Origin of the sequence: Sediminibacterium salmoneum NBRC 103935, assembly GCF_000511175.1 — a bacterium.
Taxonomy (GTDB): Bacteria; Bacteroidota; Bacteroidia; order Chitinophagales; family Chitinophagaceae; genus Sediminibacterium; species Sediminibacterium salmoneum.
The window spans coordinates 1,250,465-1,300,423 of record NZ_KI866530.1 but is presented as its reverse complement, the minus strand read 5'-3'; the positions used below and the strand labels follow the sequence as shown (position 1 = coordinate 1,300,423).

Sequence of the window (49,959 nt, the reverse complement as noted above, 5' to 3'; positions counted from 1 at the left end):
CCTCCCACGACTCGATAACTTCGTATAATGTATGCTATACGTAATGTTATTAATTATCAGTTTACTGGTGGCAACCGGATTTTTGGTTGCTTTTATCTGGGGTTCAAAAACAGGACAATTCGACGATTCATTTACACCCGCTAATAAAATATTTTTTGATCAAACCCATCAACCAACAGAGAATAAATAAACAACCATGCAGTTAGAAAAATTCACTTACGACAATTCCATCGTCCGGAAATTTGCTTTTGCCACTGTACTGTGGGCATTAGTAGGGATGCTGGTAGGGGTAATCATTGCGTTTCAGCTTGCTTACCCGGCACTTAATTTTGGTATTTCATTAACCAGTTTTGGTAGATTAAGACCGCTTCACACGAATGCAGTGATTTTTGCGTTCGTAGGTAATGGTATTTACACAGGGGTATATTATATGATGCCTCGTTTGTTAAAAACCAGTATGTGGAGCAAAGCACTTGGCAATCTGCATTTCTGGAGCTGGCAGTTAATCATTGTTGCCGCTGCTGTTACTTTGCCATTGGGTTTAACCCAGGGTAAGGAATATGCAGAATTAATCTGGCCCATTGATATTGCCATTACCCTGGTATGGGTAATTTTTGGTATTAACATGTTTGCTACCATCCTAACCAGAAGAGAGCGTCATTTATATGTAGCCATCTGGTTCATTATTGGTACCTGGGTTACAGTAGCACTGTTGCATATTGTTAACTCATTCGCATTGCCAACATCATTAACACATAGTTATAGCTGGTATGCAGGTGTTCAGGATGCACTGGTTCAGTGGTGGTATGGACACAATGCCGTGGCATTTTTCCTTACAACCCCAATGTTGGGTATCATGTATTATTTTATTCCTAAAGCAGCCGGAAGACCAGTTTATTCCTACAAATGGAGTATCATTCACTTCTGGGCTTTGATTTTCATTTATATCTGGGCTGGTCCTCACCACTTGTTATATACCGCTTTACCTGATTGGGCGCAGTCCTTGGGAGTTGTATTTAGTGTGATGCTGATTCTACCCAGCTGGGGAGGTATGTTGAATGGTATTTTCACCTTAAGAGGTGCCTGGGATAAAGTAAAAGAAGATCCCATTTTAAAAATGTTTGTGGTGGCACTTACCTGTTATGGTATGAGCACTTTTGAAGGCCCGATGTTGTCTTTGAAAAATGTAAATGGATTTGCACACTATACCGACTGGATTGTTGCTCACGTTCACGTAGGAGCTTTGGGCTGGAACGGATTCCTGATTTTTGGTATGTTGTATTGGTTAGTTCCGCGTTTATACAATACCAAATTGTATTCCGTTAAAATGGCCAATACCCATTTCTTAATTGGTACCGTAGGTATATTATTATACGCCATTCCTATGTACTGGGCTGCCGTTTCTCAGGCCTTGATGTGGAAACAGTTTACTCCGGAAGGTCAGTTGAAATTCCAGTTCCTTGAAACCGTTACCCGTATTATTCCTATGTATATTGTTAGAGGTATTGGTGGAACCATTTATTTAACCGGAGCTGTATTGCTTGTGATTAATTTAATTAAAACAGCTAAAGCCGGATCATTCATTGCTGAAGAAACCAGTGAAGCACCTGCTTTGTCTTCACAACCATTACCTGCAGGAAAAGCATACTGGCATTCTATCATTGAAAGAAGACCTGTACAAATGCTTGTAATGAGCTTAATTGTGGTATCTGTAGGGGGTGCTATTGAAATTATCCCAACCTTTATTGTGAAGGAGAATGTGCCTACTATCAGTACGGTTAAGCCTTATACTCCACTTGAATTACAGGGTAGGGATATCTATATCAGAGAAGGATGTTATACCTGTCACTCACAAATGGTTCGTCCTTTCAGAGATGAAGTAGCCCGTTATGGTGATTATTCCAAAGCCGGTGAATCTGTATACGACCATCCATTCCAGTGGGGTAGTAAGCGTACCGGTCCGGATTTGGCCCGCCTGGCAAATAAATATCCTAATAGCTGGCATTATCGTCATATGAATGATCCTGAAGAAATTTCTCAGGGATCTATCATGCCTCCTTATCCATGGTTACTGGATAACGATTTAGATATCAGCACTACTCCAGGAAAAATAAGAGCGATGCAAACACTTGGCGTTCCTTATCCTGAAGGCTACGATCAGAAAGCGAACAACGATTTAAAAATGCAGGCTGATGAAATTGCTGCAGATTTAAAGGCAAATAATATCAAGGCTCAGAGTGGAAAAGAAATCATAGCATTGATTGCTTATTTACAAAGACTGGGTGCCGATCTGAAAAAAGCGCCTGAAGCAGAAATTAAAAGCTTACACTAAAATTCATTTGTATGAAATTTAAAAATTATGTAACAACCATCGATAACGTGAATATTTATCCAATGATATCATTGGTCATATTTACTCTATTCTTTGCTGTTGTTACCTGGTATGTTTTTTCTGCTAATAAAGAAAAAATGGAAAAGAATAGTCAAATACCCATCAATGACTAATAAAAATAATTTTATGTTTACCACTATCACATATAATAAAAATTACAAAGCCGCCTTTCAGAGAATGTTGCTGCTTTTGCTGGCCAGTCTGGCTGCGAATATCATTTGGGCACAGGATGCTGCAGAAGCTGCGGCGCCTGCTGCACCCAAAGAAGTTTTTTATGATTCAACCGTTGCTTATGTTTTATTAACCGTTATTGGTTTACTGGCCATCGTGATTTATATGTTGGGCAATGTATTTGTACTTGCCATTAAAAATAAGATGGATCAGCAGAAGCAATCAGGGGCAGGAAAAGCTGCGGCATTAACTGCAGTAATGTTATTGGTGTCTGCCGGTTCATTGTTTGCACAAGCTAAAAATGTACCTGCCGGAACACCTACTGTAGTTTCTGAAACCATTGTTCAGCTACTGGCATTTATTGTTGCCATTGAAATGATCATCATTATTTATTTTGCCAATGGTATTCGTACCTTTTTGAAAAAAGATGCATTGAAAATGGCCGCTGCTGCCGGAGAGCCTGTAGTAGAGAAAGAGAAAGTTTCCTGGTTCGATCGTTTGTACAATCGCAATACAGAAGAAGATGTGGCCCGTTTGGATTTGGGTCATGATTACGATGGAATTAAAGAACTGGACAATGAAGTGCCGGTTTGGTGGAAGTGGGGATTTGCTATCAGCATTATATTCGGTGCGGTGTATTTATACAACTATCATATCGCTGGAACCAAACCATTGCAACAACAGGAACTGGCCTTGGATTTGGAAAAAGCGGCCACAGAACAGGCTGCTTATCTGGAGAAGTCTGCGAACAATGTGGATGAAAATACCGTGAAAATGTTGGGTGCTGATGATATAGCAAAAGGTAAGGAATTGTATATTAAACCAGGCGCTTGTGCAACCTGTCATGCAGAAAACGGAAGTGGTATCGTGAATGGCGCACCTGGTATTGGTCCTAATTTAACAGATGATTACTGGTTGCATAAAGGAGACATTAAAGGGATTTTCTATAGCATTAAATATGGCTGGCCTGAGAAAGGTATGAAGAGCTGGAAGGATGACTATTCTCCTGTTCAGATTGCTCAAATTGCGAGTTATGTAAAATCTTTACAGGGAACCAATCCTCAGCCAGCCAAGGAGAAGCAGGGAGAATTGTTTGTAGAACAAGGCGCTGCGGCTCCTGCTGATTCTACATCTGCCCCTGCAATGAAGTAAAATAAAGATAGATTATGAGTGAGCCGAACCAACCAGATTTTCGAAGTTTACACTCAACGGTAAACAGTAAAGGAAAAAGAAACTGGATTTATGCCTTGCAACCCAAGGGGAAATTTTACCGCTATAGAACTTATTTGAGTTATGTATATGTGATTTTATTTTTCACCATGCCTTTTATGCGCATTGATGGAAACCCCTTATTTCAGTTTAATATTCCTCAGGGAGAATTTACTTTTTTCGGCTCACTCTTTACACCACAGGATTTTATCATGTTTGGTCTGGGCATGATTATTTTCATTTTATTTGTAGTCATTTTCACCTTGATTTACGGCCGATTCTTCTGTGGATGGGTTTGTCCACAAACCATATTCATGGAAATGATTTTCCGCAAAATTGAATACCTGATTGAAGGTGACGGGAATAAGCAGAAAATAAATAATGGCAAGAAATGGACTACTGAATTGTACATCAGAAAGACCATTAAGCATATTGTATTTTTATTACTGAGTTTCACCATTTCCAATACCTTTCTGGCTTATATAGTTGGAACTGAACAGCTATTTAAAATTATTTCTGACCCCGTATCTGAACATATTGGCGGCTTTATTGCCATTGTGTTTTTCACGCTGGTTTTTTATTCTGTGTATGCATTTGTGCGTGAAATTGTTTGTACGGTCATTTGCCCTTACGGCAGACTGCAAGGCGTTTTACTCGACAAGAATTCGATTGTTGTTGCCTATGACTATTTAAGAGGGGAGCCAAGGAATAAAAAGAAAGCTACTGAAGGAGCAGGGGACTGTATTGATTGCGGCATGTGTGTGAATGTTTGTCCTACCAATATTGATATTCGAAATGGTACTCAGCTGGAGTGTATCAATTGCACGGCCTGTATAGATGCCTGCAATATGATGATGAAGAAAGTAAACAGGCCTGAAAATCTGATAACTTATGCTTCTGAAAACCAGATTGCATCCGGCAAGAAATTTGAATTCACCTATCGTATCAAAGCTTATTCAGGTGTATTGGCAGTATTGATGGTTTTACTTGGGGTATTAATTGTAACCCGAACCACTTTTGATGCAACAATTTTACGTGTACCGGGGCAGGGGATGCAGGAAAACCATTTGGTGCCGGAGTGGCATTTATACTATTTCTTGTATGGAAAACCATGCAGGTAGATATTGAAATGGTGGAGTCTAATTATTATGAAAAGGAAATGGCATTCAACGGAAAGTTACAAGCTACCGCCAATGCCAATGCATTAAAGCAAAAAATCTCCATTAATAAAAAGGAAGGTCAGGTTTTTCTGACCATCGATTCAACGTTAACAACCGCCATCACCAATGCGGAAATCCATTTTTACAATCCGGCTTCCGAGAAGTCAGATAAAAAATGGCCTTTAGCTGCATCCGGCAACGGAGTTTATATTTTTCCGGTTTCTTCATTTAACAAAGGAAAATATATTGCTAAGATCAGTTTTACCAGTGCGGGTATTAATTACTACGCTGAAGAAGTGATCTTTATTCCTTAATTATGGAAGTCCTTTTATTTTCAGGATTTATTTTAGGTTTCGCAGGAAGTGTGCATTGTGTTGGTATGTGCGGACCTTTAGCCCTATCCTTGCCCTTTCAGCAATTTACTGGTTGGCAAAAAGCACTTGCAATAGGAGGGTATCATTTCGGAAGAATTAGCAGTTATATGCTCATTGGGATTATAGCTGGTGTTTTCGGGAGAGGCCTGAATTGGTTCGGACTTACCCAGATTCTTTCTATTGTATTGGGTTCTTTTATTGTGTTGTCTGTATTGTTGCCCCGGCTGTTTACTAAACTTGATTTACCCTTTCTGAATGGTTTCAAGCAGTGGCAAATCACCACTATGCAATCCATCTTGCAAAAAAGGTCAGCACCTACCATGTATATCTTTGGTGTACTCAATGGATTCTTACCCTGTGGCCTTGTTTACACCGCAATGGCTGCTTCTCTGGTAGCTCATACCATTACAGAGTCAGTATTGTTCATGGGTAGTTTTGGATTAGGTACTGTTCCCGCTATGCTATTACTGGTGCTTGCCGCACAATCTTTATCTGGTGAATTCCGTCAGCAAATGCGAAAACTCATTCCGGTGCTATCCTTAATCATTGGAATACTATTAATTCTTCGCGGTTTGAACCTGGATATCCCATTTGTGAGTCCTTATTTACATAAAGCTATACATGGTGCGGATGCCATTGAATGTGGACACTAATTTACAATTGGGCAACCCACATTTTTCTGGCTCCTTCCTTTCCCCAGTCTTTTAATGCTTTAGATAGTTCTGTGGTTAGTTGTGTTCTACCTATTTGTTTTCCCTTTTGTTTTACATTGAGTTCATTTGCTGTTGGTGTTACCAATTCCAGTTTGGTTGCAAACCAGGTGGTATTCAATCTGGGTACAGCTAATCCCAGTATCATTCCCGGGAGGCCACCAAAGCTTTCCGGACCTGCACTTACCGGAATTTGATCGGTGTAAAACGCAACTACATAAACCGAATCACAAATTTTGGTAACGGCTTTTCTACATTCAAAGCCTGCAATTTCTCTGGTTTCTTCCGCTATTTTCCATTCCCAGGTACGGCTGCTGTCTTTGATTAAATAAGTATTTTCAAATACTTCTTTTTGACTAATGGAAATACCTTTTTTTAAATCCTGAACACTCACATCGGTGTCAACAGGTTTAGTACCCCACATATACTTGTTATTGGGATTTTCCTTTGCTAATTTATAAACTGATTTGTCTGTAGTAAACTTGAGTTCGTAAACATCAGATACAAATTTGGGTATCTGTTTGAGCATTTCAGCAGTCCACATATTTTCTCCTTCATCTAAAATGGGCGCATGCTGGTTGACTCTTTTTTCAAATTCAATTCTTCCTGACTGAATAAATTGAACCTGAGCACATAAATACGTGCTAAAAAATAAAAATATACAAATGATGTTGATCTTTTTCATATTAAAATCCTTCATTAGGTTTACCATTTTTACTGAAATTCCAGATTAAAGAAAATAAGAAATAGCGTTGAATGGTTTGATTGGTTGTTTCTGTAATAAAATTGCTGGATGCATTTCGATTGATGCCTAAGTTTTGATTTAGAAGATCGTTTACAGAGGCTTTAATTTCCCATTGATCATTTTTGGAAATTACCTTTCTAACAGAAGCATTCAAAATATACACATCTCTCTGATCAGCAAATACAGCAGTCTTCTGGTAAATATTGGCATTTAAATCGAAGTCGATATAAGTCTTTATTTTTTTTAACTTAAACTGCATATTGGCGTATGCATTATAAGACCAGAATTTAGTGCTAACATCCGGACGAATGGAAGTAGTGGAATTATTGTGTATTGCACTTCCGTATGCATAAAAATTAATCCATTTATCTCCCCAGTACCCAATATTTAAACTGAAATCAGTGGCTCTGTTTTTAGTTATATTATCAATTCCATTAACCCTATTGGCAAATTGGTTGATTCTGGGACTAATATCTACCCCGATATTCAGAGAAGGAATTATCTCGAATCCATATCCAACCCTTCCACTCAAACTGTAATTTCCGGCTACGTTTATTGCCTGGTTAATTCTTCTACCCTGGTTATCTACAAAACTTGAATTGGAAATGGCATTTTCAGTTTTAGAGAAGTTGATGTTAAAGCTGATTCTTCTGCTTTTTAATACTTTATAGTCAGAACCTCCCAGGTTAAATTGGTGCACAAAGGATTGCTTTAAGTTCGGGTTACCAATAGTTAAGTTTAGCGGGTCTATATTATCAATAATCGGTTGTATTTGTGCAAGAGAAGGATTTCTTGTTGTACCGTTATAAGAAAAATTAAATCTTCTTTGTTGTTTCGGAGTAAAATTAAATGTTACTGCAGGAATAAAATTGTTGAAAATTACATTGCGGTCCGTTTTTTTAACAATGTCATTCAGTCGGTAATTAACTGTTCCTAAACCAGTACCGATAGAAAAATTAAATTTCTTTACATTGTAACGAAGGTTTACACTTCCACTATGACCGGTTGTGTTGAAGATGAAATGATTACTTAAAGTATCTACCAAATTCTCATACTTATTGTTTGCTGCGTTTTTTGCAAAGGTATTCCGCTCTGCATCGTTTCTACTTACACTCAGTTTGTAATTCAATACCAGAAAAGTATTTTTCCAAAGTGGTTCTGTATAGTTGATGGTAGAATTAATAGTAGTAGCAATTTGTTTATTGGTCTTTTGTTGGTCAACATTATCTCTTCTTACCATATTACCCAAAGCATCATAAAAGATATTGTCTGCTGTTAAAAATCCATCATCTGCTCTGTCATTGTAGTTTATTTCATTGTTCCAAGAAATAGTACGGCCCATTTTTTTGAATCTTTTGCGATAAAAAATGGTTGAGTTCATGGTTTTGTTTTCATCTACCGTAGATGTAGCCCGATTACTCTGGTTTAATAAAATACTATCGCTATTGATGGTACGACCAAAATAGGTTGAACTGGTGTTGCTATTAACAATGGATCCTCTCGCAGTAATTTTTAAGGAACTGGTAGAATCTATCTGCCACTCATAAGTGCTGGTTAGTTTATTTCTTTTTCTGCTGCTGGCTTGATTTTGAACACTGGTACTTATTAAGTCGGCTCCTGGTAGGATGTTCTGAGTTTTATTGGTATTCACGCCTCTCACATCCAATTGATTGTATTGGTAAGTATTATTAGAATTGTGTTTGTCTTTATTCCATTTATTACTAAAATGCAACCCACCCGTTACCGAATTTGGGAAACCTGTTCCCCAGCTAAATTCATCACCAGAGCTCCACATCATAATGCCGCCATCGTCAGTCATTTCAGTGGTCATATTTGAATTCCCTCCGTAGTTCTGGTTTTCATTCCAATTGAGGGATTCAAATTTGGTATTGTCGGTAGTTAAGTATCCTGAAATTTTTCTTTTACCCTTGAATGAATTGGCTAATAATTTTCCATATCCATATTTATCAAAATCACCACCAGCTTCGGCTTTGCCAAAATACCCTTTCTTCTTGTCTTCTTTCAAAGTAAGGTTCAGGGTTTTAATTTTCTGTCCGTCATCAATACCTGTAAACACTGCCTGATCACTTTTTTTATCGAAGGACTGCACTTTGTCAACTGCATCGGCTCTAAGATTTTTGGTAACAACGGCAGGGTCATCGCTGAAGAACTCTTCACCATCCACCAGCACTTTTTGCACTCTTTCTCCCTGAGCGGTAATTTCCCCTTTGCTGTTTACCTGAATGCCAGGCATTTTGCGTAAAAGCTCCTGTACATCGGCATTGGCGCTTACTTTGAAACTGTCTGCTTTGTATTCTGTTGTGTCTCCTTTAACTCGAATGGAACCGATGGTTTGCCGAACAATTACTTCCTGCAACAGTGTGGCTTTGGTGATAACGGGTACTTTGCCTAAGTCGGTTGTGGATCCCCCCGTAACAGAAATTACATCCACGTAATCGGCATAAGCAGGGTAAGAGACCATTACAATGTATTTGCCGGCTGAGAGGTCAGGCAAATTAAATTGTCCCTCTTTGGTTGTGCGTGTATACTTTACCAATACAGAATCTTTGGCCCTTAATACGGCAACCACAGCATTGGTTAAGTTTTGTTTGTTCAGGGTATCAGTTACCGTTCCTTTGACTGATCCGGTTTCCTGAGAAAACCCGTTGGAGATGGCAGCAAATAAAAAGATTGCTACCAATGTTAGTTTGGTCATAAATGCAGTTAATTCGTCTTTAGATGAATTTTGTTGTAAATTCCATAAAACTTATGACAGAAATTTTCCATTCATCATATATTTCTGTTAAATAATTTTATCATATGTCTGATTCAACAAAATCGAATAAAAGAGCAGCCCCTAATACAAAAGTTGCAAAGGAAGCCCAGAAGAAATTTGAAGAGACGCATTTTGTTGATACGCAACAAGCAGTATGGAACTATTCTTTGTTTTCAGAAGCAGATGTCCGGAATTTTCAGAACGGGACGCATTACCAGCTCTATAAGTTCTTTGGTAACAAACAGTTAGAAGTGCTGGGTGTGCTGGGAACTTATTTTGCCGTGTGGGCGCCGAATGCCACTTTTATTTCTGTGACCGGCTATTTTAATAACTGGGATAAAACCAGTCATCCGTTAAAAGTAAGACTGGATAATTCGGGTATCTGGGAAGGATTTATTCCAGGCATTCAGGCAGGGGAAGCTTACAAGTATCATATACATGGTTTCAATGGAATCAAATTAGACAAAGGAGACCCTTTTGCGCATTTCTGGGAGAAAAGACCTTTTACTGCTTCTATTACCTGGCAAACGGATTATGAATGGAAGGACCAGGAATGGATGAAGCATCGCAAAAAACACAATTCACTCAAGAGTCCTTACAGTGTTTATGAAGTGCACCTGGCCAGCTGGATGCGGCCGGATAAACACGACGAGGAATCTTACAATACCTACCAACAGATTGCAGAAAGACTGGTGCCTTATGTAAAAGATATGGGTTTTACGCATGTTGAGTTTATGCCTGTAATGGAACACCCCTTTGATGGAAGCTGGGGCTACCAGGGAACAGGCTATTTTGCGCCCACTTCACGATTTGGATCCCCGCAGGGATATGCGTATTTAGTAGATGCTTTTCATCAGGCAGGTATTGGGGTAATTTTAGATTGGGTGCCTTCGCACTTTCCCTATGATGCGCATGGTTTATTTATGTTCGATGGAACGCATACTTATGAGTATGCAGATATGCGAAAAGGCTATCATCCGGATTGGAACTCTTATATATTTAATTACAAGCGCGGAGAAGTAAAATCATTTTTAATTAGTAGTGCCCGATTCTGGTGCGATTGTTTTCATACAGATGGATTAAGAGTAGACGCAGTGAGTTCCATGCTGCGACTGGATTATAGCCGCAGTGAAGGTCAGTGGGAGCCGAATGAATACGGTGGTAACGGCAACCTTGAAGCGATTGCTTTTATTAAAGATCTGAATGAAACCCTTTACAGGGACTTTCCGGATATTCAGACAATTGCAGAAGAAGCAACCGACTGGCCCAAAATCAGTAAGCCAACTTTTGAAGGTGGGCTTGGCTTTGGTATGAAGTGGATGATGGGATGGATGCACGATACCCTGGACTATTTTAAAATGGATCCTATTTTCCGCCAGTTTCATCAGGATAAATTTTCGTTCAGCATGATGTATTTCTATGATGAGAATTTCATGCTACCGCTGAGTCATGATGAAGTAGTACATGGCAAGAGTCCGATGATTTATAAAATGCCTGGCGACGAGTGGCAGAAGTTTGCCAATCTCCGCATCCTCTATACGTATATGTTTACGCATCCGGGAGCCAAATTGTTGTTCATGGGAAATGAATTTGGTTCTACCAATGAATGGAATTATAAATCGGAATTGCAATGGGAATTGCTGCAGCATGTAAGCCATGGCGGTATGAAATATTGTGTGCAGCAATTGAATCAATTGTACAAATCAGAACCCGCATTGTATGAAAAGCAATTTGAACCAGGTGGTTTTGAATGGGTGGATCTGAACCACCGCAGTGATTCGGTGATGGTATACAAGCGAAAGGGTAAAAAAGAAAAAGACGATGTGCTGGTGATACTGAATGTTACACCTGTGGTTCGCCACGATTGGGAGATTTATGTGCACGGCAAGGGAAAGTGGACCGAAATATTCAATAGCGATAGCAAGGAATTCTGGGGAACGGGCGACGTGTTTAATCCCTCCATACAAAGCAAACTGGTAGACAAGCCTTCCAAATGTTATCAACTGAAAGTGCATCTACCGGCATTAGGAGCGGTTGTATTGCGTTAAGGAATGATGAACGGTAGTAACTTTTTTTCAGGGCGTCCGTTTCATAGAAAAATCGTTTATGAAAAAATACTATTGTTATTGTCCATCTCTGTGATGGGTTTGGCCGTAATGGCACAAAAAACTGTGAATGAACCCCATGTTGAAAAAAGAAGTATAAAGTCTTTTCACGCTGTTGATGTTTCTTCTGGCATCAAATTAATTTTAACTCAGGGCGATAAAGAAGAGCTGGCGGTTGCGGCAGGCGATCCTGCTTATCTTGAATACATAGAAACCACTGTAAAGGATGGGGTGCTGAAAATTACCCGTAATCAGGATTGGCAATTCTGGAAACAATGGAAAAACTGGAAAGTAACTGTGTATTTGTCTTTCAAAGATTTGGATAAAATTAATGCCAATAGTGGTGCGCTGGTTTCCGGAAGCAATCTGGAACTTAATAAATTATCAGTAAGAATGAGCAGTGGAGCGCTAGCTGAACTATCAGGCAAAGCGGATGATATAAGTGTGGATGCCAGCAGCGGCGCCATGTTCAAAGGCTATGATTTGTCTGCTAAAACCTGTGATGCAGAGAGCTCCAGTGGCGGCTCTGTACAGGTGCAAGTGTCCAAGGAAATTATTGCCCGTGCCAGCAGTGGAGGGTCTATCCGATACAAAGGCGAAGGTAATATCAGAGATATTAAAGTAGGTAGCGGAGGATCGGTAAGGCGCTTGTAGTTTTCGTTTAAACGGGAATCAGCTGCACTGAAAATTAAATTTATCGCAATAAAGGGAGCTGTATGCAGAATACAGTTCCCTTATTTAGTTCACTGGATTGTACAAATAAGTCTCCCTTGTGGTATTGTTCAATGATGCGTTTGCTCAAAGACAAACCAATTCCCCAGCCTCTTTTTTTAGTGGTGAAACCCGGTTGAAAAACTTTTTTCCATTGGTTATGCGGAATGCCTTTGCCACTGTCTTTTACACAAATCTCTAATTGCCAGTTGTCCTGTTTCATGTCAATTTCAATGCTGCCTTTTCCATCCATTGCATCCAGTGCATTTTTGAGTAAATTTTCAATGACCCAATCAAATAAAGTAGGGGAGAGCAGACATTCTGTGTTAACAGCATTGCCTCCGTTCAGCTGAAACTGCACCTGATCACTACTTCTTTTTTTCATATAGTCCATTACCAATTGTACTCTTTCATAAGGGTTGCACAATTCTGTTTTTGGGGTGCTGCCTATTTTGCCAAAGCGATCTGTAATGAGTTGTAAGCGATTCACATCTTTGGCTATTTCTGCTGCAATGGATTTGCTGTCTTCTTTTTCTTTTAATATTTCCAGCCATCCTTCCAGGCTACTAACAGGTGTACCCAATTGATGTGCCGTTTCCTTGGCCATGGATGCCCATAATTGATTTTGTCCGCTTTTGTGACGGGTGCGTAATGAATAAATAACAATCCATACGAACATTATCACCAGCATCAACTGAACAATCGGATACCATTGGGCTTCTCTGTATAGTTTACTCTGACCGTAATAGTAACGGATGCTGGTACTATCTTCTGCCTTCAGTTTTACTTCTATGGGCGATTTGTTATAGCGTTTAAAAACAGCCAGTTGTTTTTGTAAATACTGAGGGTCTTCTTTAACTGCAGTGGAATCAAGGTTTACATAGTTGCCGGTGGGCTTGTCTTTGTCGTCGGTTTCAATAATGGGAATAGTAGTGTTTTCCGTAATGATTTTAGCGGCAAGATTAAGTGATACCGTATCGGTTGCATTAAGGATGGTCCTCTCGGCTTCTACCCATGCTTCCACCGCCAGGCGTTCTTTACCAGCTATTTGCTGGGCAATGTATTGAGAATACACAATAGTTCCGCTAACAATGGCAATGGCCATCATAAAGAGCACATTGGTAAAGTTGAAACCCCTCTTAAACATGCTACTAAAATAAGCTTTTGGTTGGGTTATAGCTTTCTTGGGTTAAAAATGGTAAGACTTTGCGGGACCTGACTTGTCTTAAAAAAGAAACCGCCCCAAATTGTGGGGCGGCTCTTTCACGATTGCTTGCTAAACTAACTAACTGTAGGATTAACTAAATAATCCACCTTTCTTCAAGGTTTTAATACCCTGACCTATTTTAAATCCGTTATTATAAATTTCAATTTTGTAGTCTCCTTCTTTGTAAGCATCTTTTTGCTTCCAGTCAAAACTTACCGGGATGGCTTTGTTCTGCTCGTAGTTTACAGATACTTTATTGGTATAAGGACGGCTTCCTTCTTCTCTTGTATTGAAATTTGTGCCCTCTGTAATTATTTTTCCATCAGGAGCGGTAACCACTACATAAAATTCTTTGGTACCGGAAGGAGTGATTCTGTTTTCATCAATTACAAAAGAAATTCTGATTAAATCAGCACGTTTTGCAGTGGTGGTTTCTTTTTCCTTGCCTGAGTTTTTAATGTTAATTGCATTAATACCAATATTGGACGCGTGTAAAGTAGAAGCTACGTCTACTTTATCTTCCAGTTGTTTCTTTTCGGTCTTGGTTGTATTAAGGGTAGACTCCAAGTTCTGCTTATCAGCGGTTAACTGGGTTTTCTCTGTATTCAATTGCTCGTTGGCATTGGTTAACTGAAGGTTTTCACCTTTTAGTTTTTCAATTTCTGCAAACAGACCGTCAATCTTTCCGTTTAATTCTCCAATCAATTGCTTGGCTTCTGCTAATTCCTTTTCAGTTGCATTGCGCATCTTTAAAATGGAACTGATATTGCCTTTCAACTTCTGGATATCTGCATTTCTATCAGCCAAATCACCCTGTAATTCAAGGTTATCCTTGGTTAGGGAATCTGCTTTTGCAGAAACATTCATGAATTCCTGCTGAATAGCCAATCTTGCACTGTCTACATTGCTGATTTTGGTTTCCAACCCTTGAATGGTATCCTGAGTCTGGCTTTTATCGTAGAAAATATAGCCCCAGGTTAATACCAAAGCGGCAATTAATATACCATAAATGGTCTTGCGGTTATCTGGCGCGGCGCCATTGTTTACTGTACTCATAGTTTCGATTTTTTAATGATTGATTGCTTCTCGACTCCTATTTTCCAAAACCGTGCCAAAATAAAAAAAGCCTTGAAAATTGTGTACAAAAAAGCCTTTTGGACTATGGAAAATCCTTTGGGGTTCAGCATCTTTGCGCCATGTCTGCTGAGAAAATTTTATCGGATTGGAAAAAGAGCAGCTTTAAGCCTGTTTATTGGCTGGAAGGTGAAGAAGCTTATTTTATTGATGTATTGGTGGATTATGCTGAGAAAAAATTGCTTTCTCCGGCTGAAGCAGAATTCAATCTGAGTGTTTTTTACGGAAAAGATGCCGATTGGGCTGAGGTCGTGAATGCCTGCAAGCGCTATCCCATGTTTGGAGATAAGCAGGTGGTTATTCTGAAAGAGGCGCAGCAGATGAAAGACCTGGAAAAACTTATCGGTTATATTGAGCAACCGCTGGCTTCAACCATTTTTGTGGTGAGCCACAAGGAAAAGAAAGTGGATGGTAGGGGGAAACTGGCCACTGCTTTAAAAAAGACAAAAGCAGAAGTACTTACCACCAAAAAACTATATGATAACCAGCTACCGGATTGGGCAGGTCAGATGATAAAAAATCATGGACTCACTATTACACCTAAGGCATTGGCCATGCTGGTAGACCATATTGGTAACGATTTAAGCAGAATTGAAAATGAAATTGAAAAGCTCATGCTCAATATGGGCACGCGCAAATCCATCGTTGAAGAAGACGTGGAGAATTTTATCGGCGTAAGCAAGGAATTCAATGCTTTTGAATTGCAGGCAGCTGTGGCGCAGAAAGACCTGGCCAAATCCATTCGCATCATTCAATACTTTGAATCGAATCCTAAAGCGGGGCCTATTCAATTGATATTGCCCTCCATCTATAATTTCTTTAGTAAGCTATACGTGCTCTTGTCTTTGCCGGATAAGAATGAGACCGCTGCTGCGGCGGCGTTGGGTGTTTCTCCATTTTTTGTAAAAGACTATTACGCCGCCGCGCGCAAGTATGATTATGCAGCAGTGGAAAAAGTGCTTTTACTATTGCACGAATACAATTTGCGCAGCCTGGGTGTACACAATGGTTCCGCCAATGACGCGGGTCTCATGAAAGAACTGGTAGTAAAAATAATGGCCTAAGTTCGAACCCGCGCTCCGCGCGACTTCTCAGTCTCTGTGTTTAAATAGTTTCGTTTACATTATTATGCAAAAAATTCCATCGCCTGGTTTCTGTCCGCATTCAACTGGGCTTTTAATTCCTCCAGCCCATTGAATTTCACTTCGCCACGAAGGAATTTTTCAATACGGATGATGAGTTGATTTCCGTAGATATCTCTGTTGAAATTGAAAATATTTACTTCAATCACGCGTTTCTTTCCGTCTACTGTTGGCCTTACACCAATATTCATCATGCCCACAAAAGACTCCTGACCCAGCTGAATTTTCACCGCATACACGCCATTGGCAGGGATCAGTTTTTCTTCACTGCTGATATGTAGATTGGCTGTTGGGAAGCCAATGGTTCTGCCGATTTTATTTCCTTCTACCACCAAACCCTCAAAGAAATAAGCATAGCCTAGGAAATGATTGGCGGTATCAATATCGTTGTTTAATAAAGCTTCTCTGATGCGGGTAGAACTAATCACTACCTGGTTCAGCATTTCCTCTGAAATCTCTTTCACTTCAAATCCCAGTTCGCGGCCATATTTTTCCAGCAAGTGATAATCCCCCGTTCTGCCTTTTCCAAAACGATGATCGTAACCAATAATAATTACGCTGGGTTTGAAATAGTGGTATAAAAAGTTTTGTACATAGTCATCCGCTGATTGATTGGAAAACTGATGATCAAAAGGAATTACTACCAGGTTGTCAATACCCGCCTGCTCTAATAAAGCGGTCTTTTCCTCAAGGGTATTGATTAGCTTTATGTCTCCGGGAACAGAAGAAACAATTTTGCGCGGATGCGGATGGAAAGTAATAATAACGGTCTCTCCATTCACACGGGCTGCTTCCGATTTCATTTGTTGCAAAATCTGCTGGTGTCCCTGATGAACCCCGTCAAATGTGCCAATGGTAATCACCGCGTTCCTGAACGCGGGCAAGTCGTTTGCCAATTCACGATATACCTTCATAATCGGCGCAAAAGTACGGAGTCCCTGCCAAAGTTCCTGCCGGTAAGATACCTCGTTTTTGTACCTTTGCACCCATTCCATACTTTCAAAACATCCATTCATGTCTTTATACGCACAAAGAGGGGTTTCTGCACAAAAAGAAGAAGTGCATCAGGCCATTCAGAAATTAGACCAGGGTTTATATGCCCATGCATTCTGTAAGATCTATCCCGACTTTTTGTGTAACGACCCTGCCTGGGTTAATATCATGCATGCGGATGGGGCAGGTACCAAGAGTATTCTGGCTTATTTATACTGGAAAGAAACCGGAGATATTAGTGTATGGAAAGGAATAGCTCAGGATGCGGTAGCCATGAATCTCGACGATTTGTTATGCGTTGGAGTAACTGATCAGTTGTTGTTTTCCAGTACCATCGACAGAAATAAAATGCTGATCAATGGGGATGTGCTGGAAGCCATTATCAATGGTACACAGGAATTTTTTAATACCCTGAAAGAATATGGCGTAAACATTCATTACCTCGGTGGTGAAACCGCTGATGTAGGTGATGTAGTCAGAACAGTTGCCGTGAACGGTACCATGACTTCCCGCTGGCCCAAGGATAAACTGATTACGAACGATAAAATTCAGGAGGGTGATGTAATTGTGGGTTTTGCCAGTGCGGGTAAAGCACACTATGAAACAGAATACAATAGCGGATTGGGAAGCAATGGATTAACCAGTGCCCGTCATGATGTATTGGATAAAATGTATGCCCGCCAATATCCGGAAACCTTTGAACCCAAACTCCAGGATAAGGTGGTGTACATCGGTAAGAATAAAATGACCGATATAGTAAATGTGAAAGGAGAAAAAATTCCGGTTGGCAAATTATTATTGTCGCCCACCAGAACCTATGCGCCTTTGATGAAAAAAATACTGGATCTGCATTTCAGCGATATTCACGGTGCCATTCATTGCAGCGGCGGAGGTCAAACCAAATGCATGAAATACCTGCACAAGCCATTGCATATTGTTAAGGATAACCTGTTTGATCCTCCACCGATTTTCAAAATCATTCAGGAGAACTCAGGTGCCGACAACAAAGAAATGTATCAGGTTTTCAATATGGGGCACCGCCTGGAAATCTTTACCAATGAAACAACCGCTGCATCCCTGATTGCCATTGCTGCAGAACTGGGAATAGAAGCGCAGATTGTGGGCAGGGTAGAAGCTTCACAGAACGGAAAATCTTCCTTAACCCTCAAGGGAGGTTTTGGGGAAGTCTTTTATCAATATTAACCTTTAATTGAGGCGTCAGCACTTATATTTGTAACACTATTTAATGCATACTATGTCTGAAACCGTTGTCTCTTTAAAGCATGTGAATATTTATCAGGGCAGCAGCCTGATTTTACAGGATGTAAACTTTACCATCAACAAAGGTGAGTTTGTTTACTTAGTAGGTAAAACAGGAACGGGCAAGAGTAGTTTGTTAAAAACCTTATACGGTGAGCTTACATTAACCGAAGGGGAAGCATCTGTGGTTGGTTTTGATTTAAGAGGAATGGACTGGAAAAAAGTTCCCTTCCTGAGAAGAAACCTCGGCGTAGTGTTTCAGGATTTTCAATTGCTCACAGACAGAAATGTACACGAGAATCTGAAATTCGTTTTGAAAGCAACCGGCTGGAAAGACGAAAGATTAATTGAAGAAAAAATCAACGACGTTTTAGATAAAGTGGGCTTAAAAAGTAAAGGCTTTAAAATGCCTTTTGAAATGAGTGGTGGCGAACAACAAAGGGTTGAAATTGCCCGCGCCCTGCTTAACTCCCCTAAACTCATTTTGGCGGATGAACCTACTGGTAATCTGGATCCGGAAACCAGTGATGAAATTATGCAGTTGCTTTTCCAGATTGCCCGCGACTATGGTACATCTGTGGTAATGGCAACACACGATTTTATTGTGATCAACCGCTATCCCAGCAGAATGCTGAAAACCGAAAACGGGAAAGTTGCAGATAGCGCAGCGCAAATGGCGGCACACTAACCTAAGGTGAAACAATCAATTGTAATTTCTTATTTTCCCCAAATCCAGCCAACTTGTTTTTTGGCATTGGCGGTATTATTGAATCGGGGAACCAGCCATTTATTTCTTAATCTGATTTCCTCTTCCGAGAAAGGCTGGTGATAGAGCTGCATAATAATTTCCTTAAAAGCATTGGCTGTTGTGCCTGTATGGCAAAGTGGTTCCAATCCGGAATCTGCAATCATTGCTTCGTTCACCACTACATGCCTTCCATTGAAAAGTGCATTCAGCAATTTGAATTTCATCCCCGTGCTTATATAAGCCGGTAGTACATTGATATGGGCTTTGGCAATCATATCCTGCATCTCCTTTTCTGAAGGGTTGGCAACCAAGCAGGAGAATCTACTGGAATAAGCCAGTTTCTTTAGTTTTTCGGAGGGATTTTTACCGGCGATTACTAGCGGGATCTCTAAATTTTTAAATACTTTTTCCAGCAACCAGGTCGCTGCTTTTTCATTCGCTTCAACACTCAGGTCCCCGTGGTATAAGCAATAAGAGCCAATGCCCTCTGGTGCGGTTAATTCCCAGTTGGGAATATACAGGGGTAGTTCTTCTATATTCTTACAGCCAAACTCACTCCTATATACATTGTTATCCGCCTCCTTTACACCCCAGAAAGTAGCCCTGCCCGCCAGATCGGCTTCGTATTTTTTCAATAACCTCGATTCATTCCAGTAATAGGCTTTCTTTAAAGGTGAACTGGCATTTTTATATAAATCCTGGTAATAACGGTATTCTACATTGTGCAACCTCACAAAACAATCCCTGTTTTTGAATCGGGAATCATGCAGTAAATAAGTACAATGCACCCCCTCCATGAAAATGGGATAATTGTCCTGTAGCAAATTCTGATACAGGCTTTCATTAATCCGGCTACTCACGATATAAGGCAGGGTGCTTGAAAAACCCTTATGACCCTGAACGCGGGGGTAATAATGTACCGATTCACAGTAGGAATTGAGTGCTGTTTGCTGACCCCGGCCGTATTCAAAACAATGTAAATGAACTTTTATGCCTTCTTTCTGAAAAGCCGGGAGTTTATAAAAAACGTCACAGGCACCCCCGTAATCGGCAGGGTAAGGAACATCAAAGGCGATAATATGTAAGTGCTTTTCCAAATTATAAACTCCTGTAAAATGCCAGTAACCGCTCCGACTCTTTTTCCCAATTCAGGTTTTTGGTGGCTTCGGGGCAGACCAGCTTTAAACTGTTATACAAAACAGTATCGGAGAGTAAATTGTTCATTGCATTGCTCAGTGTATCTTTTTCAATGTCATTGATTAACAAGGCAAAAGGATATTGTTGGCCTATTTCAGCATAAGCAGGATAATTTACACAGACCTGTGGAATGCCTGCTGCCATATAATCGAAAAAGCGGTTGGCCAGAGAGTAATATTGATTCACCCCATCCGGTTCAAAAATAGTAATTCCAAAATGAGCAAGGGGGGTCAGTTGTTTTAGCTCAGCAGGGGGAATGGGGGGATGCAGAAAAACCTTTTCAGACAGGTTGTACTGATCAATCAAATGCTCAACTTCCTCCTGAAAGTTACCAGTACCCACAATAAGGAGGGGAGCATTTACCTTTTGCATGGCCGGAATCAGGTTTTCAAATCCCCTACCATGGTTAACAGCTCCCTGATATATAATAAATTTATCTTTGACTTGATTATTAATGAGTTGATTTAGTTTATCTGAATTAAATATAGATGCTTTTTTACCCACTTCCTGTTCATGTTCTGCCAAAACGGCGGGCATTTTCCCTAGCTGATCCTTAGCTGAAAGACCGGAAATAGAGACGGAAGGGAGGTTTCTGATTACTTCATATTTAATTTGAAGTCGTTGATAAAACAGGTCAGATAGGTCCTGATTCACCGTGTATCCTCTCCTGAAATGGGGCAAACTGATCCGTTCAATGGTTCTCCAGATGGCCGAAATGATGGGTCGGGTTCTGACTTCCTTCATTTCAGTAAAGAATTCATGGGCATCGTATACCCTTTTCTTTCTTCTGATGGCAGTTGCAGCCAGTACAGGTAAGACTGTATCCAGATCAATTGCACATGCAATATCATATGATAACCAACATAATATAATATATAATCTAATATTAAATTCTATATAAAATAGAGGGCCTTTCAGAAAAAGGCACCTGATTAATTTCTGCTGATAGGGGATTCCATAGAATGGGGGGATTGGAATAGCTTTATTTTCTGATCGCTTTACACCAATAATGGTGACTGCATATCCATTGGCAGCAAGCGAACTGCAGATTCTTTGCATTCGCTGGTCGTAGCAAATTTCATTCGTTACCGTAAAGACGATGGATGGCATAAAACAAATATAGGTCCGGATATTTATTCACGGTTTTTGGTGGATAACTTCCTGTAAAATCTGAATCCATATATGCAATATTTTATTGCAATAAATTATTATAAATAATTGATTAATAGTTATTTAAATTAATTTAATTAAAGCAGTTTCCTTGTATGAATGTTTGAAGCTGTTTTTCTTCTTCACTTATTATTCACAATGGGCTTTCCCCTATATAAATTCTACTGCTTTTAACTTATGTTCGCAAGTACTAAATAGTGATAACGTGAGATTAAAATCATTAGAAATCAAGGGGTTTAAAAGTTTTGCTGATAAAACGGTGGTGAGCTTCGATGAAGGTATTACCGGTATTATCGGACCAAACGGATGTGGTAAAAGCAATATCATCGATAGTATTCGTTGGGTAATTGGAGAGCAAAAGATTTCTGCCCTAAGAAGTGAAAACCTGGAAGCCCTGGTTTTCAATGGTAGTAAAACCAGAAGCGCGAGTGGTCTGGCTGAAGTGAGTCTGACTTTTGAAAATACCAAGAACCTGTTACCAACTGAATTCAGTACAGTAACGGTTACCAGAAGATTTTATAAAAATGGGGAAAGTGAGTATCGGCTAAACGATGTTACTTGTCGTTTGAAAGATATCCATAATCTGTTTTTGGATACAGGGGTTAGTACAGACAGCTATGCCATCATTGAACTGGGAATGGTAGATGATATCATCAAGGACAAGGACAATAGCCGTAGAAGAATGCTGGAGCAGGCTGCCGGAATTACCATTTACAAAACCCGTAAAAAAGAAGCCAAGAATAAACTGGATGCGACCGAACAGGATTTAGCCCGTATTGAGGACTTGCTTTTTGAGATTAATAACCAGCTTAAAACTTTGGAAAGCCAGGCAAAAAAGGCAGAGAAGTTTTATGAAATAAAAAAGGAATACAAAGAGGTTGCCGTTGAATTGGCCAAAGCTGCTTTGGAAGGCTTCAATATCTCATACAGGGAATTAACAGAACAACAGGAACTGGAGCTCGACAAAAAAATGCAGCTGGAAGCAGAAATTGCAACCGATGAAGCGGCCATTGAGCAGGAGAAAGTGGCATTCATAAGCCAGGAACGTGCGTTACAAAGCATGCAACACGGGTTTAATGAATTGCAGCAAAACCTTCGTTCTACCGAAAACGATAAAAACCTGGCCAGCCAGAAATTACAATACCTGAGAGAAAAGGAGAATAACCTGAAAGACTTTTTGGAAAAAGCGGAAGGTCAGTTGAAAACCATCGGAGATTCCATTGAGTATTCTCAAATGCAGGTTGGAGAAGAAGAAGCCAATTTAAAAGGCCTTCAGGAAAGAGTAGAGGAAGCCAAAATGGAAGTGGAGAGCAAGCGTCAGATTTTTGACGAAAAACGCTCCGGAGTCGATGCCGTGAGAAACCAGTACCAGCAATTCCAGCGTAATCAGTTTGATGCAGAGAAGAAAGTGGCGGTGGCAGATACTTCTATTCAGAACCTTCAGCGTATGCAGTTGCAGTTGAATGAAGAGAAGAACAATCGTTTGCAACAATTGTCTCAATTGCAGGCAGAATGTGCGGAGAAGGAAGAAGCATTGGAGATGAAAAGGGTAGACCTGGTTCAGTTGCAGGAGCAACATGAGAAAACCAAGGAGCAGATTTTTGAAACCCAGCAACAACTGGAAGTACTGCGTTCTGAACTGGCCGACGAAAACAGAAAGCTGGATGCCAAGCGCAATGAATATAACTTATTGAAGAGCCTGATTGATTCCATGGAAGGCTATCCGGAGAGCATCAAGTTTCTTCACAAGAACAACGACTGGAACCACAATGCCCCCATTTTATCTGATATCATTTATGTAAAGGAAGAATATCGTGCCGCGGTTGAAAATGTGCTGGAACCATATTTGAACTACTATGTGGTGAATAACCTGGAAGAAGGATTGAAAGCCGTTCACTTACTGGATGATAACAAAAAGGGGAAAGCCAATTTCTTCCTATTGGATCAGTTTGCCAATTACCAGCAACAGACCCATCAACCCGCCCAGACCATCAAGGCGCTGGACGTTATTGAAGTAGACGATCAGTATTACAAACTGGCTGAATACCTTTTAGGCAATGTTTATATTGGTGAAAACGACGAAGCCATCCGCAATTCCAACGGGGCTGTGGTGTTGGAGAAAACGGGTAAATACGTAAAAGGAAAATTCACTCTTACCGGCGGAAGTGTTGGATTATTTGAGGGTAAAAAAATCGGGCGTGCCAAGAACCTGGAGAAACTGGCCGAAGAAATTCAGGATCAGGAATCGGTGGTAAGTTTATTGAAAGCCGATATTCAGGCCAAGCACAATGAAGTGATTACTTTCAGCGATCAGCTGAAAGAGCATGCCATTAAAGCGACCGAGCAGGAAATTAACCAATTGAATAACCAGGTTTTTGCTGCTAAAAATAAAATGGAGAATCTGCAGGCTGCCCAGCAAAACGGCGAACAGCGTCTGGCAGATATTGATAACCGTTTGCAGGATGAGCAAGATGCCATTGCAGAAACCAGAGAGTTATTGGCTGAATTAAATATTCAGTTACAAGACACGGCAGAACAAATGCGCAATCTGGAGCTGGACTATCAGGAATCAGAACAGGCTTATCATTTTGCATCGGGTCAGTTTAACGAAACCAACCTTCAGTTAACCCGCCAGCAGAGTAAATTAACAACCATTAAGCAGGAATTAATTTTCAAGGAAAATCAATTGAACGATTTACATGTTCAAATTAAAACCAATACGGCTCAATTGGCTGAAGCGGAACAGGCGATTGTAGATGGTGTGGCTTCTTTGCAGGAAGTAGAAGAGCTATTGCTTGAATTGATGCGCAAGAAAGAAGAAGAAGAATTAAAACTGAATGAAGCTGATCAGGCTTATTATAATTTCAGAAATGCCTTGCAGGAAAAAGAAAGTGAGTTGCGTCTGAAAGTGAAGAGCAAGGAAATGATTGACCACCTGGTGAATGAATTGAAAGACAAGCTGAATGAATTGAAATTACAGCTGGCTGGAATGAAGGAGCGCTTGCATGTAGAATTCAAGATTGAACTGGACGAGATCCTTGATCAACCCAGAACTTCTGATACCCCATTGGAAGAATTGCAGGCAGCATCGGACAGAATGCGCAAGCGTATGGACAATATGGGTGAAGTGAACCCAACTGCTATTGAAGCCTATACGGAGATGAAGAAGCGGTACGATTTCATTTTAGAACAGAAAAATGACCTGGTAACTGCTAAGGAAAGCTTATTGCAGACCATCCTTGAAGTAGAGGAAACTGCCAATCAATTGTTCCTGGATACCTTTAATAAAGTAAGAGAGAACTTCCAGAAAGTCTTTAAAGCTTTGTTTACCGAAGAAGACACCGCAGATATGCTGATGGTGAATCCGGATAACCTGGCGGATACAGGCATTGAAATTGTGGCCAAGCCTAAGGGCAAACGTCCAAGTTCTATTACCCAGTTAAGCGGGGGAGAGAAAACCCTTACTGCTACTGCACTGTTATTTGCTATTTATCTGATTAAACCAGCTCCGTTCTGTATTCTGGACGAGGTGGATGCACCCTTGGATGATGCGAACGTAGGTAAGTTTACACAGATGATTAAGAAGTTCAGTGATAACTCTCAGTTTATTATTGTTACCCACAATAAGCAAACCATGGGAGCCGTAGACGTTATTTATGGCGTAACCATGCAGGAGCCGGGTGTAAGTAAGCTGGTACCAGTAGATTTCAGGAGCCTGAACTAATATTTAATAGATTACCTTTGCGCCTCCATTTTATTATTGGGGGCGTTTTTATTATAGATATGAAGTACGAAAAAGAAATTAACAGAAGGAAAACATTTGCCATCATCTCTCACCCGGATGCCGGTAAAACCACGCTGACAGAAAAATTATTGTTATTCGGAGGTGCCATTCAGGTGGCAGGCGCGGTAAAGAGCAATAAAATTAAAAAGGGAGCCACTTCCGATTTCATGGAAATTGAAAGACAGAGAGGTATTTCGGTGGCTACTTCCGTAATGACTTTTGAGTACCAGAATATTCTAATTAATTTATTGGACACCCCCGGCCACAAGGACTTTGCGGAAGACACTTACAGAACCCTTACTGCGGTTGACAGTGTAATCCTGGTGATAGATAGTGTGAATGGAGTGGAAGCACAGACCCGCCGCTTGATGGAAGTCTGCAGAATGCGTGATACGCCGGTAATTGTTTTCATTAATAAGATGGACCGTGATGGAAAGAACCGTTTTGACTTATTGGAAGAAATAGAAAAAGAACTAGGTATATCCCTGCATCCCATGACCTGGCCTATCAATAGTGGAAAGGAATTTAAAGGGGTATATAATTTAGATAATAAAAGTCTTCGCCTCTTTACAGCCAGCACCAAGGCTGATGATGAAGATGTGATTGCCATTACCGACCTGGCAGATCCTGTATTGGATGCCAAAGTAGGTGCAAGGGATGCCAATCAGTTAAGAGAAGATGTAGAGCTGATTGATGGGGTGTATGGCGAATTGGATCCGGCTGACTATTTAAGTGGTTCTATTGCGCCCGTATTTTTTGGATCTGCCGTTAACAATTTCGGGGTAAAGGAAATGCTGGATACTTTCATTCGAATTGCGCCTGTTCCCCGTTCCCGCGAAACCACCACCAGAACCATTGAAGTGGGAGAAGAGAAATTCAGTGGATTCATTTTTAAGATACATGCCAACCTGGATCCCAAACACCGTGATCGTATTGCTTTTATGCGGGTTTGCAGCGGCAGGTTCGAGCGTAACAAATATTACCATCATGTTCGCTTAGACAAAGACATGCGTTTCAGCAATCCTTATAGTTTCATGGCCCGTTCCAAAGAAGTAGTAGAAGATGCTTATGCAGGGGATGTGGTTGGTTTATTTGATACGGGCAACTTTAAAATAGGGGACACACTAACTGAAGGAGAAAATTTTTACTTCAGTGGTATCCCTACCTTCTCACCTGAAATCTTTAAAGAACTGGTGAACAAGGATCCGATGAAAACCAAGCAATTAGAAAAAGGAATCAGCCAGTTGACCGATGAAGGGGTTGCCCAGTTGTTTACGCAGCATGGAGGCAATAAAAAAATCATTGGTTGTGTGGGAGATCTTCAGTTTGAAGTAATCCAATATCGTTTGTTACAGGAATATGGTGCAGCTTGTGAATTCAGAACCTTACCTTTTTACAAAGCCTGCTGGCTAACCAGTAAGGACCAAAAAAAGCTGGATGATTTTCTTCGCTTCAAACAGCAGAATGCTGCGGAAGACAAAGATGGACAACCCGTTTACTTAGCCCAGAGCGAATGGTTTCTGAACACAGAAATCACGAACAATCCGGATATCACTTTCCACTTTACGAGTGAAGTGCATAAGTAAAGCCACTTAGTTTAGTAATTATTTACGTGCTATTTTGAAAACCAGTTGAGTTTTATTGGTCGGCTTGTTGAGTGAACTTACTTCGGTAGTAACTGTGTAGATATTTCCCGGAACAAGATTGTCTATCTGAAGATCAATCGTACTAACTGCACTGGAGGAAGTTTGAGTTGTCTGTGAGAATGTTATACTATTCGTTAAATCATTCTTGACCGAAATATCAATCTTTACACCAGTTTTTGGTGGCTTTGAGCTGATGACTAACTTGTAATTAAATGAATTCGATAGTGCCGAAGCAATCTCATTTCCGATTACGGGATTGGTAGCAATTTTTAAATCTTCTTCCGGTGGTTCAACAGCCTCCTTTTTGCTACAGCTTATAGTTAGTAAAGCAAGAGTAAGAAAGTATATTATAGTTATTGCTTTTTTCATAAACGAATCCTTACTGAATAATTATTTGTTTGCTTTCTTGTTTCTGGGTCTTGGTGTTTGTCAATAAGATTGTATAAACACCTGGCTTCAGTTTGCTTATATCTATTGTAATTGATTTAGAGAAATTGTTGTTTAACAACCTTTTTCCACTGGCATCAAAGATCTGATAGTTGATTTTATGATTTGAAATACCTGCATCAATGAATACTTTTTCTCTAGCAGGATTAGGGAATAATTTATACGATTCGTTTGAAGTATTGGTATTAACGACACTGGTTACCAGATAGAAATAAGGATCACTGATTGGCCCTGAACATCCATTGATTCTTACTTGTACACTATAATATCCACTTACTAATGGTTTATAAATATTACTTGTTGCTCCAGCAATTTGAGTTGAATCTTTAAACCATATGTTTCCGTTAATAGTGCTGCTAACCAAATCAGCACCTGATCTGGTAATGGTGGCTTTATCAGGTATTGTATTTACAGTCACTGTTGTTGCGGCGCTTACAGGACTTGTGCATCCTGCGTTATTGGTGGTTGTCACAGTGTAGTTGCCTGATTGTATAGCTGTATAAGTAGCATTGGTTGCACCTACAATGATAGAACCGTTTTTGAACCATTGGTTACCCGATGTTGCACTTGAAGTAAGCACAACAGAACCACCCACACAGAAACTGGTAGCAGAAACTGCACTAATGGTAGGAGTGGCAGATAAGGCATTTACGGTTACTGTTGTTGCGGTACTTGCAGCGCTTGCACAGCCTGCAGTATTGGTAGTAACAACCGTATAGTTACCTGATTGCGTAGCTGTATAGGTTCCATTGGTTGCACCGGTGATAATGGTTCTATCCTTGAACCACTGATTGCCGTTTGCAGCACTTGAAGTAAGGACAACAGAACCACCAATACAGAAGCTCGTAGCTGATCCTGCACCAATGGTAGGTACGGCGGGTACTGCATTTGCGGTTACCGTTATAGCAGCACTTGCAACACTTGCACAACCTGAGCTATTGGTAGCTATAACCGTATAGTTACCAGATTGAGTTGCGTTAAAGGTGGCATTAGTGGCGCCAGTAATGATGGTACCATCTTTGAACCACTGATTACCTTTTGCAGCACTTGAAGTCAATACTACAGAACCACCAGAACAGAAACTGGTTGCAGAACCTGATGTAATGCTTGGAGTGGCTATGGTCTCTTTGGTGAATTTTAAAGCTTCAGATGCAACGCTAAAACATCCATCAACACCCACTTTTAAAGTAATAGAATCTTTTCTATATACTTTTATTGTATTACTCGAGTCGAGTGTAGACCAGGCAAATTGCGTGAAACCATCTGGTGCTGTTAGTGTAGCCGTATCATTTGCACATAAAGCCGATTTTCCTGTATAAATTATTGCAGGTTTTGCAGGGTTAATGCAAACAATTTGAAAAACGGTATCAATATTTTCATAGACAGAGCTGGTATCTAAAAATGCACCTATTCGAACTTTACCAGGTTTAATTGCATTTAGTTTACCTGATGTAATTGTGGCTTTGGATAAGCCAGAATCAATTATAAACTTAACCGTTCTTGATGAACTAGAGGTGGCAATCAGCGTTTGGCTGGTATCTCCGATCGTCATTGTCTTAGGTGGGGTAAAGAAAATACTATCGCTTAGTTTTTTAGTAGATGCAACGATTGCAAAATTATTACTGGTTGAACCAACAACAACATTACCGGCACTAATGTCAATGGCTCTTATTTGACATTTGAATGAATTGATTGGTGTTGTAGTTGAATTATTTGATTCAAAAATATTGTCATTTGATAATCCTCTTATGATGTTGAATTCAAACGGATTGGTTGATTTTCCCTGAATGCTGCTTGGAATTGTCCATTCATAAACACCAGTTGAGGCAATCGTTCTGGCTACAGTATTCCATGTTTTTCCACTGTCAATGGTAAACTCAATTAATACAGAGTCTTCTAAATTAACTGTTGACCAGGTGATCGAATATTTTGATCCTCCAACCAATACCTCATTTGCTTCTGGTTTTTTGATGATTAGTTTATTGATATTACTTCTCTGTGCATGACCATCAAATTTTCCTCCACGGTATTTGGTCGGGGATATTGTTTTGTTTAGTGTTTTTACTTTTTTGAAATATGTTTTTTCATCGTTAACCGTTGTATCACTGAGGTCTTCCATTTTAATCCATAAGCTATCACCTAAATTTTCGGGTACAATCCAGTTGTATACTTCGGATTTTGCAGAAAGTGAATCCTTTATTGTACGGTAGCTTTCAGTTTGCTTAGTTTTATATTTAATTCTAATTGTATCTACACCTTTAGGGAGCCACTCCAGCGTTTTAGCAGTTTCCTTAATAAATTCAGATGAATCGGTAGTAATTAACAGACTCTTTGGTTGTAGGGAAAATATAGAGTCATTGGTGTCAAACACCGAAGATTCAGTAGCGTCACTAATTCTTATAAAACACTTTTGAGATGGTGAATTAGGTGTTCTCCAGCTGAAATTATTAGTAGTACCTGAAATATCTGAGTTGAGCGTAGTCCATGTTCTGCCGCTGTCTATGGATAATTCAAGCTTAATCTTATCAATATTATTGCTTTTCCATTGAATGCTTATATTGTTTTGAACGGAGAGTACTTCGCCTCCAACCGGGTATAATAATTTAATATTACTGATAGTGTTTGCTTTTGAAGTATGACCGTCAAAGGAGCCTCCTTTGTATTTTGCATTATTGCCAAGCTGAATATCCTTAAAGACTATTGTCCCTGTTGTATCTGAAATGGTTGAGTCCGAAAGATCCGTTATCACAAGCTTGCTTTGATTCTGAGTACCTGGATGTATAATCCAATTGTACATTTCATTAATTGCCGGTATTGTATCTTTTAGAGTGCTGTCTTTTGAATTTGAAATCAGCTTGACTCTTACGTTGTTGACTCCTCCGCTCTGCCAGCTGATAGGGAATACACCTCCTTTATAAAAATTACTGGTTGAATCTATTCCTGTGAATTTGAGTTCTTTTGGTCTGATAATAAAAGCATTTGTACTGGTAGAAAATAATGTTGTGTCACTTTTAGAAACGATTTTGATCCTAGCCTTACTAGTAGGGGTGGCACTGGCTTTCCAGCTATATTGTCCGGCAGACGCGCTTATATTTTCAACTATTGTTGTCCAGTTGACGCCATTATCAGAAGAGAAATAAATATTGATTAGATCAACATTTCTTGAACTCCATTTGATCTTTTGTTCTGAGCTTCCATAAATGGAGTCTGCAGCATTCAGCGTAAGTAATTTCAGTGAATTGGTTTTATTATCTGAAGAAGCATGTCCATCAAATGCACCGCCCTTAAATTTATTAAGATTTATATTCGGTGAGTTGACCAGACCAAACGCCTGCTTCAGTGTATCAGATAAAGAGTTATTGCTAGCATCATTGATAACTATGTAACACTGCGATCCGGAAGATACATTTACTATCCAGTTGTAATAGAAATTGTTCGCATTAATAGTATCTGCAATTTTTATAAAACTTGCCTTGTTATCAACGCTTAAATAAATATTTAACTTTTTAACACCACTGGAAACCCAAGTAATAGGTTGTACACTTCCTTTATATACATTTATTGGTAATGAGTCAATTGTTATACTCGGGGGCGGGATTTTAAAGGGTTGTGGATTAGTTAAAGAATAATTGCTTGCTGACTTTGTATTGTCGTCTACATCTGATATTCTGATATAGCAGCTATCAGAAGTCTTATTTGGCACATCCCATTCATAGAAACCCGCTGAAGCCGCATAGCTTGAAACCTCCATTTTCCAGGTTCTGCCGGAGTCTAAAGAAGACTCAATTTTAATATTATCAATATTGGTGCTCGTCCATTCTATTCTTTGTTTGGAGTAGGCGGGCCATATATCTCCATTGCTAGGTTTCCTAAGCACAATTGCTTGTGCTGAAGAGCCCCAATAGAGTAATATCATTAATATTATAAGGAATACTTTTTTCAAGTAGTATTATTTAGTTGTCAGCAGGTGCGGTTCTTACTGATCTGAAACCTAATGGTCTTCCATAATCTACATTGTATCTTTCTGAAATTGCTCCAGTTTTTTGTTTAAAATGATCTCTGCTCAAACCGTAATACATATTATTTAATGTTGTTGAAAATTCATTTTGATCAATTCTCCCTAAATAATTAAGTGAACCATCCCCATGTTTTTTATAAGATAATCCTCTTGATATTGTATTACTAATAGATACAACCAGTTGTGGAACGTTTTTACTAAAATCCATGATGCCGTAATAAGTTGAACCAGATGATATTCTTGATGAGGTATCTGTTGCAAATATTCCTACTCTAATAGGTCCTGAGCCACCATCTCCACCTGATGTTGGACCTGTTCCTCCAAGCATATTATTAATTGAAGGATTTATATATCTCTTATAAATATTATAGTTGCTGAAAAATTCAGTTCCATTCTCTGCGCCACTATATGTTAAAGTTCTAAACGAAGAATTGCTTCCGGAATTATTTTCTCTTGCTATAGTTGAATCGTTTCCCCATGGCCAATCAAAACCTGACCAGTTATTGGTAGTATCTGAACTCCAATTAAAATTATTATTTTGTCTGTAAGCTTTATACATGGGGGGTAAAGGTCCCCTTGCAGCTTTCTCGTATTCAAGTTCAGTCATAAGCCTCATTGCTGACCAATCACTAAAGGTCTCATAATAATTAATTTCCGATCTTCCAAGAGCTCTGTCTGGTCTGCTTACAAAATATTTAGCTTCGTTAGAATCTAATAAGATTGTATGTCGTTGCATATCATTAGGAATTGAGCTGTAAAAAGGATCAAGATTTTGTAACGCCTGTTTGTATTTAGGGTTTATTTTTTTTAGCCTAATGGTATCATAATATTGTTGCCACTGTAATACCGTATCCCTTAGACTCAAAGTGTTTAGCATATCTGTATATTGACCTTGTGTTACAGGATATTTCATGCAGTAAAATGAACGATATCCTGTAGGAAAATCTGGGAAGTCTGAAATTTTATCATTATTAATATCAATTCCATTTATTCCAGATATTCTTATTCCATCAATATATAGTTTGGAGTCATCATAGCCTCCTAAGTTATTTAAATCTATGAATGTATTAACTAAAGGAGACCATTTATCGGTGATAGTAACAAAATTATTAGGAGCGTTTTTTATTTGAAAAGAGTTGTATGATCTTTGTGTCCCATTCCCATCGCCCAATGCAAAATTTCCCTGTGGTACATAAACCATTTCCGTCGCAAAAACTTTTACCTCAACACTGTCAATGACTGTAACACTGTCTGCAGCATAATTCCAGAAGAGTTTAACACTGTCCATTTTTACATTACCAGCGCCAACACCACTTCTATAATAGAAAGCCCCTTTCCTGTCATCTGGAATCGCAAATTTCATGGTAGTTGAACCTGTACCTGTGCTATTGCCAGTTTGAGACAAAGTCATATGTCGATACCTCCAAACGCTATCCTGTGGTCTTCTGAATTTCACAAAAATCCAGGCGGCATCCCAGTTCACTTCATCTCTCCAGGAATTATCCCAGGAAATATTAAAGCGAATGGCAGCAGTTTTAGCTGTCTTGTTTGTGTCGGTAATGGCTACTTTCTGAATAGATATGTTATTAGCATATGAAATGCATACAACATTCACTAATAGAAAGAGAAGAATGACTCTTTTCATTGCAATTGAATTAATGGAAATGCAAATTGGGTGGGAGGGATAATAAAGGTAGACAAAATAAATTCTTAAAAAAATCGTTCTCATGAATCAGGCTGATTTTCCCATGAACTGACTGTTTTTTCCCACCAACAGGTAAATGGCGAAACATTGATCCCGGAATTACTACTAGAAATGATATCTTTAATTGAAACATGAAAGTTTCAATTAGCATAATGAAACACTTTATTTTATCCTTAGCAATTTCTTGTTTTTCAATCATATGTAGTGAAGCGCAAACCAATTCAACGCAACCCTCTCTGAAATACACCGTCCGCATGCCACAAGCTGCCCAGGGTAAATTTCATATTGCGCTGGATGCCAAAGGATTTGCAAAAGACACACTGGTATTTAAAATGCCCAACTGGATGCCTGGTTACTATCAGCTCATGAACTATGCAAAAGGGGTGGATTCCTTGCAGGCCAAGAATCAACAGGGACAGTCATTGACAGTGAATAGACTTGCTGAAAACACTTGGCAGGTAATTGCACCTAAGAAATCTGCTTTTACGCTCACTTATCAGGTTAAAACCAGCCGCAAGTTTGTGGCCAATAGTTTTATTGACAGTGCTCATGCATATATAGTCCCAGCCAATAATTTTCTTTATGTAGCCGGTATGCTGCAACTCCCCGTGCAAGTGCAGGTGAACAATGGGGATCAACCCGGGTTTAAAAAAATAGCAACCGGATTGGATAAGGTCCCCGGAAAGTCCAATGTATTTACTGCTCCCGATTTTGATATTTTATACGACTGTCCCATACTGGTAGGCGATTTAAAAGAACTTCCCCCTTTTACAGTAAGAGGAGTTCCTCACCGATTCATCGGGTATAAAATGGGTAGTTTTGATGAGCAATTATTCATGAATACTTTGCAAAAAGCAATTGAACAAGGCGTAAATATCATTGATGATATTCCATTTAAAGAATACACATTTATTGGGATTGGTCCGGGCAGAGGGGGAATAGAACACCTGAACAATACTACGGTTAGTTTTAATGGCAATGAATTAAAAACGCAAGCCGATATTAACCGAATCATGAATTTCTTAAGTCATGAATATTTTCATCACTACAATGTAAAAAGAATTCGTCCGGTAGAACTTGGCCCTTTTGATTATGATAAAGGAAGCCGTACCACACAGTTGTGGATCAGCGAAGGAATCTCTGTTTATTTTGAATACCTGATGGTAAAGAGGGCAAAAATTGTTGACCGGAATATGTTCTTCAATAATCTGGCAAATAATATTACGGCACATGAGAACAATCCCGGTAAGGAGCACCAGAGTTTAATTCAGTCCAGTTACAATACTTGGTCAGACGGGCCATTTGGCACCAGCGGAGTCGATAAAAACAAAGCCATTTCTTATTATGATAAAGGACCGTTTGTAGGCATGATCATTGATCTAGCTATCAGACAGGCTTCTCAGAATAAAAAGTCGCTGGATGATGTGATGCGGTTCATGTACAGGGAATATTACCAGAAACTAAAACGTGGTTTTACGGATGCTGAATTCCAATCTGCCTGCGAGCAAATGGCGGGCAAGTCCCTGGCTACAGAATTTGATTACGTATACACCACACAACCCATTAATTACAATCAATACCTTGGTTATGCTGGTCTTGAATTGGTTAGCAGTATTGAGGAAAAAGGGAATACCAAAAAAACGCTATATCATATTCAGGCTATCCCCAATATTAATCCTGCACAAAGTGCAATTTTGAGTTCCTGGCTGGGGGATTAAAAACACCGTGAAATCACGGTTTCTTTTCCTTAGGCAAAACCCTATTTTGCTAAAATAAAAAGGGTTTATGCGTAATTTATTGCTATGGATTTATCCCTGGGGATTATTGATATGTCTGCTTCTTAGCCTGAGCGCCTGTACCCGTATTCCTTTACAAAGCATCACACTCTCCGAAAAAATTCAGGAGGAAGGAGAGAGAATGCACCGGCTGAATCTTTTATTGGTGCATCAGGTTTTTGCAGAGAAAAAAAACAGGGTGAATGACTTTATTCAAAAAGAATACACAGCAAAAATCGTGGCTAAGATGACGGAGGATTTAGACGATGAAACAGATCCTAAATTGGTATTGCCAGAAATGATGGCGGCGGCTTTGCCACTGATTACCGAAAGACAATATACCATGCAGCTGGCACTGGATTCAGCAAAAAATAAATTACTGAATCAGTTGAATGCCGATTTTAAACAATACCAGCTGGCTACTTCAGAAATGAAAAAATTACTGGAGTCTGCTGTCAAGCTAAACGAAAGCAAGAAGCAGTTGCTGAATCAATCTAATTGGCTGAATAAAAAAGGGATCAACTACGAAGAGCTTGCTGAATTGCTGGACCGGTTTATACAGTCTTCCGGAAATATTGGAGGTCTTGTTGTAAACCTGAATAAAGACCTTGAGAAAATTTTGAACTGATATGGATAATAAATGGAAGAAGAAAGCCGCACAGGCACAGAAAGAAACCGATGCCGAATTGGCTCAGGAAATGGGTGCGCTCAGCAGCTTTAATCCCTCCGAATTAACTAAGCTCCTGGGTGAGCATGATATGAGTAACAAAGAATTTGATCAGCTGATTAAACTGGTGAAAGACCATACCAAAAGCAATAACGACAAGGCAAAAGCCATTGGGAATATCCAGAATGGGGTTGAAATCCTTGTTGGAGTCCTGGGAAAGCTGCTCTAGGGTTCCCCTCAAAATCCTTAATTTTGCCCTCTCATGAAGGCAAAAACACTTAAGAAAGACAAGGTTAATATCATTACACTGGGTTGCAGCAAGAATCTGGTTGATTCAGAAGTGCTGAGTGGTCAGTTGGCAGCCAATGAAATTGATGTGGTTCACGAGAACTCCAAACTAGATCACAATATTGTGGTGGTGAATACCTGTGGCTTTATTGACAAGGCAAAAGAGGAGAGTATCAATACCATCCTGGATCAGATTGAATTGAAGCGCAGAGGTAAATTAGATAAAGTATATGTTACCGGCTGTTTAAGCGAACGATACAGAGGCGATCTGGAAGCTGAAATGCCTGAAGTAGATGCCTGGTTTGGCACTTTGGAATTGCCTTTGATTCTTAAACAATTTGAAGCCGACTATAAAGCAGAATTGTTAGGGGAAAGAATGCTGAGTACCCCCAAGCACTATGCCTATTTAAAAATTTCAGAAGGCTGTAACAGAACCTGTTCATTCTGTGCAATTCCTTTGATGCGCGGAAAGCATATCAGTCGTTCAATAGAAGATCTGGTTAAGGAAGCCGAAGCACTGGTTCAAAAGGGCGTTAAGGAAATCATGCTGATTGCACAGGAACTTACTTATTACGGACTGGACATTTACAAAGAAAGAGCCTTGCCAAAGTTGCTGGATGCATTGGCCGATGTGAAGGGATTGGAATGGATTCGTTTACACTATGCTTACCCCAGCAAGTTTCCGCTGGAAATACTGGAAGTGATGCAGCGTCGCGATAATATTTGTAAGTACCTCGACATGCCTTTGCAACATGCCAGTAGCAGCATGTTAAAAGCCATGCGTCGTAATATTACCCGCGAAGAAATGTCTGAATTAATTCATGAAATCAGATCACGCGTGCCGGGTATCTGTTTGCGTACTACATTAATTGCCGGCTTCCCTGGTGAAACGGAAAAAGATGTGGAAGAATTAAAGGAATTTTTACAGGAACATCGTTTTGACAGAGTAGGGATTTTCAGTTATAGTCACGAAGAAAATACCAGTGCCTATGACCTGGAAGACAATGTGCCTGCAGAAGTTAAATCAGCACGCGCTCAGGAGATCATGGAAGTGCAGCAGGAAATTTCTTACGAGAAAAACCAGGAAAAAGTAGGACAGATTTTCAAAGTATTGATAGATAAAAAAGAAGCTGGTCGTTACCTGGGAAGAACCGAATTTGATAGTGTGGAAGTAGATAATGAAGTGGTGATTCATAGCAAGAAAAAACTCGCCATCGGCGAGTTCGTTCAGGTTAAAATAACCAAAGCTTATGATTACGATCTGGAGGGAGAAGTGGTGGGTTAAAATTTAAACCCAAAGGTCAGCATCATATTCCCTCTATTGCCTGTTTGATTGGCGAAAGTATTGGGTTTGTCGTTCAGTCTGTAGGCAAATACAGCATCCTTGTTCATGATATGTGAGTAGGAAAGGTCAATGAAAATACCTTTGTTTCTGTAGCCAATGCCTCCGGATCCTATTACCCTGCTAGCCTGAATTGCTTCATCCTGATAGGGGCTTCCATAATAAGCAGCACCTAGTCTGAACATGACGGTATGAAACTTTAATTCGCCTCCGATTCTTGCGTTAATATTACCTTTTAAATTATCCACCACTGACTCATTCAATGCGGAATAGTAATTTCTGAAACCGGCATCAGATGCATTTTCTGAAGCAACGGCAAATCTGGCACCCTTATAGTGGACGTATTCCAGGTCGGCACTGATAAACCCTTTTTGTAAACGGGTATCACTCACTTCTCTCAAGACGATACTAAAACTACCTATTGCTCTCCAGGGAGTTGTAATGGTGTATTTGCTGCGGCCAGCTTGTCCACTGTTCAAGCGATCACTGCTTTCTGTGCGTCTGCCTGCATATCCTTCCGTATCAGCTGTTAGGGATGCCCTGATTCTGTCGGTCATAGCAATAAACTGGGGGGTATGAAAGGCAAAACCAATACGAACAACATCGGAGGGTTTATATAAAGTACCCAGTTTTAGTCCAATACCTGCTCCCTGCGAAGTGTAGGTTTCCCTGAATTCAAAAAAATTGAATTGATTGCCAGGATCATTTGTGAGATCTCGTTCACTGTAAAATAAATCCCTGGAATATTTAATAATCGGGATGGTTAAACTACCGCCAACATACAATTTATCGGCCATATTACCTGCGAGTCCCAACGCCAATTCTGTATATCCACCACTGGTTCTGCTATTATATAATTGTTTGGTGCCCAAAGAAATGGGAACAAGGCTTTGATATCCCGCTACCGTTCCACCTGGACCACTTAAAGTATCTACCAGAAATGTCCGAAACGCAAGCGAAGAACCGAATATATAATTACTCAATGCAGCGTTGGTGTCAGCCCTGTCACGTGTAAGCTCTTCAAGGTATTTTTCTGTGAAAGAACTGAAATTATTTAAACCACTGAAACTAACCTGATTATTGTAATTGGCTATTTGGTTTACGGATATTGCAAAAGCCGAACTGGTCCATTTGCTGTACCCACTTTTATTAGCCCCTGCTAAAATTAAACCACTGGTGCCCAGGCCAAATCCTGATTTATTTGAAGTGGTATCACTTCCACGATAATTGAATTTGTTGTTATTCATGAGGAACCCAGGAGACAAAACCAATTCTCTTGTTTTGTATAAACCAATACCAGCGGGGTTTACATGGTTTGCGGTAATATCCCCACCAAGAGATCCCATGGCGCCACCAACAGCCATATTTCTGGCTGTTCCGTTAGGGGTAAACCAGGAGAGTCTAATTGCTTCGTCAATCGTTTGTGCACTTGCGATTTGGACAAAAAATGCCAGGCCGCTTATAAATAAGCCGAAATATTTTTTCATACTTGAGTTGTTAAACGCTGGCAATATTAATTTCTACCACCTCTTCCTGAAGTTGCGCTGGAGCCTGTGCTTTTGAACCCGCCGCTTGAGCCACCTGCATTGCTATTAGTCATAGGGATAGCACTTGAGCTTGGGTTGTTAAAGGTTCTGATAGCTCTGTCAAAACTGTTCGATTGACCATCAGGAGAACTTGATGTAGAAAACACTCTTTTTACCAAATTGCCAAAATTATTGCTGCTGCCATTGGACCCTGGTGCATACCAGTTTCCTCCTTTTGAAGAATTACTATTGTTATACATTCTGTTTCTCAATGCACTCAAATTTGAGCCAGCACCAGAAGTGATGATATTCGCTTTTGGATTTGAATAATTGAACACGGAGAAAAACGGATTATTCAATCCAATGGGAGTTACATATCCACCTCCTGTTCCAAAGAATCCGGTACCGAAAACTCCTGGGGCGTAATATGATCCACCCAAAAATCCTCCACCATATAAATTATTCCAAGCATTTAATCCGGGATAGTAATTAAAACCAATATTCCATGGATTCATTACATATGGGTTCAACCTCCATGGATTCATTGAATGGGCATAGCCAAAACTAAAAGGCGAAAAATCATAACGCATATCGTTCCAGTAACTGAAATTATCTATGGTACCCCAACGATCCCTGTTGGCTACTTTCATTCTTAAATAACGATCATCCATGGTACTTACATATTCCTGGTACCGATCGTCACTGTTTTTACCACTTGCATATGCATAAGTCTCTCCATCCTCTCCAGGTGAGAAATATACATCGTCGGGCGTTTGGCCTGATTGATAGGCCGTGCTGCAGCCACTCAAGATGGTAACAAGTGTTAGCGCACTGAATACAAGCTTTTTCATGATTTTCCTTTTTAGGTGCATCAATTTGGTTGAATGAAGTTACATACATTTGCGCATGGTAACTACAAACAATTAAAGGCAAATTACATGCCAACTAACAAATGTTAGTGTTGTTTAGGTTAAAAAAATAAAATATTTATGGGAAAGGAGCTTACCTCAAGATCGCAGGATTATTCACAATGGTATAACGACTTAATTATCAAGGGCCAACTGGCGGATTATTCTGCAGTAAGGGGCTGTATGGTTATCAAACCCTACGGTTTTGCTTTGTGGGAAAATATGAGGGATGTGCTGGATAAAATGTTCAAGGATACCGGACATCAGAACGCCTATTTCCCGCTTTTTGTTCCCAAGAGCTTATTTGAAGCCGAAGAAAAGAATGCTGAAGGTTTTGCTAAGGAGTGTGCGGTGGTAACCCATTACCGTTTAAAGACCGATCCGAATAATGCAGGTAAGCTGATGGTTGATCCTGAAGCAAAACTGGAGGAAGAGCTGGTGGTTCGTCCAACCAGTGAAGCCATTATCTGGAACACATATAAAGGATGGATTCAAAGTTATCGTGATCTGCCCCTGCTGATTAATCAGTGGGCTAACGTTGTTCGTTGGGAGATGCGTACGCGTTTATTCCTGCGTACAGCAGAATTTCTTTGGCAGGAAGGTCATACGGCTCATGCAACTGCAGAAGAAGCCATTGAAGAAACCAGACGTATGCTGGATGTATATGCTGATTTTGCAGAGAACTGGATGGCTTTGCCGGTTATTAAGGGAGTAAAGTCGCCTAATGAACGATTTGCCGGAGCTGAAGACACTTATTGTATTGAAGCCCTTATGCAGGATGGTAAAGCATTACAGGCAGGTACATCTCATTTCCTGGGTCAGAATTTTGCAAAAGCATTTGATGTAAAATTCAGTGACAAGAATAATAAACTCGATTATGTGTGGGCAACCAGTTGGGGGGTAAGTACCCGATTGATTGGCGGTTTGGTAATGGCTCATAGTGATGATGATGGATTGATTTTACCACCACGGATTGCGCCTGTTCAGGTGGTTATTGTTCCTATTTATAAAGGCGATGAACAGAAAGCCCAGATTGATGAAGTAGTAAGCGTAATGATGAAGGAAATGAAAGCCCTGGGAATTACCGTGAAGTACGATGATGCAGACAATAGCAGACCCGGATGGAAATTTGCTGAATACGAATTAAAGGGTGTTCCGGTTAGAATTGCAGTTGGAGCTAGAGACCTGGCCAATCAGGTGGTAGAAGTTGCCAGAAGAGACACCAAGGAAAAACAAACTATAGCTATTGCAGGAATTGGTGCATATACTCAGGCATTACTGAATGAGATTCAGGAGGCAATGTTTAATAAGGCGAAAGCTTTTCAACAGGAACATATTACTCCTGCCAATACCTGGGAGGAATTCGTAAACATACTGGATACCAAAGCAGGTTTTGTATCTGCTCATTGGGATGGAACACCTGAAACAGAGGAAAAAATTAAGGAGTTGTCAAAAGCAACCATTCGCTGTATTCCTTTGGATAATCCACAGGAAGAAGGTGTCTGCATTTTATCCGGAAAAAAATCTACTCAAAGAGTGCTGTTTGCGAGGGCATATTGATATATTTATTATATGGAATATAATAAATACAGCCTTAGCTTTAAGGGGAGTGGCGCATCCTATTTCAAGATATTGCTGGTCAATATCATTTTAGTAACCATTACCCTGGGATTGTATTATCCATGGGCAAGGGCCCGTTCTTTACAGTATTTCTATAGTAATACCCTTTTCAATGGTCAGGCTTTTGTATTTACCGGAACGGGGTCAGAAATGTTTAAAGGATTTATTAAAGCTTTTGTTTTATTAATTGGAATATATGGATTGGTAACTTATCTGGTACTTAACGAACAGGAACTGGTAGGTGCCGCTCTTTTTTATATCTTCTTTCTGCTACTGCTGCCTCTTGCTATTCATGGTTCTTACAGATATCGGTTTGCCAAAACGGTATGGAGTGGAATACGTTTTGGATATACAGGAGACAAATGGGAATTGTTTGCCCTTTTCATTAAAGGGACACTACTAACCCTGGTAACTTTTGGAATTTATGGTGCCTGGTTCATGATGAATCTTAGGAGATATCTGTTGTGCAATGTAAAAATCGGGGATGCCAGATTTTCTTACAAAGGGGTTGGTGGAGAATATTTTTGGTTGAATGTAAAAGGATATTTCTTAAGCATTATAACACTGGGACTTTACTTTTTCTGGTGGCAAAAAGATTTATATGCCTATTTTATTAATAACCTTAGATTAACCAGGGGAGATCAGACGATGCTGTTAAGATCAACTGCAACAGGTGGAGATTTTCTTGTGTTAATTCTGGTGAATCTTTTGCTTTTTGTATTTACGCTTGGACTGGCTACTCCCTGGATTGCAGTTAGAACTATGCGATTTTTATTTTCCAATATGGTGCTGGATGGAACCATTGCTTTTGATGAATTACAACAGACCCAACCTAATTTTGATGATGCTACGGGTGAAGATATTGCCGACTTTTTAGACTTTGGATTTATAATATAATGGAAGTACTTAACTCAGTTCAATATTTTGATGGATTGCAGGCTAGCCCTCAATCTGCATTGTTACATATCTCTGAAGCAGGATTCTCACTTCAGGTTGGTCCCATCTGGAATGCAGGTGCACCGGTTTTGTATTTTCCAAAAGCTGAATGTTCTTTTCAAAAAACCGATCATCAGCTCATTGTTTTTTTGAATAAAAAAGCAGGAGCCTATTTTACTGTTGATGCACAAGATCCAACAGCAACGGCCATTATTCATTTACTTCAGCCAGTTGAAAAGTCTTTCGCAACAAGCTTATTTAAACTGAATGCCTTTACGTTGTTGTTGATTGTTCTGCTATTGTTTTCCGGAGTATACTGGGGGATTGCAACTGTTGTTCCATGGGCTGGCCTTAAAATAATCAAACCCGAAACAGAAACTGAATTGGGAGAAAAAATGCATGAGGCGATGATGGGGGATGCCAGCGTAGATAAAAGTAAAACAGCCCTGATTCAGTCATTTGCCAACTCACTGGAATTAAGCAAAATCTATCCTATTAAAATTACGGTGGTAAAAAACCAGGAGGTGAATGCCTATGCCATACCAGGAGGGAATATAGTGATATATACCGGCATATTACGGACTATGCAATCGCCAGATGAACTGGCAGCCTTGCTCGGACATGAAGCGGCTCATATTACAGAGCGGCATAGTTTGCGATCGGTCCTGCGTTCTGCGGCAACAGGTTTAATGATATCTGTTATTTTCAATGATGTTTCCGGAATCTTATCCATTTTGGTAGAAAATGCAGAAGGATTGAGGTCGATGCAATTTTCCAGAAGTATGGAAGAAAATGCAGATGAAGTGGGTATGAAAGTGCTGGTGAAGAATAAAATAAATCCACTGGCGATGAAACAATTGATGCAGACCTTAAAAGATAATGCACCCGAAATGCCTACTGTTCTTAGTTTCCTTTCTACACACCCTGCAACGGATGACAGAATTAAACATGCGGAGTCTTTTGCTATTCCTTATAAAAACAGTTCCTTTGCAGCCAATCCTCTCAGGGATTCTATTTGGAGAGAACTAAAGTAAAATGAAGCAGAAAGAAATTCATCCCGCATTGCAGCCCTATTTAGAAGGACAGGCCATATTGATTGATAAACCCGTTCACTGGACTTCATTTGATGTTGTCAGAAAAATCAGAAATATTACCCGTATTGTAAAAGTGGGACATGCCGGAACCCTTGACCCATTGGCAACCGGTCTCTTAATTGTTTGTACCGGAAAATTTACCAAAAAGATCAATGAGTACATGGGGATGGAAAAAGAATACACCGGTACTTTTACTTTGGGGGCTACAACACCTACTTATGATTTAGAATCAGAGCCAGTTAATTTTTGTAATACCGACCACCTGACTGAATCTCAAATAAAATCTGCTACGCAGGAATTTACCGGACTGATTATGCAGGTTCCTCCCATTCATTCGGCCATTAAGCAAGAGGGCAAGCCAGTTTATTTAGCTGCAAGAAAGGGATTAGATGTGGTGCTGGAACCAAGACCGGTTACCATCCATGCATTTGAGATTGAAAGAATAGAAATGCCTGTAGTTTATTTCAGAGTAGTTTGTTCAACGGGAACCTATATCAGAAGTCTGGCCCATGATTTCGGAAAAGCATTGGGAGTAGGGGCGTATATGAGTTCACTCAGAAGAACAAGGATTGGCCATTTTCAGGTAGCAGATGCAGAAAGTATGGAATCCTTCGAAACAAAAATTGAACAATTGAAAGCTTAGAAAGGAAGCCCTATTCCAAGCTGTAATGCAAAGTTGGGAACCTTAATGCCATTGGGCCTGGTATCGTTCCAGGTAAAGTCTTTAATACTCATCCATCCATTGTTTGCAGCACGTAACGGGTCCTTTAATTTATAGGCAAAGTCTAATCGAATTAGGAAATAAGACATGTCGAATCGGAGGCCTGTACCAATGCCGATTGCCATATCCCTTGTAAAATTACCAAGTGAAAAACGGGTATCAATATCGGTTGATGCAGCACGTTTAATATTCCATACGTTTCCAATATCTGCATACAGTGCAGACCCTATTTTAAAACTTCCGATACTGGCCAATTGAAAACGATACTCTACATTAAATTCCAGCTGCATATCTCCAAAACGATCTCTAAAAGCATTGGCAGCCGTGTCTAATTCACTTTGATTGGAGCTGCCCAGACCCAATTGTCTCAATCTCCAGGCACGCATGCTGTTGGGGCCACCTGCAGAAAATTGTTTGTAGAATGGGAGAGTAGGGCCAATTATGGTATCACCGCCATAGTTATATCCCATACCTGCAAAAGCCCTGTAGGCCAATTCAGATTTAGGAAATTTTACAGACTGTTTGTATTCTGTTTCCAGTTTTAAATAGCGGTATATATTTCCCTTCAATCCTGGAATAAATCCAAAGAGGCCACCGGCTTCTTCAACTGCAATCCGGTAAAATTTATCCTTGGCCGGGTTTCTGCTTCCCTTTGTTGTTTTTACAAAAGAAAAACTCTGGCTCACAATACTTCCTTCATTAAAAGAAGCTTTCAGAAATGGGTTTTTAATAATCAGCTGATCCAGTGAATCCAGCTTTTCTATAGAGTATAATTCAACATTGATTGGTTTGTATAAAAATGAACTGTTTCCTTTCTTCCATTCAAATCCATAGCTGGTAGTGAAATTTCTGATATTGTAAAAGTTTCTTCTGTCTACATAACCCAGATTTACCGACCACAGGGTTCTTTTGTTATCCAGCAGGTCCAATCCCTTCCAGGGTTTAAAGGGTTGAATGATTCCAGGGAATATATAGGTATGGCCAACATTAAAAAGAAAGGTCTGAAACAGCTGGTCCGGCTGGTTACTGCTGTTTAAAATGTTCAATTCAACTCCCGTTCTGATGGTTGCCACCGATTGGATAGCATTTTTCCAGACATTTCTGTTATTATACGAGAAGTTCGTTGTAATACCCAGCAGATTGGTAACACCAATGTCGGCAATATTTCTACTGGCTTCCAGGTCTACTGTAAAACTTTGCTTTACAGCTGGTGTCATAAAGAAATACATGTCCAGCGTATCCTTATCCCTGATTTCTGGTCGGATATCTACGTTTTGCCAGGCAGGCAATTGTCCCAGTGCATTGGCAGTTTTAAAAAAACGTTGTTCGTTGTAAACATCTCCCTTTGAAAAATAGGTATCTTCTTTCATTGGCCTGTAATTGAACAAACCCTTTTTGTATCGGATAGTTCCATTGGGAATTTTCTTCTCAAAAAACGATTTGTCTTTTAACAAACTATCGGGCACATCAGAAATTTTCGTCTCAGGATAATAGTGCAGATTGCCAATATGGTATTTAATTAAACGGGAACTGTCTTCCAGTTCTCTTTGTTTGATGGTTATATCCCAGTTTGGATTTTCTTTTTTTGCTTTGGCTATTTCTGATAAAAGCTTTGCCTGCTCAAAAGGGTCGGTGGTTAAGGAGTACAGTTTGGTGTTATTGGAATCTACATAAGCGTAAACATCTTCTCGGGTTATTTTATAATAACCACTTTTTCTGAAAAGTCCTACCAGTCTGTCTAATTCGTTACTGATGATTTCTTTGGAATAAGGTTTGTTCTTTTTTAGCAGACTCTTGCTGCTTTCTGAACTGGCCAGACGCTGCAAGGAGGAGTCATTCATTTCAATGTTGACTTCGTCGATGCTGATATTTTTTCCTGCATCAATATTCATAAACACACTGGTTCTTATCTGGTCTTTTACCGTGTCGATGGTGTAGGAATTGGTTAGTTCAGCATAGTAATATCCCTGAGCATTCAGGTAAGAATTCATGAAAAGGGCCGAACGGAGAATATTACTGCTGTCGAAAACAGCCGGATTCTTAATTTTATAAAACAATCCAAATTGTTGTTGCTTGGGTACTTTTAAACTGTCGTCCCAGTAATTTTGCAAGTTGGTTAATAAGCGTTTTTTCTCATCTTTGGTAAAATTGCCATTCAGGTTTATCTGATTGTTATAAACAAAGGGCCGGTCTTTTGGATAATTTCTAACCCAGGTTCTTTTTTGTTCAGCACAGGATACCAGGAACAATATGGTGAAAATGAATACAATTGCGCCGTTGAATCGGGTATTTACCTTAAAATGCATAGACAATGTTAAGCAAGAATGAAGCCAAATATATTCAAAGTTTGTTCCATAAAAAACAAAGGGACGCTTTAAACTTGTTTATTGTAGAAGGAGTAAAAGGGGTAGACGAGCTTTTGAACAGTTCCATACAGGTTCAGAAAATTTATGCATTGGACAATTGGGAGCACCCCAAAATGCACAAAGCTCCTATTGTAAGAATCAGTGAATCGGCTTTACAACAAGTAAGCGCACTGCAAACACCCAACAAAGTGCTGGCCATTGCAGCGCAACCGGTTATGGAGGTTCAACCGCCGGTGAAAGGTAAATGGATACTGGCCCTGGATGGAATTAAAGATCCGGGTAATATGGGCACGCTAATCAGGATAGCTGACTGGTTTGGCATTCAGCAAATTGTTGCCTCGGAGGATTCAGTAGAATTCTTCAACCCCAAAGTAATACAAAGTACCATGGGAAGCTTTGCCAGGGTAGCGGTTGGTTATACACCACTGCTTCAATACCTGAATCAAACTGACCTTCCGGTACTCGGAGCTTTGCTGAATGGGAATTCCATATATCAGCAACCCGCACTAAAAGAGGGGGTGCTGTTGATAGGGAATGAATCCAATGGAATTAGCGAAGCTTTGCTGCCATTGATAAGTTTACCGGTTAGCATACCCAGAATAGGGGGAGCAGAATCGCTGAATGCAGCAGTGGCGGGGGGCATTTTACTCTCACATCTTCTAAAACCCAGCTGATATTTATCTGAACTGGATGGCCTGAATAGGTTTGATTTTTTTTACCAGCAATGCAGGAAGCAGCAAAATAGAAAAAGACAAAAGCCAGGTAGCAATACAAACCAGGGCAATTTGCCACCAGATGATTGATACAGGTGCTTTTTTTACATAGTAAGCAGATTCGTCTAATTGTATAAACCCTGTAGCTTGTTGAAGTAGTACCAGACCTAATCCTACAAGAAAACCCCAGATAACTCCTTTAAATGCAATAGTACCGGCATGGTGCAGAAAAATCTGAATGACCTGTCTGTCTCTGGCCCCTAATGCTTTCAGAATACCAATCATGGGGGTTCGCTCTAATATCAGAATCAGCAGACAAGTAACCAGGTTGATGATGGCTACTATGGCCATGATAATGAAAATGACATTCCTGTTCATATTCTGAATATGCAGCCAGTCAAATATATTCGGATAGATAGAAGCAACCGTTCTGCTCATCCATTCAGTGGGTAAATCATTTAGTAAAACCTGGTTTACAGAATCCGGATTAAACCCCTCCTTTACAAAAATTTCATATCCCCCTATCTGATCAGGCTCCCACTGATTGAGTCTGGCAATCAAACGTAAATCTGTAAGCATGAAGAGCTTATCGTATTCTTCAATACCTGTTTTGTATAGCCCCGTCACTTTTAATTTCCGGTAAGTGGTCTGGGTAGACTCATTGCCTACAAAATACAGCGTAACAGTATCGTGCAGCCGAATATTCAGCAATCGGGCAATTTGTTCAGAAACAATGATTTCTCTGCTGTAGAGGCTATCTTTAAAACCCAGCCAATTTCCCTCAGTTATAAAAGGCTTGATTAAACTACTGTCATAGGTTGATTCAATTCCTTTTAACAAAATCCCCTCAATATTTTTTTGTGTGATAATACCGCCGATTTGGTAGCAAAAGCCTGTTGTATAACTACACCCTCCTGTTGGCTCAGCAATGTTTCGATTTGCCTGTTCCGGCTGATGGGCAATTCTTCTGCCATTAAAGATTTGTCAGGTTCAAAATGTTGTACCCGTATATGTCCCCAGAAGTTAAAAACTTTTTGTGCAACAGTCTGTTGAAATCCATTTACAAAACAAACCGTGATAATCATGGCCGCCACACCCACAGCAGTAGCCCCTACAGACAACCGGATGATGAAGCGAGAAAAAGTTTGCTTTTGATTGGCAGCTAATTTCTGAGCGATATATGCTGGAAAATTCAAACGGTATAATTTTTGAAGTAATCAAAGCTACTAATAATACATTTGTTTCAGTAAGTTTAATCTATGATGAAACTGTTATACACAATGCTACTGGGTTTATTAAGCAGTTCTGTGATGGCTCAGCTTAAACCGGACCATATTTATCATCCCAATATCAAAACCCCGAAATTGTTTCCTGCGAATAATCAGCTGGGACTACCCATTATTCAATTGAATTCAGTAGATCAATTGGAACTACATTTTGATGATCTGGGCAATTATCCCAAGAATTATTTTTATACTTTTCAATTGTGCAATGCAGATTGGTCAGAAGCACAATGGAGTCCATTTGATTATATCAGAGGGTTTCAGCAAAACAGAATCAGTCAGTACCGTATATCTTCTATATCGCAGGTACAGTATGTACACTATCAGGTTAATTTACCGGAACGTTCCAGTGTTCCAACCAGAAGCGGCAATTATATCTTAAAGGTTTTTCAGGATGCAGATACCGCTAAATTATTGTTTACCAAACGATTTTATGTGGTTGATAATAAAGTAGGAATTGCAGCCCAAATGCAACAACCATTCAATGCAATGCAGCACAGAACGCATCAGAAGATTCAATTGTCGATTAATACTTCAACCCTTCAGGCCATTCAACCTCAGCAGATACAAACCACCATTTTACAAAATGGGAGATGGGACAATGCATCACAGAAATTAGTTCCTTCCTTTATTAGGGGTAATATACTTGAATACAATGCCGAGCAGGATTGTTTATTTGCGGCAGGCAAAGAGTATCGCTGGATTGATTTAAGAAGTTTAAGATTCGAAAGTGATCGCATTGAAAGAATCAGCAGAACCAATATCCCGGTAACTGTTTATGCTAAAACAGATGCAATCAGAACAGGGGTTCGATATTTATGGTACAGAGACTTAAATGGATTTTTTGAAATTTCTACTACCGAGTCCATCAATCCCTGGTGGCAGTCTGATTATGCAGAAGTGGAATTTACATTGGCTACCGATAATCGTCAGCCTCTTAAACAACCGGTGTATTTAATGGGAGATTTTACCGGAAATCAATTAAGTGATAGTTCGCTGATGGAATTTGATGAGCGTAAAATGGTCTATTACAAGCGGTTAACTTTAAAACAAGGATTTTACAGTTATCAGTATGTTGTTAAAGAGGGTAACAGCCAGCAGCCAATAGCTTCCTATGATTTTACTGAAGGGAATTACTGGGAAACGGAGAATAGCTATACTATTCTTGTGTATTATCGCCCTTTTGGCGGAAGACACGATGAATTGGTAGGATTAAGGCAAATCAGTAGTATTCAGCCTAATTTAAGACTTTAACAATTAAGTTTAGGCAGGGCAGGTATTTAAGTGTACCTTTGCAGTATTATTTATTTACAATTTTTACAATGGACACACAAATTCAAGGAACTGTAAAGTTCTTTAACGAAGAAAAAGGTTTTGGTTTTATTAAGCATGATGATTCCAACAAAGAAACTTTTGTACATGCAAATGGTTTAATCGACCAGATTGAAGCTAACGATAAAGTTATCTTTGATGTGCAGGAAGGAAGAAAAGGTTTGAATGCAGTAAATGTAAAACGTTTAAGCTAGTCTTAAATTACATACCTTATCAGAGGCCATCAACTTTCCGTTGATGGCCTTATTTTTTATCAGCGTATATTTGTCCCCTAATTTCTTATTATGTCTGTTTTAATGAATCAACTGAAAGAAGCTGCAGCTTTTATAGGTTCAAAGGCCAATCAGGAGGCCAATATTGGAATTGTTTTAGGTAGCGGTTTAGGAAATCTGGCCAAGGAGATTAAGGTGGAAGTTTCTATTCCCTATTCAGAGATACCCCATTTCCCGGTAAGTACAGTGGAAGGGCATGGGGGAAGTTTATTGTTTGGAGAACTGAGCGGCAAAAAAGTATGGGTGATGAGCGGCAGGTTCCATTTTTATGAAGGGTATACGCCTCACCAGGTTACTTTTCCGGTAAGGGTA

40 protein-coding genes and 1 pseudogene are annotated in these 49,959 nt (G+C 39.8%); 26 read left to right on the top strand and 15 right to left on the bottom strand.

Features of this window, described 5'->3' with window-relative positions:
- The first annotated feature begins 31 nt into the window (after window positions 1-31).
- The 7 genes from ccoS to P767_RS0106195 are packed head-to-tail and all read left to right on the top strand — an operon-like array spanning window position 32 to window position 5,959.
- Window positions 32-190 (top strand): cbb3-type cytochrome oxidase assembly protein CcoS, encoded by a 159-nt coding sequence (gene ccoS / locus P767_RS0106215; RefSeq protein ID WP_026763837.1) that lies wholly within the window; start codon window positions 32-34, stop codon window positions 188-190.
- Between the two features lie 6 nt (window positions 191-196).
- Window positions 197-2,332, top strand: coding sequence for a cytochrome-c oxidase, cbb3-type subunit I (gene ccoN, locus P767_RS0106210; RefSeq protein ID WP_026763836.1), 2,136 nt, complete (start codon window positions 197-199; stop codon window positions 2,330-2,332).
- 11 nt (window positions 2,333-2,343) lie between these two features.
- Window positions 2,344-2,505 (top strand): CcoQ/FixQ family Cbb3-type cytochrome c oxidase assembly chaperone, encoded by a 162-nt coding sequence (locus P767_RS18655; protein ID WP_157611401.1) that lies wholly within the window; start codon window positions 2,344-2,346, stop codon window positions 2,503-2,505.
- A gap of 13 nt (window positions 2,506-2,518) precedes the next feature.
- Complete coding sequence (locus tag P767_RS17565) at window positions 2,519-3,715, top strand: cbb3-type cytochrome c oxidase N-terminal domain-containing protein (RefSeq protein ID WP_172637517.1); 1,197 nt, start codon at window positions 2,519-2,521, stop codon at window positions 3,713-3,715.
- 14 nt (window positions 3,716-3,729) lie between these two features.
- Complete coding sequence (gene ccoG, locus P767_RS16095; RefSeq protein WP_051417198.1) at window positions 3,730-4,893, top strand: cytochrome c oxidase accessory protein CcoG; 1,164 nt, start codon at window positions 3,730-3,732, stop codon at window positions 4,891-4,893.
- Entirely contained in the window at window positions 4,884-5,246 is a 363-nt protein-coding gene (locus P767_RS16090; protein WP_037351660.1) for a FixH family protein, read from the top strand. The genes ccoG and P767_RS16090 overlap by 10 nt, the downstream gene beginning before the upstream one ends.
- A 2-nt stretch (window positions 5,247-5,248) precedes the next feature.
- On the top strand, window positions 5,249-5,959 hold the full coding sequence (locus P767_RS0106195) for a sulfite exporter TauE/SafE family protein (RefSeq protein WP_037351659.1): 711 nt from the start codon (window positions 5,249-5,251) through the stop codon (window positions 5,957-5,959).
- Between the two features lies 1 nt (window position 5,960).
- Here P767_RS0106195 and P767_RS0106190 read toward each other — a convergent pair whose 3' ends face one another.
- On the bottom strand, window positions 5,961-6,701 hold the full coding sequence (locus P767_RS0106190) for a GLPGLI family protein (protein WP_157611399.1): 741 nt from the start codon (window positions 6,699-6,701) through the stop codon (window positions 5,961-5,963).
- 1 nt (window position 6,702) lies between these two features.
- On the bottom strand, window positions 6,703-9,477 hold the full coding sequence (locus tag P767_RS0106185) for a TonB-dependent receptor (RefSeq protein WP_026763833.1): 2,775 nt from the start codon (window positions 9,475-9,477) through the stop codon (window positions 6,703-6,705).
- Window positions 9,478-9,581: 104 nt separating this feature from the next.
- Here P767_RS0106185 and glgB point away from each other — a divergent pair, with 104 nt between their 5' ends.
- Both glgB and P767_RS0106175 read left to right on the top strand, forming a co-directional pair.
- Window positions 9,582-11,585 carry a 1,4-alpha-glucan branching protein GlgB gene (gene glgB, locus P767_RS0106180; protein ID WP_026763832.1) on the top strand — a complete coding sequence of 668 codons (2,004 nt, stop codon included), beginning with the start codon at window positions 9,582-9,584 and terminating at the stop codon, window positions 11,583-11,585.
- A 72-nt stretch (window positions 11,586-11,657) separates the two neighbouring features.
- Window positions 11,658-12,296 (top strand): head GIN domain-containing protein, encoded by a 639-nt coding sequence (locus P767_RS0106175; RefSeq protein WP_172637516.1) that lies wholly within the window; start codon window positions 11,658-11,660, stop codon window positions 12,294-12,296.
- Between the two features lie 40 nt (window positions 12,297-12,336).
- Here the strand turns inward: P767_RS0106175 and P767_RS0106170 are convergent, their stop codons facing one another.
- Both P767_RS0106170 and P767_RS16085 read right to left on the bottom strand, forming a co-directional pair.
- On the bottom strand, window positions 12,337-13,500 hold the full coding sequence (locus tag P767_RS0106170) for a sensor histidine kinase (RefSeq protein WP_026763830.1): 1,164 nt from the start codon (window positions 13,498-13,500) through the stop codon (window positions 12,337-12,339).
- Between the two features lie 150 nt (window positions 13,501-13,650).
- Window positions 13,651-14,616 (bottom strand): hypothetical protein, encoded by a 966-nt coding sequence (locus P767_RS16085; protein WP_037351658.1) that lies wholly within the window; start codon window positions 14,614-14,616, stop codon window positions 13,651-13,653.
- 140 nt (window positions 14,617-14,756) lie between these two features.
- Here P767_RS16085 and holA point away from each other — a divergent pair, with 140 nt between their 5' ends.
- A complete protein-coding gene (gene holA / locus P767_RS0106155) occupies window positions 14,757-15,758 on the top strand; it encodes a DNA polymerase III subunit delta (RefSeq protein WP_026763829.1) in 1,002 nt (333 codons plus the stop codon).
- A gap of 62 nt (window positions 15,759-15,820) precedes the next feature.
- Here the strand turns inward: holA and P767_RS0106150 are convergent, their stop codons facing one another.
- Window positions 15,821-16,750 carry a bifunctional riboflavin kinase/FAD synthetase gene (locus P767_RS0106150; RefSeq protein ID WP_037352372.1) on the bottom strand — a complete coding sequence of 310 codons (930 nt, stop codon included), beginning with the start codon at window positions 16,748-16,750 and terminating at the stop codon, window positions 15,821-15,823.
- 100 nt (window positions 16,751-16,850) lie between these two features.
- Between P767_RS0106150 and P767_RS0106145 the strand changes: the two genes are divergently transcribed.
- Both P767_RS0106145 and P767_RS0106140 read left to right on the top strand, forming a co-directional pair.
- Window positions 16,851-18,032 (top strand): AIR synthase related protein, encoded by a 1,182-nt coding sequence (locus tag P767_RS0106145; protein ID WP_026763827.1) that lies wholly within the window; start codon window positions 16,851-16,853, stop codon window positions 18,030-18,032.
- 52 nt (window positions 18,033-18,084) lie between these two features.
- A complete protein-coding gene (locus P767_RS0106140; protein ID WP_026763826.1) occupies window positions 18,085-18,777 on the top strand; it encodes a cell division ATP-binding protein FtsE in 693 nt (230 codons plus the stop codon).
- 29 nt (window positions 18,778-18,806) lie between these two features.
- On the opposite strand, the gene P767_RS16080 is transcribed toward P767_RS0106140, so the two are convergent.
- Window positions 18,807-19,934: a glycosyltransferase family 4 protein gene (locus tag P767_RS16080; RefSeq protein WP_037351657.1), complete on the bottom strand. Its 1,128-nt coding sequence runs from the start codon at window positions 19,932-19,934 to the stop codon at window positions 18,807-18,809.
- 1 nt (window position 19,935) lies between these two features.
- Window positions 19,936-21,144, bottom strand: coding sequence for a glycosyltransferase (locus P767_RS0106130; RefSeq protein ID WP_084799844.1), 1,209 nt, complete (start codon window positions 21,142-21,144; stop codon window positions 19,936-19,938).
- Window positions 21,145-21,409: 265 nt separating this feature from the next.
- On the opposite strand from P767_RS0106130, the gene smc reads away from it, so the two are divergent.
- The gene (gene smc, locus P767_RS0106120) at window positions 21,410-24,928 is read left to right on the top strand and encodes a chromosome segregation protein SMC (RefSeq protein WP_026763824.1); all 3,519 of its coding nucleotides are present in this window, start codon (window positions 21,410-21,412) and stop codon (window positions 24,926-24,928) included.
- A gap of 59 nt (window positions 24,929-24,987) precedes the next feature.
- A complete protein-coding gene (locus P767_RS0106115; protein WP_026763823.1) occupies window positions 24,988-26,574 on the top strand; it encodes a peptide chain release factor 3 in 1,587 nt (528 codons plus the stop codon).
- An 18-nt stretch (window positions 26,575-26,592) separates the two neighbouring features.
- Here P767_RS0106115 and P767_RS0106110 read toward each other — a convergent pair whose 3' ends face one another.
- From P767_RS0106110 to P767_RS0106100, 3 genes are read right to left on the bottom strand one after another with little or no spacing between them, the layout of a single operon-like run.
- Window positions 26,593-27,003 carry a hypothetical protein gene (locus P767_RS0106110; protein ID WP_026763822.1) on the bottom strand — a complete coding sequence of 137 codons (411 nt, stop codon included), beginning with the start codon at window positions 27,001-27,003 and terminating at the stop codon, window positions 26,593-26,595.
- A 10-nt stretch (window positions 27,004-27,013) separates the two neighbouring features.
- Window positions 27,014-31,024: a T9SS type A sorting domain-containing protein gene (locus P767_RS0106105; protein ID WP_157611396.1), complete on the bottom strand. Its 4,011-nt coding sequence runs from the start codon at window positions 31,022-31,024 to the stop codon at window positions 27,014-27,016.
- 10 nt (window positions 31,025-31,034) lie between these two features.
- Window positions 31,035-32,744 (bottom strand): SUMF1/EgtB/PvdO family nonheme iron enzyme, encoded by a 1,710-nt coding sequence (locus P767_RS0106100; RefSeq protein WP_172637515.1) that lies wholly within the window; start codon window positions 32,742-32,744, stop codon window positions 31,035-31,037.
- A gap of 191 nt (window positions 32,745-32,935) precedes the next feature.
- On the opposite strand from P767_RS0106100, the gene P767_RS16075 reads away from it, so the two are divergent.
- The 4 genes from P767_RS16075 to rimO all read left to right on the top strand — a co-directional run bounded on the left by P767_RS16075 (window position 32,936) and on the right by rimO (window position 36,819).
- Window positions 32,936-34,522 carry a M61 family metallopeptidase gene (locus tag P767_RS16075; protein WP_084799840.1) on the top strand — a complete coding sequence of 529 codons (1,587 nt, stop codon included), beginning with the start codon at window positions 32,936-32,938 and terminating at the stop codon, window positions 34,520-34,522.
- Window positions 34,523-34,589: 67 nt separating this feature from the next.
- Complete coding sequence (locus P767_RS0106090) at window positions 34,590-35,207, top strand: hypothetical protein (RefSeq protein WP_026763819.1); 618 nt, start codon at window positions 34,590-34,592, stop codon at window positions 35,205-35,207.
- A gap of 1 nt (window position 35,208) precedes the next feature.
- Entirely contained in the window at window positions 35,209-35,475 is a 267-nt protein-coding gene (locus P767_RS0106085) for a hypothetical protein (RefSeq protein WP_026763818.1), read from the top strand.
- 33 nt (window positions 35,476-35,508) lie between these two features.
- Window positions 35,509-36,819, top strand: a complete 1,311-nt coding sequence (gene rimO / locus P767_RS0106080; protein ID WP_026763817.1) for a 30S ribosomal protein S12 methylthiotransferase RimO — start codon at window positions 35,509-35,511, stop codon at window positions 36,817-36,819.
- On the opposite strand, the gene P767_RS0106075 is transcribed toward rimO, so the two are convergent.
- Both P767_RS0106075 and P767_RS0106070 read right to left on the bottom strand, forming a co-directional pair.
- The gene (locus P767_RS0106075; protein ID WP_026763816.1) at window positions 36,816-38,363 is read right to left on the bottom strand and encodes an OmpP1/FadL family transporter; all 1,548 of its coding nucleotides are present in this window, start codon (window positions 38,361-38,363) and stop codon (window positions 36,816-36,818) included. The two genes, rimO and P767_RS0106075, sit on opposite strands and share 4 nt — an antisense overlap.
- A gap of 26 nt (window positions 38,364-38,389) precedes the next feature.
- On the bottom strand, window positions 38,390-39,253 hold the full coding sequence (locus P767_RS0106070; protein ID WP_026763815.1) for a hypothetical protein: 864 nt from the start codon (window positions 39,251-39,253) through the stop codon (window positions 38,390-38,392).
- A gap of 138 nt (window positions 39,254-39,391) precedes the next feature.
- Between P767_RS0106070 and proS the strand changes: the two genes are divergently transcribed.
- The 4 genes from proS to truB are packed head-to-tail and all read left to right on the top strand — an operon-like array spanning window position 39,392 to window position 43,603.
- A complete protein-coding gene (gene proS, locus P767_RS0106065; protein WP_026763814.1) occupies window positions 39,392-40,870 on the top strand; it encodes a proline--tRNA ligase in 1,479 nt (492 codons plus the stop codon).
- 12 nt (window positions 40,871-40,882) lie between these two features.
- Complete coding sequence (locus P767_RS0106060; protein ID WP_026763813.1) at window positions 40,883-41,827, top strand: YjgN family protein; 945 nt, start codon at window positions 40,883-40,885, stop codon at window positions 41,825-41,827.
- Window positions 41,827-42,900 (top strand): M48 family metallopeptidase, encoded by a 1,074-nt coding sequence (locus tag P767_RS0106055; RefSeq protein ID WP_026763812.1) that lies wholly within the window; start codon window positions 41,827-41,829, stop codon window positions 42,898-42,900. Before P767_RS0106060 ends, P767_RS0106055 begins: the two co-directional genes overlap by 1 nt.
- 1 nt (window position 42,901) lies before the next feature.
- Window positions 42,902-43,603, top strand: a complete 702-nt coding sequence (gene truB / locus P767_RS0106050; protein ID WP_026763811.1) for a tRNA pseudouridine(55) synthase TruB — start codon at window positions 42,902-42,904, stop codon at window positions 43,601-43,603.
- On the opposite strand, the gene P767_RS0106045 is transcribed toward truB, so the two are convergent.
- Window positions 43,600-45,987, bottom strand: coding sequence for a BamA/TamA family outer membrane protein (locus P767_RS0106045; protein ID WP_026763810.1), 2,388 nt, complete (start codon window positions 45,985-45,987; stop codon window positions 43,600-43,602). The genes truB and P767_RS0106045 overlap by 4 nt on opposite strands.
- A gap of 5 nt (window positions 45,988-45,992) precedes the next feature.
- Here P767_RS0106045 and P767_RS0106040 point away from each other — a divergent pair, with 5 nt between their 5' ends.
- Window positions 45,993-46,721 (top strand): RNA methyltransferase, encoded by a 729-nt coding sequence (locus tag P767_RS0106040; protein ID WP_026763809.1) that lies wholly within the window; start codon window positions 45,993-45,995, stop codon window positions 46,719-46,721.
- Between the two features lie 3 nt (window positions 46,722-46,724).
- Here P767_RS0106040 and P767_RS16070 read toward each other — a convergent pair whose 3' ends face one another.
- Together P767_RS16070 and P767_RS18130 are read right to left on the bottom strand one after the other, a co-directional pair.
- Window positions 46,725-47,600, bottom strand: a complete 876-nt coding sequence (locus P767_RS16070) for an ABC transporter permease (protein WP_051417191.1) — start codon at window positions 47,598-47,600, stop codon at window positions 46,725-46,727.
- Window positions 47,594-47,956 carry a hypothetical protein gene (locus P767_RS18130; RefSeq protein ID WP_051417188.1) on the bottom strand — a complete coding sequence of 121 codons (363 nt, stop codon included), beginning with the start codon at window positions 47,954-47,956 and terminating at the stop codon, window positions 47,594-47,596. The genes P767_RS16070 and P767_RS18130 overlap by 7 nt, the downstream gene beginning before the upstream one ends.
- A 63-nt stretch (window positions 47,957-48,019) precedes the next feature.
- On the opposite strand from P767_RS18130, the gene P767_RS0106030 reads away from it, so the two are divergent.
- The 3 genes and pseudogenes from P767_RS0106030 to P767_RS18475 form a co-directional block, all read left to right on the top strand.
- Complete coding sequence (locus P767_RS0106030; RefSeq protein ID WP_026763808.1) at window positions 48,020-49,297, top strand: type IX secretion system plug protein; 1,278 nt, start codon at window positions 48,020-48,022, stop codon at window positions 49,295-49,297.
- Between the two features lie 68 nt (window positions 49,298-49,365).
- A complete protein-coding gene (locus P767_RS0106025) occupies window positions 49,366-49,569 on the top strand; it encodes a cold-shock protein (RefSeq protein WP_026751538.1) in 204 nt (67 codons plus the stop codon).
- 90 nt (window positions 49,570-49,659) lie between these two features.
- Window positions 49,660-49,959: pseudogene (locus tag P767_RS18475) on the top strand (purine-nucleoside phosphorylase); the annotation flags it as partial.

Excerpts from the sequence above, each read along its gene's own strand:
- ccoS (WP_026763837.1), top strand. The coding sequence starts at position 32 with ATGCTATACGTAATGTTATTAATTATCAGTTTACTGGTGGCAACCGGA.
- ccoN (WP_026763836.1), top strand. The coding sequence starts at position 197 with ATGCAGTTAGAAAAATTCACTTACGACAATTCCATCGTCCGGAAATTT.
- P767_RS18655 (WP_157611401.1), top strand. The coding sequence starts at position 2,344 with ATGAAATTTAAAAATTATGTAACAACCATCGATAACGTGAATATTTAT.
- P767_RS17565 (WP_172637517.1), top strand. The coding sequence starts at position 2,519 with ATGTTTACCACTATCACATATAATAAAAATTACAAAGCCGCCTTTCAG.
- ccoG (WP_051417198.1), top strand. The coding sequence starts at position 3,730 with ATGAGTGAGCCGAACCAACCAGATTTTCGAAGTTTACACTCAACGGTA.
- P767_RS16090 (WP_037351660.1), top strand. The coding sequence starts at position 4,884 with ATGCAGGTAGATATTGAAATGGTGGAGTCTAATTATTATGAAAAGGAA.
- P767_RS0106195 (WP_037351659.1), top strand. The coding sequence starts at position 5,249 with ATGGAAGTCCTTTTATTTTCAGGATTTATTTTAGGTTTCGCAGGAAGT.
- P767_RS0106190 (WP_157611399.1), bottom strand. The coding sequence starts at position 6,701 with ATGAAAAAGATCAACATCATTTGTATATTTTTATTTTTTAGCACGTAT.
- P767_RS0106185 (WP_026763833.1), bottom strand. The coding sequence starts at position 9,477 with ATGACCAAACTAACATTGGTAGCAATCTTTTTATTTGCTGCCATCTCC.
- glgB (WP_026763832.1), top strand. The coding sequence starts at position 9,582 with ATGTCTGATTCAACAAAATCGAATAAAAGAGCAGCCCCTAATACAAAA.
- P767_RS0106170 (WP_026763830.1), bottom strand. The coding sequence starts at position 13,500 with ATGTTTAAGAGGGGTTTCAACTTTACCAATGTGCTCTTTATGATGGCC.
- P767_RS16085 (WP_037351658.1), bottom strand. The coding sequence starts at position 14,616 with ATGAGTACAGTAAACAATGGCGCCGCGCCAGATAACCGCAAGACCATT.
- holA (WP_026763829.1), top strand. The coding sequence starts at position 14,757 with ATGTCTGCTGAGAAAATTTTATCGGATTGGAAAAAGAGCAGCTTTAAG.
- P767_RS0106150 (WP_037352372.1), bottom strand. The coding sequence starts at position 16,750 with ATGAAGGTATATCGTGAATTGGCAAACGACTTGCCCGCGTTCAGGAAC.
- P767_RS0106145 (WP_026763827.1), top strand. The coding sequence starts at position 16,851 with ATGTCTTTATACGCACAAAGAGGGGTTTCTGCACAAAAAGAAGAAGTG.
- P767_RS0106140 (WP_026763826.1), top strand. The coding sequence starts at position 18,085 with ATGTCTGAAACCGTTGTCTCTTTAAAGCATGTGAATATTTATCAGGGC.
- P767_RS0106130 (WP_084799844.1), bottom strand. The coding sequence starts at position 21,144 with ATGCCATCCATCGTCTTTACGGTAACGAATGAAATTTGCTACGACCAG.
- P767_RS0106115 (WP_026763823.1), top strand. The coding sequence starts at position 24,988 with ATGAAGTACGAAAAAGAAATTAACAGAAGGAAAACATTTGCCATCATC.
- P767_RS0106110 (WP_026763822.1), bottom strand. The coding sequence starts at position 27,003 with ATGAAAAAAGCAATAACTATAATATACTTTCTTACTCTTGCTTTACTA.
- P767_RS0106100 (WP_172637515.1), bottom strand. The coding sequence starts at position 32,744 with ATGAAAAGAGTCATTCTTCTCTTTCTATTAGTGAATGTTGTATGCATT.
- P767_RS16075 (WP_084799840.1), top strand. The coding sequence starts at position 32,936 with ATGAAAGTTTCAATTAGCATAATGAAACACTTTATTTTATCCTTAGCA.
- P767_RS0106090 (WP_026763819.1), top strand. The coding sequence starts at position 34,590 with ATGCGTAATTTATTGCTATGGATTTATCCCTGGGGATTATTGATATGT.
- P767_RS0106085 (WP_026763818.1), top strand. The coding sequence starts at position 35,209 with ATGGATAATAAATGGAAGAAGAAAGCCGCACAGGCACAGAAAGAAACC.
- rimO (WP_026763817.1), top strand. The coding sequence starts at position 35,509 with ATGAAGGCAAAAACACTTAAGAAAGACAAGGTTAATATCATTACACTG.
- P767_RS0106075 (WP_026763816.1), bottom strand. The coding sequence starts at position 38,363 with ATGAAAAAATATTTCGGCTTATTTATAAGCGGCCTGGCATTTTTTGTC.
- P767_RS0106070 (WP_026763815.1), bottom strand. The coding sequence starts at position 39,253 with ATGAAAAAGCTTGTATTCAGTGCGCTAACACTTGTTACCATCTTGAGT.
- proS (WP_026763814.1), top strand. The coding sequence starts at position 39,392 with ATGGGAAAGGAGCTTACCTCAAGATCGCAGGATTATTCACAATGGTAT.
- P767_RS0106060 (WP_026763813.1), top strand. The coding sequence starts at position 40,883 with ATGGAATATAATAAATACAGCCTTAGCTTTAAGGGGAGTGGCGCATCC.
- P767_RS0106055 (WP_026763812.1), top strand. The coding sequence starts at position 41,827 with ATGGAAGTACTTAACTCAGTTCAATATTTTGATGGATTGCAGGCTAGC.
- truB (WP_026763811.1), top strand. The coding sequence starts at position 42,902 with ATGAAGCAGAAAGAAATTCATCCCGCATTGCAGCCCTATTTAGAAGGA.
- P767_RS0106045 (WP_026763810.1), bottom strand. The coding sequence starts at position 45,987 with ATGCATTTTAAGGTAAATACCCGATTCAACGGCGCAATTGTATTCATT.
- P767_RS0106040 (WP_026763809.1), top strand. The coding sequence starts at position 45,993 with ATGTTAAGCAAGAATGAAGCCAAATATATTCAAAGTTTGTTCCATAAA.
- P767_RS0106030 (WP_026763808.1), top strand. The coding sequence starts at position 48,020 with ATGATGAAACTGTTATACACAATGCTACTGGGTTTATTAAGCAGTTCT.
- P767_RS0106025 (WP_026751538.1), top strand. The coding sequence starts at position 49,366 with ATGGACACACAAATTCAAGGAACTGTAAAGTTCTTTAACGAAGAAAAA.